Annotated in this window: 51 protein-coding genes (1 of these 51 running past the window's edge); 15 read left to right on the top strand and 36 right to left on the bottom strand. The window is 72.6% G+C overall.

Annotation, left to right across the window (positions count from 1 at the left end):
* The 10 genes from F8279_RS08270 to F8279_RS08225 form a co-directional block, all read right to left on the bottom strand.
* Positions 1-1,099: the beginning of a M12 family metallo-peptidase gene (locus F8279_RS08270; protein ID WP_225853190.1), read on the bottom strand. 2,606 nt of this gene lie to the left of the window's left edge; the window shows 1,099 of its 3,705 coding nt (coding positions 1-1,099); it begins with the start codon at positions 1,097-1,099; the stop codon falls past the left edge of the window.
* A 353-nt stretch (positions 1,100-1,452) separates the two neighbouring features.
* A complete protein-coding gene (locus F8279_RS08265) occupies positions 1,453-2,079 on the bottom strand; it encodes a LysE family transporter (RefSeq protein ID WP_151499568.1) in 627 nt (208 codons plus the stop codon).
* Positions 2,080-2,525: 446 nt separating this feature from the next.
* Complete coding sequence (locus F8279_RS08260) at positions 2,526-2,960, bottom strand: metal-sulfur cluster assembly factor (RefSeq protein WP_192580653.1); 435 nt, start codon at positions 2,958-2,960, stop codon at positions 2,526-2,528.
* On the bottom strand, positions 2,957-3,430 hold the full coding sequence (gene sufU, locus F8279_RS08255) for a Fe-S cluster assembly sulfur transfer protein SufU (RefSeq protein WP_091420393.1): 474 nt from the start codon (positions 3,428-3,430) through the stop codon (positions 2,957-2,959). The genes F8279_RS08260 and sufU overlap by 4 nt, the downstream gene beginning before the upstream one ends.
* A 42-nt stretch (positions 3,431-3,472) precedes the next feature.
* Positions 3,473-4,777 (bottom strand): cysteine desulfurase, encoded by a 1,305-nt coding sequence (locus tag F8279_RS08250; RefSeq protein WP_151499567.1) that lies wholly within the window; start codon positions 4,775-4,777, stop codon positions 3,473-3,475.
* A gap of 8 nt (positions 4,778-4,785) precedes the next feature.
* A complete protein-coding gene (sufC, locus tag F8279_RS08245; protein WP_073831401.1) occupies positions 4,786-5,559 on the bottom strand; it encodes a Fe-S cluster assembly ATPase SufC in 774 nt (257 codons plus the stop codon).
* On the bottom strand, positions 5,559-5,903 hold the full coding sequence (locus F8279_RS08240) for a non-heme iron oxygenase ferredoxin subunit (protein ID WP_151499566.1): 345 nt from the start codon (positions 5,901-5,903) through the stop codon (positions 5,559-5,561). Before F8279_RS08240 ends, sufC begins: the two co-directional genes overlap by 1 nt.
* A complete protein-coding gene (sufD, locus tag F8279_RS08235) occupies positions 5,903-7,045 on the bottom strand; it encodes a Fe-S cluster assembly protein SufD (protein ID WP_151499565.1) in 1,143 nt (380 codons plus the stop codon). Before sufD ends, F8279_RS08240 begins: the two co-directional genes overlap by 1 nt.
* Positions 7,046-7,101: 56 nt before the next feature.
* Positions 7,102-8,532, bottom strand: coding sequence for a Fe-S cluster assembly protein SufB (gene sufB / locus F8279_RS08230; RefSeq protein WP_151499564.1), 1,431 nt, complete (start codon positions 8,530-8,532; stop codon positions 7,102-7,104).
* Positions 8,529-9,305 (bottom strand): metalloregulator ArsR/SmtB family transcription factor, encoded by a 777-nt coding sequence (locus F8279_RS08225; protein WP_151499563.1) that lies wholly within the window; start codon positions 9,303-9,305, stop codon positions 8,529-8,531. Before F8279_RS08225 ends, sufB begins: the two co-directional genes overlap by 4 nt.
* Before the next feature lie 98 nt (positions 9,306-9,403).
* On the opposite strand from F8279_RS08225, the gene F8279_RS08220 reads away from it, so the two are divergent.
* Positions 9,404-10,366, top strand: a complete 963-nt coding sequence (locus F8279_RS08220; protein ID WP_192580652.1) for a heme A synthase — start codon at positions 9,404-9,406, stop codon at positions 10,364-10,366.
* Between the two features lie 73 nt (positions 10,367-10,439).
* A complete protein-coding gene (locus F8279_RS08215; RefSeq protein WP_151499561.1) occupies positions 10,440-12,107 on the top strand; it encodes a right-handed parallel beta-helix repeat-containing protein in 1,668 nt (555 codons plus the stop codon).
* A 13-nt stretch (positions 12,108-12,120) separates the two neighbouring features.
* Here the strand turns inward: F8279_RS08215 and F8279_RS08210 are convergent, their stop codons facing one another.
* Positions 12,121-12,837: a CPBP family intramembrane glutamic endopeptidase gene (locus tag F8279_RS08210; RefSeq protein ID WP_151499560.1), complete on the bottom strand. Its 717-nt coding sequence runs from the start codon at positions 12,835-12,837 to the stop codon at positions 12,121-12,123.
* 62 nt (positions 12,838-12,899) lie between these two features.
* Here F8279_RS08210 and F8279_RS08205 point away from each other — a divergent pair, with 62 nt between their 5' ends.
* Complete coding sequence (locus tag F8279_RS08205) at positions 12,900-13,493, top strand: TetR/AcrR family transcriptional regulator (RefSeq protein WP_151499559.1); 594 nt, start codon at positions 12,900-12,902, stop codon at positions 13,491-13,493.
* A 33-nt stretch (positions 13,494-13,526) separates the two neighbouring features.
* Here the strand turns inward: F8279_RS08205 and F8279_RS08200 are convergent, their stop codons facing one another.
* The 3 genes from F8279_RS08200 to F8279_RS08190 form a co-directional block, all read right to left on the bottom strand.
* Positions 13,527-14,444: a RimK family alpha-L-glutamate ligase gene (locus F8279_RS08200; protein WP_151499558.1), complete on the bottom strand. Its 918-nt coding sequence runs from the start codon at positions 14,442-14,444 to the stop codon at positions 13,527-13,529.
* A 10-nt stretch (positions 14,445-14,454) separates the two neighbouring features.
* Positions 14,455-14,787, bottom strand: coding sequence for a hypothetical protein (locus tag F8279_RS08195; RefSeq protein ID WP_013287454.1), 333 nt, complete (start codon positions 14,785-14,787; stop codon positions 14,455-14,457).
* Positions 14,788-15,006: 219 nt separating this feature from the next.
* Positions 15,007-15,966 (bottom strand): heme o synthase, encoded by a 960-nt coding sequence (locus tag F8279_RS08190; protein WP_151499557.1) that lies wholly within the window; start codon positions 15,964-15,966, stop codon positions 15,007-15,009.
* A 263-nt stretch (positions 15,967-16,229) separates the two neighbouring features.
* Here F8279_RS08190 and tkt point away from each other — a divergent pair, with 263 nt between their 5' ends.
* From tkt to pgl, 6 genes are all read left to right on the top strand, one after another.
* Positions 16,230-18,368, top strand: coding sequence for a transketolase (gene tkt, locus F8279_RS08185; RefSeq protein WP_151499556.1), 2,139 nt, complete (start codon positions 16,230-16,232; stop codon positions 18,366-18,368).
* Between the two features lie 16 nt (positions 18,369-18,384).
* A complete protein-coding gene (tal, locus tag F8279_RS08180; protein ID WP_151499555.1) occupies positions 18,385-19,563 on the top strand; it encodes a transaldolase in 1,179 nt (392 codons plus the stop codon).
* 101 nt (positions 19,564-19,664) lie between these two features.
* Entirely contained in the window at positions 19,665-21,236 is a 1,572-nt protein-coding gene (locus tag F8279_RS08175; protein ID WP_151499554.1) for a glucose-6-phosphate isomerase, read from the top strand.
* Between the two features lie 50 nt (positions 21,237-21,286).
* Positions 21,287-22,801, top strand: a complete 1,515-nt coding sequence (gene zwf, locus F8279_RS08170; protein WP_120568922.1) for a glucose-6-phosphate dehydrogenase — start codon at positions 21,287-21,289, stop codon at positions 22,799-22,801.
* On the top strand, positions 22,798-23,814 hold the full coding sequence (locus F8279_RS08165) for a glucose-6-phosphate dehydrogenase assembly protein OpcA (RefSeq protein WP_151499553.1): 1,017 nt from the start codon (positions 22,798-22,800) through the stop codon (positions 23,812-23,814). The genes zwf and F8279_RS08165 overlap by 4 nt, the downstream gene beginning before the upstream one ends.
* 69 nt (positions 23,815-23,883) lie before the next feature.
* Positions 23,884-24,654 (top strand): 6-phosphogluconolactonase, encoded by a 771-nt coding sequence (gene pgl, locus F8279_RS08160; RefSeq protein WP_151499552.1) that lies wholly within the window; start codon positions 23,884-23,886, stop codon positions 24,652-24,654.
* Between the two features lie 39 nt (positions 24,655-24,693).
* Here pgl and F8279_RS08155 read toward each other — a convergent pair whose 3' ends face one another.
* The 8 genes from F8279_RS08155 to rapZ form a co-directional block, all read right to left on the bottom strand.
* The gene (locus F8279_RS08155; protein ID WP_151499551.1) at positions 24,694-25,038 is read right to left on the bottom strand and encodes an RNA polymerase-binding protein RbpA; all 345 of its coding nucleotides are present in this window, start codon (positions 25,036-25,038) and stop codon (positions 24,694-24,696) included.
* Between the two features lie 129 nt (positions 25,039-25,167).
* A complete protein-coding gene (gene secG, locus F8279_RS08150) occupies positions 25,168-25,428 on the bottom strand; it encodes a preprotein translocase subunit SecG (protein WP_091420428.1) in 261 nt (86 codons plus the stop codon).
* Positions 25,429-25,523: 95 nt separating this feature from the next.
* Positions 25,524-26,315 carry a triose-phosphate isomerase gene (tpiA, locus tag F8279_RS08145; protein WP_151499550.1) on the bottom strand — a complete coding sequence of 264 codons (792 nt, stop codon included), beginning with the start codon at positions 26,313-26,315 and terminating at the stop codon, positions 25,524-25,526.
* A complete protein-coding gene (pgk, locus tag F8279_RS08140) occupies positions 26,316-27,515 on the bottom strand; it encodes a phosphoglycerate kinase (RefSeq protein WP_151499549.1) in 1,200 nt (399 codons plus the stop codon).
* A gap of 52 nt (positions 27,516-27,567) precedes the next feature.
* On the bottom strand, positions 27,568-28,572 hold the full coding sequence (gene gap / locus F8279_RS08135) for a type I glyceraldehyde-3-phosphate dehydrogenase (protein WP_091420436.1): 1,005 nt from the start codon (positions 28,570-28,572) through the stop codon (positions 27,568-27,570).
* 265 nt (positions 28,573-28,837) lie between these two features.
* A complete protein-coding gene (whiA, locus tag F8279_RS08130) occupies positions 28,838-29,818 on the bottom strand; it encodes a DNA-binding protein WhiA (RefSeq protein ID WP_018788213.1) in 981 nt (326 codons plus the stop codon).
* 54 nt (positions 29,819-29,872) lie between these two features.
* Positions 29,873-30,877, bottom strand: coding sequence for a uridine diphosphate-N-acetylglucosamine-binding protein YvcK (yvcK, locus tag F8279_RS08125; RefSeq protein WP_151499548.1), 1,005 nt, complete (start codon positions 30,875-30,877; stop codon positions 29,873-29,875).
* Positions 30,874-31,770 (bottom strand): RNase adapter RapZ, encoded by an 897-nt coding sequence (gene rapZ, locus F8279_RS08120; RefSeq protein ID WP_091421928.1) that lies wholly within the window; start codon positions 31,768-31,770, stop codon positions 30,874-30,876. Before rapZ ends, yvcK begins: the two co-directional genes overlap by 4 nt.
* Positions 31,771-31,969: 199 nt before the next feature.
* Here rapZ and recQ point away from each other — a divergent pair, with 199 nt between their 5' ends.
* Entirely contained in the window at positions 31,970-33,823 is a 1,854-nt protein-coding gene (recQ, locus tag F8279_RS08115; RefSeq protein ID WP_151499547.1) for a DNA helicase RecQ, read from the top strand.
* A 95-nt stretch (positions 33,824-33,918) separates the two neighbouring features.
* Here recQ and F8279_RS08110 read toward each other — a convergent pair whose 3' ends face one another.
* The 5 genes from F8279_RS08110 to rsgA all read right to left on the bottom strand — a co-directional run bounded on the left by F8279_RS08110 (position 33,919) and on the right by rsgA (position 42,247).
* A complete protein-coding gene (locus F8279_RS08110; protein WP_151499546.1) occupies positions 33,919-34,575 on the bottom strand; it encodes a C39 family peptidase in 657 nt (218 codons plus the stop codon).
* Positions 34,576-35,383: 808 nt separating this feature from the next.
* Positions 35,384-37,327, bottom strand: coding sequence for an excinuclease ABC subunit UvrC (uvrC, locus tag F8279_RS08105; protein ID WP_151499545.1), 1,944 nt, complete (start codon positions 37,325-37,327; stop codon positions 35,384-35,386).
* A gap of 82 nt (positions 37,328-37,409) precedes the next feature.
* Positions 37,410-37,898 (bottom strand): Rieske (2Fe-2S) protein, encoded by a 489-nt coding sequence (locus F8279_RS08100; RefSeq protein ID WP_151499544.1) that lies wholly within the window; start codon positions 37,896-37,898, stop codon positions 37,410-37,412.
* Positions 37,899-38,016: 118 nt separating this feature from the next.
* Positions 38,017-40,959, bottom strand: a complete 2,943-nt coding sequence (gene uvrA, locus F8279_RS08095; protein ID WP_151499543.1) for an excinuclease ABC subunit UvrA — start codon at positions 40,957-40,959, stop codon at positions 38,017-38,019.
* A gap of 208 nt (positions 40,960-41,167) precedes the next feature.
* Positions 41,168-42,247 carry a ribosome small subunit-dependent GTPase A gene (rsgA, locus tag F8279_RS08090; protein ID WP_151499542.1) on the bottom strand — a complete coding sequence of 360 codons (1,080 nt, stop codon included), beginning with the start codon at positions 42,245-42,247 and terminating at the stop codon, positions 41,168-41,170.
* A gap of 239 nt (positions 42,248-42,486) precedes the next feature.
* Here rsgA and F8279_RS08085 point away from each other — a divergent pair, with 239 nt between their 5' ends.
* Positions 42,487-43,203 carry a maleylpyruvate isomerase family mycothiol-dependent enzyme gene (locus F8279_RS08085; protein WP_151499541.1) on the top strand — a complete coding sequence of 239 codons (717 nt, stop codon included), beginning with the start codon at positions 42,487-42,489 and terminating at the stop codon, positions 43,201-43,203.
* Between the two features lie 8 nt (positions 43,204-43,211).
* Entirely contained in the window at positions 43,212-43,865 is a 654-nt protein-coding gene (locus tag F8279_RS08080; protein WP_151499540.1) for an MBL fold metallo-hydrolase, read from the top strand.
* A 45-nt stretch (positions 43,866-43,910) separates the two neighbouring features.
* Here F8279_RS08080 and F8279_RS08075 read toward each other — a convergent pair whose 3' ends face one another.
* The gene (locus F8279_RS08075) at positions 43,911-44,519 is read right to left on the bottom strand and encodes a DedA family protein (protein WP_151499539.1); all 609 of its coding nucleotides are present in this window, start codon (positions 44,517-44,519) and stop codon (positions 43,911-43,913) included.
* 98 nt (positions 44,520-44,617) lie between these two features.
* Positions 44,618-45,292, bottom strand: a complete 675-nt coding sequence (locus F8279_RS08070) for a methyltransferase (protein WP_151499538.1) — start codon at positions 45,290-45,292, stop codon at positions 44,618-44,620.
* Positions 45,293-45,474: 182 nt separating this feature from the next.
* On the opposite strand from F8279_RS08070, the gene F8279_RS08065 reads away from it, so the two are divergent.
* A complete protein-coding gene (locus tag F8279_RS08065) occupies positions 45,475-45,678 on the top strand; it encodes a cold-shock protein (RefSeq protein WP_091059998.1) in 204 nt (67 codons plus the stop codon).
* Positions 45,679-45,727: 49 nt separating this feature from the next.
* On the opposite strand, the gene F8279_RS08060 is transcribed toward F8279_RS08065, so the two are convergent.
* From F8279_RS08060 to F8279_RS08040, 5 genes are all read right to left on the bottom strand, one after another.
* Positions 45,728-47,002: an MFS transporter gene (locus F8279_RS08060; protein ID WP_151499537.1), complete on the bottom strand. Its 1,275-nt coding sequence runs from the start codon at positions 47,000-47,002 to the stop codon at positions 45,728-45,730.
* Positions 47,003-47,054: 52 nt separating this feature from the next.
* Positions 47,055-47,630, bottom strand: coding sequence for a helix-turn-helix transcriptional regulator (locus F8279_RS08055; RefSeq protein ID WP_151499536.1), 576 nt, complete (start codon positions 47,628-47,630; stop codon positions 47,055-47,057).
* Between the two features lie 96 nt (positions 47,631-47,726).
* A complete protein-coding gene (locus tag F8279_RS08050; RefSeq protein ID WP_151499535.1) occupies positions 47,727-48,635 on the bottom strand; it encodes a hypothetical protein in 909 nt (302 codons plus the stop codon).
* Between the two features lie 170 nt (positions 48,636-48,805).
* On the bottom strand, positions 48,806-50,461 hold the full coding sequence (locus tag F8279_RS08045; protein WP_192580654.1) for a CocE/NonD family hydrolase: 1,656 nt from the start codon (positions 50,459-50,461) through the stop codon (positions 48,806-48,808).
* A complete protein-coding gene (locus F8279_RS08040) occupies positions 50,458-50,976 on the bottom strand; it encodes a MarR family winged helix-turn-helix transcriptional regulator (RefSeq protein WP_091420471.1) in 519 nt (172 codons plus the stop codon). The genes F8279_RS08045 and F8279_RS08040 overlap by 4 nt, the downstream gene beginning before the upstream one ends.
* Before the next feature lie 137 nt (positions 50,977-51,113).
* On the opposite strand from F8279_RS08040, the gene F8279_RS08035 reads away from it, so the two are divergent.
* Positions 51,114-53,240 carry an MMPL family transporter gene (locus F8279_RS08035; RefSeq protein WP_151499533.1) on the top strand — a complete coding sequence of 709 codons (2,127 nt, stop codon included), beginning with the start codon at positions 51,114-51,116 and terminating at the stop codon, positions 53,238-53,240.
* A gap of 54 nt (positions 53,241-53,294) precedes the next feature.
* On the opposite strand, the gene F8279_RS08030 is transcribed toward F8279_RS08035, so the two are convergent.
* Both F8279_RS08030 and F8279_RS08025 read right to left on the bottom strand, forming a co-directional pair.
* Complete coding sequence (locus F8279_RS08030; protein WP_151499532.1) at positions 53,295-54,164, bottom strand: lytic transglycosylase domain-containing protein; 870 nt, start codon at positions 54,162-54,164, stop codon at positions 53,295-53,297.
* Between the two features lie 32 nt (positions 54,165-54,196).
* Positions 54,197-55,669 (bottom strand): DedA family protein, encoded by a 1,473-nt coding sequence (locus F8279_RS08025; protein ID WP_151499531.1) that lies wholly within the window; start codon positions 55,667-55,669, stop codon positions 54,197-54,199.
* 131 nt (positions 55,670-55,800) lie between these two features.
* Between F8279_RS08025 and typA the strand changes: the two genes are divergently transcribed.
* Positions 55,801-57,669, top strand: coding sequence for a translational GTPase TypA (typA, locus tag F8279_RS08020; RefSeq protein ID WP_151499530.1), 1,869 nt, complete (start codon positions 55,801-55,803; stop codon positions 57,667-57,669).
* The last annotated feature ends 2 nt before the right edge of the window (positions 57,670-57,671 follow it).

The following is a 57,671-nucleotide window of genomic DNA, read 5'->3' as shown; positions in this document are numbered from 1 at the left end:
CCTGCGCCTTGCCGTTGCCGCCGATCACGCCGAGGCTCGCCACGCCGCCGCCGTTGACGCCCAGGCCGACGTGGCCCACGTCGTAGTTGCTCGCGCCGACCAGCTGGCCGAGCACGATCCGGTTACGGCTGAGCGTGCCGCTGCCGCAGGAGGTGAGCTGCGCCGGCGTGAAGCACGCCGCCGCGCCGCACGGGCCGTTCGGCTCGGTGGCCAGGGCCGGCGTGTTCAGGTTGGTCTTGTCGGTGTCGTTGATCAGCACGAGCCGGATCGCGGTCTCGTCCTCGTAGATCTGGGTGACCCGGTTCATCAGCGTCACCTTGGCGGCGGTGACGTTCTCCGCGCCGAAGTAGGTGGCGTACGACGGGTCGGTCACCAGCGCCACCCGGTAGGTGCGCAGCTTCACCAGCGGCCCGGCCGGGACCTCCGCCTCGGCGATCTCCTCGGCCAGGGCGTGCGCCTCCTGCGTGACGTCCTCACGCTCGACGAACTCACCCTCGGGGTGCTCCAGGTCACGGGCGAAGTAGCTCGCGTAGAGGCTCTGGTCGCGCTGGTAGTACGGGTCGATGTACCAGTTGCCCTCGGCCGAACGGACCGAGGCGTGGAACCCGAGCGGGGTGAGGTCCGCGCGGATGGTCGCGGTCGGGTCGTCCAGGCCCTTGCCGGCGTACGTGGTGATCTCCGGATGCCTGGCGGCCAGGCCGGCCTCCATGACCGGCGAGTCGACCAGCTCGAAGCGCTGGAACGTGCCGTCCGGAGCGGGCAGCGACACCACCTGCTTCGGTACGCGGGCCACCGCCACGCGCTTCTCGGCCGGCGCGTTGTCCAACAGGCCCTTCATGGTGCCGCGGTCCAGCTTGTACGCGGCCAGCCGCTTGGCCTTGACGGCGGCCTTGCGGCCCGCCTTGGTGGTCGCCGGCTTGCCGTCCACCTTCTGCCACGGTCCGTGGACAGCGGGTGCGGCGGAGACGGGCGCGGGCGCCGCGAGAACGGGAAGCGTCGCCGCGGCCAGCGCGGCGACGAGGAGGGCAGCGGTCCGTCCGCGCCGCGGCAGGCCGGCGGGTTGCCGGTCGCGCGGCGGACGCCCCAGGGTGATCCTCAAGTCTTCTCCCTGTGCGGTCGGGTGTGGACCGACGCACGACCGGCGGAGATGACCGGACGTACGTGAACGGTCCACGGATTGTTCCGTGACCCTAGGACCACTCGCGACTCCGGACATCAACCGGAAAGGTGATGCGGTTCTACCTGGACGGTGATCTACTCCGTCCCGGCCTGCGGGATCCGCGCTTCGCAAGGGCGCGCCGACCGGCCTGACGGCCGAGGGCACCTGTGGTCGCACGCGGGACCGGAATGGATCTTTCCGCCGACCGGAGCTGCCGTTTCGGCCGATCCCCCGGTAACGGATCATGAACGGCCCGGCAATCGGGCTGACACAAACGTGGCCACCCTCTTCGGTCAGACACCGAGCACTGTGGCGACCGCGAGGGCCGCGATGATGACGCTGGACAGCAGCGCGGTGACCCGCCGCCCACGGGGACCGGTGAGGGCCCGGCCGATCAGCGTGCCACCCCCCGCGATCAGCAACTGCCAGCTGGCCGAGGCGACGAACACCCCGACGGTGAAGGCGGCAGCGCCCGACGGGCCGGAGCCGAGCACGTCACCCCGGCCGAGGACGAGCGCCACGAAGTAGACCACAGTGGCCGGGTTGAGCAGGGTCAGGGCGAGAACCGCGGCGAACGCCCGCACCGGCGTGTCCAGGCCGCCCCGCGCGCTCGGCTGTTGCGTCGTGGGTGGTGGGCGCAGCGCGCGCCAGGCGGTGAGGCCGGCGAGGGCCAGCAGCACCCCCGCGGCGAGCAGCCGCAGCGGACCCGCGAACGGCGCGAGCCCGCTCGCCACCGCGGCGCCACCGAGCGCCGCCACTGCCGCGTAGAGACCGTCGGCGGTGGCTACGCCGAGCGCCGCCGCCGACCCGACCCGGAACGAGGTACGCGCGCTGAGCCCGAGGATGAGGATCGCGATCGCGCCGACCGGGATGGCGACGCCGTAGCCGGCGACCAGGCCGGCGAGGAACGCCCCGGTCACGACGACGGGTGGTGGGGCGAGGCGGCCGGCGGCAGGGTGCGCTGTCGGCGTGCGGCCATGGCCGCACGGACAGAAACCTGCTTCGGGTACGCCTCGATCACGCCCTCATCCTGCACTTGCGGCCCTGGAGACAGTCGGAATGTCCGGTCCGCCCGGGCAGGATGTGCAAGATCGCGGGGAGGGGTGTGCGGGTGGTCAGAACGGTGCAGCCCTGTCAGGTCCGGCTCCGGTCGGGGTGGAGATCTTGGCGAGTGGGCGCGGGCTCTCGGCAACTGGGACGCGGTCCTGAAGGTGGGACGGCGGGCCTGGCGAGACGGCGGAACGAAGTAGTGCCGAGGGATTCAGAAACGGAGACGGGCCGGGAGGCGAGGGCGGGAGCGGGAAAGCAGTGCGGGCGCGGCACCCCTTGGTAGGGGTGCCGCGCCCGCAGCGTGACCGGCGAACGGTCAGACGTTGAAGCCGAGCGAGCGGAGCTGATCGCGCCCCTCGTCGGTGATCTTGTCGGGGCCCCACGGCGGCAGCCACACCCAGTTGATCCGGATGTCGTTGACGAGGCCACCGCCGGGACCGGTGGTCAGCGCCTGCCGGGCCTGGTCCTCGATCACGTCGGTCAGCGGGCAGGCCGCCGAGGTCAGCGTCATGTCCAGGGTGGCGACGTTCTCGTCGTCGACGTGGACGCCGTACACCAGGCCCAGGTCGACCACGTTGATGCCCAGCTCCGGGTCGACGACGTCCTTCATCGCCTCCTCGATGTCACCGATCGCGGCCTTGCCGCCGGCCGGCGCCGCACCCGCGGCCGCACCGTCAGCAACAGCCCCGTTGACGGCCGTGCCGTCCGTTGCCACCGCGCCGGCCTCGGGGGTCATGTTCTCGTCGCTCATGCCTTCACCTCCGGGCTCACGCCCACCCCGGCGCGTGCCGCGGCGTCCTTGAACGCCATCCACGACAACAGCGCGCACTTGACCCGGGCCGGAAAGCGCGCGACACCCGCGAACGCCACCCCGTCTCCGAGCACGTCTTCGTCCGGCGTGACCTGGCCCCGTCCGGACATCAACTCCACGAACGCCTCGTGCACCACAGCGGCGTCGCTCGCGGCCCTGCCGCGCAGCAGCTCGTGCAGGATGCTCGCCGACGCCTGGCTGATCGAGCAGCCCATCCCGTCGTACGAGATGTCGGTGAACACGCTGCCGTCGGTCGCCACCCGTACGGTGATCTCGTCGCCGCAGGTCGGGTTGACGTGGTGCGCCTCGCCGACCCGGGCGGCCGGGTCCGCCGCGTCCCGCAGGCCGCGGCCGTGCGGGTGCTTGTAGTGGTCCAGGATGATCTCCTGATAAAGAGAATCAAGTTGCATCAGGCTGAGCTCCTGTCGACTCGCGGACTCCTGCGTCGCCGCTCACTCGAACACCTTCCGCACCTGCTCCAGACCCGCCACCAGGGCGTCGATCTCCGCGGTGGTGTTGTACAGGTAGAACGACGCCCGCGTCGTGGCCGGCACCCCGAACCGGGTGCACACCGGCCGGGCGCAGTGGTGGCCCACCCGCACCTGCACGCCGAGCGAGTCCAGCACCTGCCCGACGTCGTGCGGGTGCACGTCACCGAGCGCGAAGGAAATCGTCCCGCCCCGGCCGACCGGCACCGTCGGACCGAAGATCCGCAGGCCGGGCACTGTGGCGAGGGCATCCAGCGCGTACGCCGTCAGCTCCTTCTCGTGCCACTGGATGGCCGGCATGCCGATCGCGGTGAGGTAGTCCACCGCCGCGCCGAGCGCCACCGCCTCGGCGATCGGCGGGGTGCCCGCCTCGAACCGGGCCGGCGGCGCGGCGAACGTCGAGCCCGCCATCGTGACCGTCTCGATCATCGAGCCGCCACCCATCACCGGGGGCATCGCGGCGAGCAGCTCGCCCCGGCCCCAGAGCACACCGATGCCGGTCGGCCCGCACATCTTGTGCCCGGTGAAGACGATGAAGTCGGCGTCGTAGTCGACCACGTCCATGGGCAGGTGCGGCACCGACTGCGAGCAGTCGAGCAGCAGCAGCGCGCCGACCTCGCGCACCCGCGCGGTGATCCGCGAGGTGGCGTTGACGGTGCCGAGGATGTTCGACATGTGCACCAGCGAGACGATCTTCGTCCGCTCGGTGACCAGGTCGTCCAGGCCGGACTCGTCGAGCCGGCCCTGGTCGGTGACCGGGAACCAGCGCAGGGTCGCGCCGGTACGCTCCGCCAGCAGCTGCCACGGGACGATGTTCGAGTGGTGCTCCATCTCGGAGATCACGATCTCGTCACCGGGGCCCAGCCGGAACCGCGGGTCGCCGTCCGGGCGCAGCGAGGCGTTGGAGAACGCGTACGCCACGAGGTTGATCGCCTCGGTGGAGTTCTTGGTGAACACCACCTCGTCCACGCTCGGCGCGTTGATGAACGCGGCGATCTTCGCCCGCGCGCCCTCGTACGCCTCGGTCGCCTCGGTGCCCAGCGTGTGCACCGAGCGCGACACGTTGGCGTTGTGCATCGCGTAGTGCTCGGTGAGCACGTCGAGCACCTGCCGCGGCTTGTGCGAGGTGTTGGCGCTGTCCAGGTAGACCAGCGGGTGGCCGTTGACCTCCCGGTCGAGGATCGGGAAGTCGGCCCGCACCTTCGCCACGTCGAACCGGGGCACGTCGTCGTACTGCGGCATGCCCGCCGGGATGGCCATCGAGGTCATGTCGAGTCTCAGGCCCGCGCCGCGCCGGCTCCGGCGACGTACCGCTCGTAGCCCTCTTCCTCGAGCTTGTCGGCCAGTTCGCGGCCGCCCTGCTCGACGATCCGGCCGGCCACGAAGACGTGCACGAAGTCGGGCTTGATGTAGCGCAGGATGCGGGTGTAGTGGGTGATCAGCAGCAGACCGGTGTCACCGGTGTCGCGCACCCGGTTCACGCCCTCGCTGACCACGCGCAGCGCGTCCACGTCCAGGCCGGAGTCGGTCTCGTCGAGGATCGCGATCTTCGGCTTGATCAGCTCCAGCTGCACGATCTCGTGCCGCTTCTTCTCGCCGCCGGAGAAGCCCTCGTTGACGTTGCGCTGGGCGAACGCCGGGTCCATCTGGAGCTTCTCCATGGCGCCGCGCAGCTCGCCGGCCCAGGTGCGCAGCTTCGGCGCCTCGCCGTCGATGGCGGTCTTGGCGGTACGCAGGAAGTTGGCCACCGACACGCCGGGGACCTCGACCGGGTACTGCATGGCCAGGAAGAGGCCGGCGCGGGCGCGCTCGTCGACGGACATGGACAGCACGTCCTCGCCGTCGAGGGTCACCTCGCCGCCGGTGATCTCGTACTTCGGGTGACCGGCGATCGAGTAGGCCAGCGTGGACTTGCCGGAGCCGTTCGGGCCCATGATGGCGTGCGTCTCGCCGGAGCGCACGGTCAGGTCGACCCCGTGCAGGATCGGCTTGAGCTCACCCTCGGGCAGCTTGACCGACACCTTCAGGTCGCGGATCTCCAGGGTGCTCATCAGCGGGTCACTCCATTGCTCGGCAGCGGACGGCCGTCGCCGTCCACGGAAAGGTAGATGTCGCCGTCACGGACTTCGACGGAATAGACGGGTACGGGTTCGGTGGCGGGCAGCCCGGTGGGCGCACCGGTACGCAGGTCGAAACGGGATCCGTGCAGCCAGCATTCCAGCGTGCAGCCCTCGACCTCGCCCTCGGACAGCGCCACGGCCGCGTGCGAGCACTCGTCGTGCACCGCGTAGAACACGTCGTCCTCGCCGTGCACGATCGCGACCTGCACGCCGTCCACGTCGGCGCTGATCGCGGTGCCCTTCGGCACGTCCTCGGTGGAGCAGATCTTGAGCATCAGGCGCCTGCCTTCGCCAGCCGGGCCTCGATGGCGTCGCCCAGGCGTTCGCGCAGGTCCTCGACCGGGATCTTGTTGATCAGCTCGGCGAAGAAGCCGCGCACCACCAGGCGCCGCGCCTCGGCCTCCGGGATGCCCCGGGCCATCAGGTAGAACAGCTGCTCGTCGTCGAACCGGCCGGTCGCGCTGGCGTGCCCGGCGCCGGCGATCTCGCCGGTCTCGATCTCCAGGTTGGGCACGGAGTCGGCCCGGGCGCCGTCGGTGAGCAGCAGGTTCCGGTTGATCTCGTACGTGTCGGTGCCCGTCGCCTCGGCGCGGATCAGCACGTCGCCGACCCAGACCGTGTGCGCGTCGTCGCCCTGCAGCGCGCCCCGGTAGCCGACGTTGCTGCGGCAGTCCGGCACGGTGTGGTCGACCAGCTGCCGGTGCTCCAGGTGCTGGCCGGAGTCGGCGAAGTAGACGCCGTACAGCTCGGCCTCGCCGCCGCGCTGGGTGTACTCCACCGACGTGTACTGCCGGACCAGGTCGCCGCCGAGGCTGACCTGCACGTGCACGATCCGGGCGTCGCGCCCCAGCCGCACCTTGAGGTGCTGCGCCTGCACCGCGTCGTCGGCCCAGTCGGCGACCGTGACCAGCGTCAGCTTCGCGCCGTCGCCCACCGACACCTCGACGTTGTCGGCCAGCGTGGCCGAGCCGACGTGCTCGATCACCACGGTCGCCTCGGCGAACCGCTCCACGTCGACGAACGTGTGGCCGAACGCGAGCGTGTCGGCGTTCTCGCCGACCACACGCAGGCGCACCGGCCGGTCCACCACCGCGTCGCGGGCGACCCGCACCAGCAGCGCGCCGTCGGCCCCGCCGTACGCGAGCGCGCTGACCCGGTCGAACGGGGTGAGCACACTGCCCACCCGGGGGTCGTCCCGGCCGATCCGGTCGACGGTGACGCCCTCGGGCAGGTCACCGTACTCGTGCCGGACGGCGCCGGTCGCGCCCTGCGCCGACGAGGCCAGGCCGCGCAGGCGCTTGAGCGGGGTGAAGCGCCACTCCTCCTCCAGGCCGGTCAGGGCCGGGAAGTCGGCGACGTCGTACGAGCGGAGCGCCTGCGACTTGGTCGTGGGCGGTGCGGAAGCCTGGGTAGTCATCTCTTCCTTGGTCTGTTCTACGACGAGGTGTCAGGTGAGGCGGAGGGCGGGCGGCGTCAGCCGACCGCGCCCTCCATCTGGAGCTCGATCAGGCGGTTGAGCTCCAGCGCGTACTCCATCGGGAGCTCCTTGGCGATCGGCTCGATGAAGCCGCGCACGATCATCGCCATCGCCTCGTCCTCGCTCAGGCCCCGGCTCATCAGGTAGAAGAGCTGGTCGTCGCTGACCTTGGAGACGGTCGCCTCGTGCCCCATCGACACGTCGTCCTCGCGGATGTCGACGTACGGGTAGGTGTCGGAGCGGGAGATCGTGTCGACCAGGAGCGCGTCGCACTTGACGGTGCTCTTGCTGCTGGTCGAGCCCTCCAGCACCTGCACCAGACCGCGGTACGAGGTGCGGCCGCCGCCCCGGGCGATCGACTTCGACACGATGGTCGAGGAGGTGTGCGGCGCGGCGTGCACCATCTTGGCGCCGGCGTCCTGGTGCTGGCCCTCGCCGGCCATGGCCACCGAGAGCACCTCGCCCTTGGCGTGCTCGCCGGTCATGTAGACCGCCGGGTACTTCATGGTGACCTTGGAGCCGATGTTGCCGTCGACCCACTCCATGGTCGCGCCCTCGTGGCACACGGCGCGCTTGGTGACCAGGTTGTAGACGTTGTTCGACCAGTTCTGGATGGTCGTGTACCGGCACCGGGCGTTCTTCTTGACGATGATCTCCACGACGGCGCTGTGCAGCGAGTCGGACGAGTAGATCGGCGCGGTGCAGCCCTCGACGTAGTGCACGTACGCGCCCTCGTCGACGATGATCAGCGTCCGCTCGAACTGGCCCATGTTCTCCGTGTTGATCCGGAAGTAGGCCTGCAGCGGGATGTCCACGTGCACGCCCTTCGGCACGTAGATGAACGAGCCGCCGGACCAGACGGAGGTGTTCAGCGCGGCGAACTTGTTGTCGCCGACCGGGATGACGGTGCCGAAGTACTCCTTGAACAGGTCCTCGTGCTCCTTGAGCGCGGTGTCGGTGTCCAGGAAGAGGACGCCCTGCTCCTCCAGGTCCTCACGGATCTGGTGGTAGACCACCTCGGACTCGTACTGCGCCGCGACACCGGCGACCAGGCGCTGCTTCTCCGCCTCCGGGATGCCGAGCTTGTCGTAGGTGTTCTTGATGTCCTCGGGCAGCTCCTCCCAGGAGGTGGCCTGCTTCTCCGTGGACCGGACGAAGTACTTGATGTTGTCGAAGTCGATCCCGGTGAGGTCGGCGCCCCAGTTCGGCATCGGCTTACGGCCGAACAGCCGCAGGCCCTTGAGCCGCAGGTCGAGCATCCAGGCCGGCTCGTTCTTCTTCGCCGAGATGTCCCGTACCACCGCCTCGCTGAGGCCGCGCTGGGCGGAGGCCCCGGCGACGTCGGGGTCGGCCCAGCCGTACTCGTAACGACCGAGGGCGGCGAGCTGCTCCTCCTGGGTCAGGGGCTGAACGATCTGCTCGGTCATCTATCTGTCCTCACAGTGGTGACGGTGGAACCGGACTGGGCGGGAATGTGCGTGGTGCACACGCCGTCGCCGTGCGCGATGGTGGCCAGGCGCTGTACGTGAGTGCCGACCAGACGGGAGATCACTTCGGTCTCGGCCTCGCACAGCTGAGGGAACTCGGCGGCCACGTGCGCCACCGGGCAGTGGTGCTGGCAGAGCTGGCCGCCGGAGGCGATCGTGGACGCGTTGGCAGCGTAACCCTCGGCGGTCAGCGCGCCGGCGAGTGCCTCCGCCCGCGCGAGCGGGGCGTCGCCGGCGTCTTCCATGGCCGCCCGGCAGCGGGTCTCCAGCGCGGAGACCTGCTCGGCCGCGAACGCCGCGACCGCCTCGGTGCCGCCGGTGCGGGCGATCCACCGCAGCGCGGCGGTGGCCATGTTGTCGTAGTGGTGGGTGCCGCAGCGGCCCCGGCCCGCCTCGGTGAGCGCGAAGACCTTCGCCGGCCGGCCGCGCCCGCGGCTGCCACGGACGGTCTGCTCACGGGCGACCACGTCACCGTCGGCGAGCATCGCGTCGAGGTGCCGGCGGATCGCGGCCGGGCTCAGGCCGAGCGCCGTGCCGAGCTGCGCGGCGGTGGTGGGACCACGCTCCAGCAGCAGCTGGGTGACCCGGTCGCGGGTCGAGAGGTCGGCCGGAGCGGTCTCCCGCTCGCCGGGCCGTACGCCGCGACGTGCGCGCGAACCACCGGCGACCGGACCGGTCACCGGCGTTCGGGAGAGCGCCGCCGCGTTTTTCACAACGGCAACGTTACGTAATTCGCCGAGGGCCCGCAAACCCGGGGTCCGGTGATTCCGACCACCGGGGTGCCGGAGTCACCCGATCGGGATCAACTACGGTGCGTAGGATTCGCTCCGTGAAGCGATCCGTCCGGTTTCCGGTCTCCGCCACGCTGCTGCGCCGCCTCGCGCTCGCCTCGATCATCGCGAACGTCGCGATCGTGGTCACCGGCGGGGCCGTCCGGCTCACCGCCTCGGGCCTCGGCTGCCCCACCTGGCCCCGGTGCACCGAGGACTCCTACACCACCACACCCGAGATGGGCGTGTACGGGGTGATCGAGTTCGGCAACCGGCTGCTCACCTTCGCGGTCGGGATCATCGCGCTCGCCGTGGTGCTGGCCGTGCTGGCGCACCGTCCGCGCCGCCGCGGGACGCTGCCGCTGGCCGTGGGCGTGCTGTTCGGCATCCCGGCCCAGGCGGTCATCGGCGGCATCACCGTGCTCACCAACCTCAACCCATGGGTGGTCGGGCTGCACTTCCTCGCCTCGATGGCGGTGATCGCGGTCGCGTACGCGCTCTGGCGGCGCGTCAAGGAGCCGGACGGGCCGGTGTCCCCGACCGTGCCGGCACCGCTGCGTACGCTCGCCTGGATCACCACCGCGGTGAGCGCGTCGGTGCTGGTGGTCGGCACGTGGGTGACCGGCAGCGGACCGCACGCCGGCGACCACGGCGCGGCCCGCAACGGCCTGGATCCGGCGGCGATCTCGCAGGTGCACGCCGACGGCGTCTTCCTGCTGATCGGCCTGTCGGTGGCGCTGTACTTCGCGTTCCGGGCGGTCGGCGCGGCACGGGCGGCGCGGGCCGCGGCGGTGCTGATCGCGGTCGAGCTGGGCCAGGGCGTGATCGGCTTCGTCCAGTACTTCACCCACCTGCCCGCCGTGCTGGTCGGCGCGCACATGCTCGGCTCCTGCCTGGTGCTGCTGGCCACGCTGGGCGTGCTCTGGGCGACCCGGGAGCGACTGCCGGCCACCCCGGCGGCGCCGGCCGCGCCCGCCAGCGAACGGGTGGGCGCCGCCGCCTGAGCGGGGCGTTACCCCGCGGCGGGAGCGGGAAAGCGGCACGGGCCACCGACCGTCCGCCCGAGGGGAGCTCCCCGTGTCGCGCAAGAGCCTCTCCACCACCACCCCGCAACGGCTGACCCCGGTCGCCGGCGCGCCGCTGTGGTGCGATGCCCGCGAGTACGGCCTCACCGGCGACGGGGTCACCAACGACCAGCCCGCCCTGGCGGCGCTGGTGGACCGCCTCGGCGCCGGGTACGACGCCGACGGCCGGGCCCGGGTGATCTACTGCCCGCCCGGCCTCTACTCGATCCGCGACGCCGGGACCGTCTGGCGCAGCGGCGTCTCGCTGCTCGGCGCCGGGCCGGCCGCGACCCGCTTCCTGCTCAGCAACGAGGGCAACCGCAGCGCACCGGTCCCGCTCGCCTACTGGACCACCGTGCAGCACGGCGCGGACCGGGACCGGCACATCGCCGACTGCTCGTTCGCCGACTTCGAGATCGACGGCTCCGGCGTGGCCCAGACCGCCTACGACTACCTGGCCAAAGGGCTGGGCCTGCAGTACGTGGTACGCGGAGTCTTCCGCAACCTCTACATCCACCACACCGGCGCGACCGGCCTGGGCTGCGACTTCCTCCAGGACAGCCTGATCGACGGGGTGGTCACGGTCGGGTGCGGCCGGCTGGACAACGGCGACCAGATGGGCGGCGCGGGGATCGGCGTCGGCATCGGCGGCTGGGGCGACGTAGAGCGCCTCACCATCGCCAACTGCACCACCATCGGCAACGGCACCAACGGCATCTTCCTGGAGCTGCAGAAGGACTACTGGACCCCGCCCCGCGGCATCCGGATCATCGGCTGCCACAGCCAGGCCAACCGGTTCGGCATCTCCGACTGGGGCGCGGACGGGCTGATCGTCTCCGGCTGCACCATGACCAACAACCTGGAGGCCGGGTTCGACGTGTCGGGCAACGGCACCGCCGGCGTGGCCGGGCGCGGCGGCCTGGTCACCGGCTGCGTGATCGACTACAACGTCGGCGACGGCATCAGCATGGGCAACACCCCCGGCCCGTACGCGGTCCAGGCCAACCGGATCAGCCGCAACGGCGGTTTCGGCTACCACGAGCACGACCTGGGCCACGGCTACCAGGGCGCAGCGGCCGACGTGGTGATCCAGGACAACGACATCCGGGAGAACGCGCTGGACGGCATCCGGATCGATCGGCCGATGCTCGACACGTCGATCGTCGGGAACCGGATCCGGGACAACGGCCGCCGCTCCGCCCCGGCCGAATCCGGCTCCGGCGAGGCGGTGCGGTACGGCCCGCGCGAGGTCACCGACGGCAACGCCGACTGGCCGGCCGGCGGGCACCGGGGCAAGGTGGTGCGGGTCGGCTCCCGCGACGCCGTGGTGTCCGACAACAGCGCCGACCGGCTCTCCCTGGCCGAGGTGCGCCCGGACGGCTCCACCGGGTGGAGCGCGGCCACGCCGGGGCCCGGCACGGCGTACGAGCTGCCGGACGCACCGCCGGCGTGCGGCGGCATCACGATCGCCGCGCCGTTCGACTCGGCCACCGTGCGCGGCAACCGGATCTGGCACCGGGACGCCGACACCCAGGCGTACGGCATCTGGGTCACCGAGGCGGGCAGTTGCGTCTCCTGCGCGTTCGAGGACAACGACCTGGCCGGCACCGAGGCCGCGCTGCGGCTGGACACGCCGCCGATCGGTGGCCGCTGGGCGCGCAACCACAGCGACCGCGACTGAGTACGCCGCCGCGTCAGGCGGCCGCCTCGGCGGCGAACGCCAGGACGACGAGCGTTCCGTTGCTGACGGCGTGGGCGAGGATCGGCACCCAGAGGTTGCGGTGGCGGTGCAGGAGCCAGGCGAACAGCAGCCCGGCGAAGAGCGCGCTGACGGTGTTGAAGACGCGGGGCAGGTGCACGACGGCGAAGAAGGCCGCCGACAGCACGACCGCGGCCACCGCCGGCAGCCGCGCGGCGAGCCCTTGGTAGAAGACGCCCCGGTAGAGGATCTCCTCGTAGAGCGGGGAGACGACGGCGCCGAAGGCGAACGCGAAGGCGAACTGCGCGAGCAGGCTTCCGTCGGGGTAGCCGCCCTCACCGCCGCCACCGGCGACGAGCGCGGCGGGCAGGGCCACCACCAGGACGAGGGTGAGCGCGGCCTTGGCCAGCCCCCATCCCACAGCGGCGCCCATCTGCCGGCGTGCGGGACGGACGAGCCGCAGCGGCCCGGCGATCGCGCCGAAGCGGTGCCGCACCACCGCGAGCCCCACGGCGAGCTGGGTGCAGTTGATCAGAGCCCACGCGACGGTGGACGCCGTCATCTCCGACATGCCCAGCCGCGCCGGTCCCCGGGCCAGGAAGTCCGCCACCGCCGAGTTGGCCAGCCCGACGCCGACGGCGAGCACGAGCGCCATGTCGAGGTAGCTGAACCGGCGGGTGTCGCGCGCGGGGTCAGTACGGAGTGCGGTCATGCCCGGCAACGTTAGGCGGCCGACCTATATCGGTCAAATGACCGACCATCTATGATCACCTCGTGCCCAAGGTTGTGGACCACGAGGAACGGCGGCGTCATCTCGGCGAGGCGGCCTGCGTCGTACTGGCGCGCGCCGGTTCGGCCGGGATGACGGTGCGGGCCGTCGCCGCCGAGGCGGGCATGCCGCTGGCGACCGCGCAGCACTACCTGCCGACCCGGGAACTGATGGTCCGGGCAGCAATGGACCACCTGGCCGGACGCGTGGTGGCACGGGCACGGACGATCCCCGCCGACCCGGTCACGCCCGAGGTGATCCGGCAGGCGGTGCGGCAACTCGTCCCGCTGGACGCCGAGCGCGCCTTCGAGGCGCGGGTCTGGCTGGTCCTCACCGCCGAGGCGCTGGTGGACGAGCAGGTGGCGGCGATCCTGGCCGAGAACGAGGCGCAGATGCGGGCCAACGTCGAGCGCCTGCTCACGCTCGGCCGGGCCGGTGGCGGCATCGCCCCCGACCTGGACGCGCGGGCCGAGGCCGCCGCACTGACGACACTGCTGGACGGCATCACGGTACGGGTCCTGACCACCGGCCTGAGCCCGGCCGACGCGCGCGCGGAGATCGACGCGCACCTGGCCCGCCTGGCGCCGGCACACACCTGACCCGGTCCGGTCCACGACGGCCGGCGGCCCGGCTCAGCGGCGGCGGGCCAGGTGGGCGAGCACCGCGTCGGCGAGGCGATCCGGCGCGCCGTCGGCGTGCCCCACGAACAGGCTCGGCTCGGTCAGCTCCAGCTCGACCAGCACGGGCTCGCCGTCCGGGCCGGGGATCAGGTCGACGCGGGCGTAGAGCAGGCGGTCCGGGCCGCCGGGCACCACCGCGAGCACCTTCTCGGCCATGGCCCGCTGCTCCGCCGTGGCGGCGCGGGCGTCGATCCGCTCCTCCTTGTAGAGGGCGGCCTCGCCCAGGTCCGGCCCGGTCAGCATCGGGCCCTTGCGGATGGCGTGGCTGAACGTCAGGCCGCCGGGGCCGGCCAGGAACAGCAGCGCGGTCTCCCCGGCGGTGTCCACCGCGCCGAGGTACGGCTGGACCATGGTGACCCGCCCGGCGCCGGAGAGCCGCCGTACGTGGGCCACCGCCAGCTCGCGGTGCTCCGGGTCGGTCAGGTCGTAGCGGCCGGTGTCCTGGCTACCAGCGCTGACCGCCGGCTTGATCACGTACTCGCCGCCGGCCGGTGGGGTCCACGCCTGCCCCGGCTCGACCCACTCCGTCGGGACGGTGGGCACTCCGGCGGCGGCCAGCTCGGACAGGTAGCGCTTGTCGGTGTTCCAGGCGACCACGTCGGCCGGGTTGACCAGGGCCGGCACGGTACGCGCCCAGGCCACGAACTCGTCCCGCCGCAGCGCGTAGTCCCACGGGGAGCGGAGCACGACCAGGTCGTACCCGGGCCAGTCCACCGAGGGGTCGTCCCAGACCGCGATCTCGGCGGTGACGTCGCGGTCGGCGAGCGGGCCGAGTGCGAGCCGGTCGTCCGGGTCGAGGTCGGGCAGCTCGGCGCAGGTGACGAAAGCGACCCGGGGTCTCCCCCGGGTCGACTGGTGGTGGTTGGTCATTCGGTATATGTCAACGGGCCATCGTGCGCCGGGCCATCGACCGCCACAGGTCGTTGCTCGGACGCATCTGGTCCATCAGTTCACGCTCCCAGGCGTTCTCGACGTCGACCCCGGCCTTCGCGCAGGCCTGCCGCGCGACGTCCGTGCCGTCGGCGAACTGGTCTGCCCATACCCCGTCGGAACCCACGAGGACGATCCGTGCGCCGCGCTTGCCGACGTACTCGATGACCGCCTTCGCGCCGCCGTGTCCGGCGGCGAACGACTTGATGCCCGCGACCAGGCCGTTGGGGGCCTGCTCGGCGGTCTTGTCAGCCGTCAGCGTCGTATCGGAACCATCTGCCATGACGCGAAGCCTAAGCAGAGTTCCACCCGGATGTGCGAGAACCATGAACTGAATGTGATGCCAATTACCCATCGGTTTAAGACGAACCACAGGTAATTTGCCCGTACATGTCGCTTAAATCTGGGCGAAGCGGACGGGCAGGATCGTCACAATCTGTCCGGGTTGAACCCGTCCGGGGAAGCCCGAAAAAAATTTCTGATGAACCGCCGGACGGGCGGGTCAGAGCAGCGCGTCGAGCGCGACGGCCGCGAAGAGGATCGTGAGGTACGTGGTGGACCAGTGGAACAGCCGCATCGGCTTGACCGCCTCGCCACGCGTCGCGCGCCGGCACAGCTTGTGCGCCTCGACGAGGAAGATCCCGCCCACCACGAGCGCCGTCACCCCGTAGATCGGGCTCATCCCGAGCGGCCAGACCGCCAGCGAGGAGAGCACCGTCAGCCAGGAGAAGCCGATGATCTCGGCGTTGACCCGCCGGACCGAGGCCACCACCGGCAGCATCGGCACACCGGCGCGGGCGTAGTCGGCCTTGTACTTGATGGCCAGCGCGTAGAAGTGCGGCATCTGCCAGAAGAAGACCACAGCGAACAGACCCCACGCGGCCGGCGCCAGCGAGCCGGTGACAGCGGCCCAGCCGATCAGCACCGGCGCGGCGCCGCAGATGCCGCCCCAGAACGTGTTGGCGGCCGTGGTCCGCTTCAGCCACAGCGTGTAGACCAGGTCGTAGTAGGCGATCGCGGCGACCGTCAGCACCGTCGCCAGCCAGTTCGTCGTCGCCGCCATCAGCGCCACCGAGACGGCCGCCAGCACCAGGCCGAAGACCAGGGCGCTGCGCGGCGACACGGTGTGCGCGGGCAGCGGGCGGCGCTTGGTGCGCCGCATGAGCTGGTCGATGTCGCGGTCGATGTAGCAGTTGAGGACGCTTGCCGCGCCGGCCGCGAGCGAGCCGCCGACCAGCACGACGGCGACCAGCCACAGCGACGGCATCCCGCCGTGGGCGAGCATCATCGCCGGGACGGTGGTCACCAGCAGCAGCTCGACGATCCGCGGCTTGGTCAGCGTCACGTACGCCGCCACCACGGCGCGTACGTCCCGCCGACCGCTCGCCGGCGCCTCCGCCACCGTGCCCACCGGCGACTGCCCGGCGGGGTTGCTGACGGGGCGCTCGGTGATCATGCTCACGGATTGCCACCTTCCGGCATTCGGCGGGGGAGGTCGTTCGGCCCGGACCCCTGGGGTCCACACACCGCCCCACACACTACGCGGCGTCGTTTTCGCTGCCCCGCGGACCCGGCAACGGTGCGGGCCGTCACACCTGGGGTTGAACGACCGAACGTCCGCGATCCGTACAGAACAGCATGCTGAGATCCCCGGGCGGACGTTTAGCACCGCTCGATAGGGTCATCAGTGAGGGTTCCGCCCATCTGCCGAGGAGCACAACCATCGTGGCTGCCAACCGACCCGAGCTTCCCGCTCTCAACTGGTCCGACCTCGACCGCAGGGCCGTCGACACGGTCCGCGTGCTGGCCATGGACGCCGTGGAGAAATCCGGCAACGGCCACCCGGGGACGGCGATGAGCCTCGCCCCGGTGGCGTACCTGCTCTTCAACCGGGTCATGCGGCACAACCCCGCCGACCCGAACTGGGCCGGGCGCGACCGGTTCGTGCTCTCCGCCGGGCACTCCAGCCTGACGCTCTACATCCAGCTCTTCCTCTCCGGCTACCCGCTGGCGCTGGACGACCTCAAGGCGCTGCGCCAGTGGGGCTCGCTCACCCCGGGCCACCCGGAGCACGGCCACACCCCGGGCGTGGAGACCACCACCGGCCCGCTCGGCCAGGGTCTCGGCAACGCGGTCGGCATGGCCATGGCGGCCCGCCGTGAGCGCGGCCTGTTCGACCCGGAGCCGGACCGCGCCGACTCGCCGTTCCGGCACGACATCTGGTGCATCGCCTCCGACGGTGACATCGAGGAGGGCATCACCCACGAGGCCAGCGCACTCGCCGGTCACCAGCAGCTCGGCAACCTCTGCGTGATCTACGACGACAACGAGATCTCGATCGAGGACGACACCCGTATCGCCAAGAGCGAGGACGTGGCGGCCCGCTACGAGGCGTACGGCTGGCACGTGCAGACCGTCGACTGGCGCCGGGGCGACGCCGACCAGGGCGACTACCACGAGGACGTCGAGGCGCTGTACCAGGCGCTGCTGGCCGCCAAGGCGGAGACCGGCCGGCCGTCGTTCATCGCGCTGCGCACGATCATCGGCTGGCCCGCGCCGAACAAGAAGAACACCGGCAAGATCCACGGTTCGGCGCTCGGCGCGGACGAGGTCAAGGCCACCAAGGAGATCCTCGGCTTCGACCCGCAGCGCACCTTCGAGGTCGACGAGGAGGTGCTCGGGCACGCTCGCCAGGTGCTGGAGCGCGGCGCGCAGGAGCAGGCCGAGTGGACCACCGGATTCGACGCGTGGGCGCAGGCCAACCCGGAGCGCAAGGCGCTGTGGGACCGGATGGCCACCCGTACGCTGCCGACCGGCTGGACCGACGCGCTGCCGACCTTCGACGCGGACGCCAAGGGCGTCGCCACCCGCGCCGCCTCCGGCAAGATCCTGGAGGCCCTGGCGCCGGTGCTGCCCGAGCTGTGGGGCGGCTCGGCCGACCTGGCCGAGAGCAACAACACCACCATGAAGGGCGAGCCGTCGTTCGTCCCGGCCGCGCACGCCACCAAGGACTTCCCTGGCGACGAGTACGGCCGCACGCTCCACTTCGGCATCCGCGAGCACGCCATGGGCTCGATCCTCAACGGCATCGCCCTGCACGGCGGCACCCGCCCGTACGGCGGCACGTTCCTGGTGTTCAGCGACTACATGCGCCCGGCGGTGCGGCTGGCCGCGCTGATGAAGCTGCCGGTGACGTACGTCTGGACGCACGACTCGATCGGCCTCGGCGAGGACGGCCCGACGCACCAGCCGATCGAGCACCTGACCGCGCTGCGGGCCATCCCCGGCCTGGACGTGGTCCGCCCGGCCGACGCCAACGAGACGGTCTGGGCGTGGCGGCAGGCGCTGGAGCACACCGACCGGCCCACCGCGCTGGCGCTCAGCCGCCAGGCGCTGCCGACGTTCGACCGCACCGACCTGGGCGCCGCCGAGGGCGTCGCCAAGGGCGGATACGTGCTGGCCGAGGCGTCGAACGGCAAGCCGCAGGTGATCCTGGTCGGCACCGGCTCCGAGGTGCAGCTCTGCCTCACCGCGCGGGAGCGGCTGGAGGCCGACGGCACCCCCACCCGGGTCGTCTCCATGCCCTGCCAGGAGTGGTTCTTCGCCCAGGACGAGGCGTACCGGGAGTCGGTGCTGCCTCGCGGGGTAAAGGCACGGGTGAGCGTGGAGGCGGGCATCGCGATGTCCTGGCGGGCGATCGTCGGCGACAGCGGCGAGTGCGTGAGCATCGAGCACTACGGCGCCAGCGCACCGCACACCGTGCTCTTCGAGCAGTTCGGGTTCACCCCCGACCGGATCGTGGCCGCCGCGCACGCGGCGCTGACCCGGGTGGGCGACATCACCGGTTTCACGACCGGCAACTGAGGGGAGCGTGGACGGCATGACGGACAGGCTGAAGGAGCTCCAGGGCGCCGGTGTGGCGATCTGGCTCGACGATCTTTCCCGGGTGCGGCTGAGCTCCGGCGGGCTGGACAAGCTGCGCCGGGAGAGCCACGTCGCCGGGGTGACCACCAACCCGACGATCTTCGCGAAGGCGCTGAGCGACGCGGGCGAGTACGACTGGCAGCTTCGTGACCTCGCCGCTCGCGGCGTGGACGTCGAGGAGGCGGTCCGCATGCTCACCACGTACGACGTGCGGTGGGCCTGCGACGTGATGCGCCCGTCGTACGACGCCAGCGGCGGCGTGGACGGCCGGGTGTCGATCGAGGTGGACCCCCGCTCGGCGCACGACGCGTCGAAGACCGTCGCCGAGGCCAAGGCGCTGTGGTGGCTGGTCGACCGGCCGAACCTGTTCATCAAGATCCCGGCCACCGAGGAGGGCCTGCCCGCGATCACCGCCACGCTCGCCGAGGGGATCAGCGTCAACGTCACGCTGATCTTCGGCCTGGACCGGTACTCGCAGGTGATGGACGCCTTCCTGGCCGGCCTGGAGCAGGCGCAGGCGAACGGGCACGACCTGTCGAAGATCGGCTCGGTCGCCTCGTTCTTCGTCTCCCGGGTCGACAGCGAGGTGGACAAGCGGCTGGAGAAGATCGGCTCGGACCAGGCCAAGGCGCTGCGCGGCAAGGCCGCCGTCGCCAACGCCCGGCTGGCGTACGAGCGCTACGGCGAGGTCTTCTCCTCGGCACGCTGGCAGAAGCTGGCCGACGCGGGCGCCCACCCGCAGCGCCCGCTCTGGGCCTCCACGTCGACGAAGAACCCGGACTACCGGGACGTCATCTACGTCGAGGAGCTGATCGCGCCCGGCACCGTCAACACCATGCCGGAACCGGTCATCCACGCCTACGCCGAGCACGGCGAGACGAAGCCGGACACCGTCACCGTCGCGTACGACGACGCCCGCCAGGTCTTCGCCGACCTCCAGTCGGTGGGCGTGGACCTGTCCGACGTGATCGCCACGCTGGAGCGCGAGGGCGTGGAGAAGTTCGAGACCAGCTGGGTGGAGCTGCTGGAGGGGGTCAAGAAGTCCCTCGCCGAGGCGGCCAAGGGCTCGGGCAGCCCGCACCGGGCCGCCGAGGGCAACGCTCAGGCGGCCCAGCAGGCCGGCGGCAACGCGTGACCGACGGCGTCCGACGCGTCCCGGGGCCCGGCCCCGGGACGCGTCGCGCCGTACCGTGGAACGGGTGAGGTGGTCTGCCTTGAACGAGCCGAGGTGGCGCGGTGAGTGACCTGCTGGCCGGGCGGGCGGACATGGCCGCCGGTCTGGCCGTGCGCGGGGCCGACGCCCTCGGTGCGGCCACCCGCGCCACGCTCGTCTCCCACGACGTCCCGGCCCGGCTCGCCGCCGCGGACCCGGCCCTCTGGGGGCCCGCCGCCGAGCCGGCGGCCCTCGCCCGGCTGGGCTGGCTGCACGCCCACCGGCACAGCCGGGACCTGCTCCCCCAGCTCGCCGAACTGGCCGCCGAGCTGGACGACCTGGACCACGTGGTGCTGGCCGGCGCCGGCGGCGACACGCTCGCCGCCGAGGTGCTGGCCGAGTGTCTGGGCCGGCCGCTCACAGTGCTCGACACCGCTGATCCGGGGCCGGTGCGGGCCGCGCTCGCCGACCGCCCGGCACGTACCCTCCTGGTGCTCGCCGCCCGGCACGGCCTCGACCGGACCACCGACGCCCACCTGCGGGCCTACCGGCAGGCGTGGGCGGACGAGGGCCCGGACGCCGCCCGGCACGTCGTGGTGGTCACCGAGCCCGGCTCGGAACTCGCGGCACGCGCCGACGAGCTGGGCGCGGTGGTGATCCCGGCGGAGCCCGGCGTGGCCGGGCCGTGGGCCGCGCTCACCGCGTTCGGCCTGGTCCCGGCCGCGCTGGCCGGCGCGCCGGTGGCCGAGGTGCTGGACGAGGCCGAGGCGCTCACCGGCGCGCTCGACCGGGACCGGGACAACCCGGCCCTGGCGCTCGGCGCGGCCCTGGGCGCGGCGCCCGGAGCCGGCCGGGACACGGTCGCGCTGGTCCCCGACGGCACCGGCCTCGACGGCCTGGGCCGCTGGGCCGGCGCGCTGCTCGCCGACGCGACGGGCGGACGGGTGCTGCCGGTGGTCGTGGAGTCCCCGGACTCCCCCGGCGCCACCGCTCCGGGCGTGCTCACAGTCGGTCTCGGCGGCGCCCTCGGCGCCGGTGTCGGACCGGGCGTGGCCGCCGACGTCGCGGTCAACGGTCCGCTCGGCGCGCACCTGCTCACCTGGGCCTATGCCGCCGCGGCCGCCGCGGTGACGCTGCGGACCGACCCGTTCGCCGCGCCGCCGGACCCCATTGACGACGACGCGGCGCCGCAGAGCGGGCCGCCGTCGTCGGTCGAGGGCGCGATCGAGGTGTACGCCCCGAGCGGCGCCCCGGCCGACCTGACCGGCGCGCTGCGCTGGCTGCTCGACGGGCTGGGCGAACGGGAACACCTCGTGGTGACCGCGTACCTCGACCGGCACGCCGACGCGGCGGTCACCGGGCTGCGCCCGCTGCTGGCGCGGGCCGCCGGACGCCCGGTCACCTTCGGCTGGGGGCCGCGCCGGCCGCAACACACCGACCCGCACGGCCGCCACCTCCAGATCACCGGTGCGGTCACCGATGATCTGGAGGTGCCCGGCCGTCCGTACACCTTCGCGCAGCTCCAGGCGGCCCAGGCCGCCGGCGACCGGCGGGCCCTGGCCGGCCGGGAGCGACCGGTGCTGCGACTGCACCTGACCGAGCGGGCGGCGGGTGTCGCCCAGCTCCTCGAAACGGCCGGACGGACACGCACGTGACGATCAATGACCTGGAATCAGCGGACCGAGACGCAGGAGGAGGTGGCCCGGTGAACCCGCTGCGCGATCCGCAGGACCGGCGGCTGCCCCGGATCCCCGAGCCGTGTGCCCTGGTGATCTTCGGGGTGACGGGCGACCTGGCCCGCAAGAAGCTGCTGCCGGCGGTCTACGACCTGGCCAACCGAGGGCTCCTGCCGCCCGGCTTCGTGGTCCTGGGCTTCGCCCGCCGGGACTGGGGCGACGGCGACTTCGAGTCGGTGGCGCACGACGCGGCCAAGAAGCACGCCCGTACCCCGTGGCGGGAGGAGGTGTGGGCCCGGCTCGCCGGCAACATCAAGTTCGTCGGCGGCTCGTTCGACGACGACGCCGCGTTCGACCAGCTCGCCGCCACGCTCGACGAGCTGCGCGACTCGCACGGCATCCCCGGCAACGCGGCCTTCTACTTCTCCATCCCCCCGGCGGCCTTCCCGGTGGTGCTCAAGCAGCTCGCCCGCACCGGCATGGCGGACAACGCCAAGTCCGGCGGCTGGCGGCGGGTCGTGGTGGAGAAGCCGTTCGGCAACGACCTGCCCTCGGCCAAGGCGCTCAACGACCTGGTCGACGACGTCTTCACCCGCCAGGACGTGTTCCGGATCGACCACTACCTGGGCAAGGAGACGGTCCAGAACATCCTGGCGCTGCGGTTCGCGAACAACCTGTTCGAGCCGCTGTGGAACTCCAAGTACGTCGACTCGGTGCAGATCACCATGGCCGAGGACGTCGGTATCGGTACCCGGGCGGCCTTCTACGACTCCGTCGGCACGGCCCGCGACGTGCTCCAGAACCACCTGCTCCAGCTGCTCGCCCTGGTCGCGATGGAGGAGCCCACGAGCTTCGACGCCGACGAGATCCGGGCCGAGAAGCTCAAGGTGCTCAAGGCGATCACCGTGCCGCACGACGTCTCCGAGGACACCGTGCGCGGCCAGTACCTGCCCGGCTGGGTGGGCGGCGAGCGCGCCAAGGGCTACCTGGAGGAGGAGGGCGTCCCGGAGGGCTCCACCACCGAGACGTACGTGGCGGTGAAGCTGGGCATCCAGAACCGCCGCTGGGCCGGCGTGCCGTTCTACATCCGGGCCGGCAAGCGGCTGCCCCGGCGGGTCACCGAGGTGGCCATCATGTTCAAGAAGGCCCCGCACCTGCCGTTCAACGCCGCCGACATGGAGTCCCTCGGCCCCAACCAGCTCGTCATCCGGGTACAGCCGGACGAGGGCGTGGTGCTGAAGTTCGGCTCCAAGGTGCCGGGCACGACGATGGAGGTCCGCGACATCGCGATGGACTTCCAGTACGGCGAGGCGTTCACCGAGTCCAGCCCCGAGGCGTACGAGCGGCTGGTGCTGGACGTGCTGATCGGCGACCGGACGCTGTTCCCGGACGCCGCCGAGGTGGAGCAGAGCTGGCAGGTCGTCGACCCGCTGGAGCACGCCTGGGAGGGCACGACCCCGGAGCCGTACCGGGCCGGTGAGTGGGGGCCCCGGGCCGCCGACGAGATGCTGGCCCGCGAGGGCCGGGCTTGGAGAAGAGCATGATCGGGCTGTGGGACACCACCGGCAACGAGGTGGTCAAGGCGCTGGCCGCGGAGCGGCGCAGCGCGGGCGGGGTGGCCAGTGGCATGGCGCTCACGCTGATCGTGGTGGTGGACGAGAAGCGGGTACGCGAGGCGGAGGCGGCGGCCACCATCGCCGCGGCGGCGCATCCGTGCCGGCTGCTCGTGGTGGTCCGCTCCGACGTGGAGCGCGACCGCAACCGACTGGACGCGGAGATCGTCGTGGGTGGCCGGCTCGGGCCGTGCGAGGCGGTGGTGACCCGGATGTACGGGCGGCTCGCGCTGCACGCCGAGTCGGTGGTGATGCCGCTGCTGGTGCCGGACGTGCCGGTGGTGACGTGGTGGCACGGCGAGCCGCCGGCGGAGATCTCCACCGACTTCCTCGGCGTGGTCGCGGACCGGCGGATCACCGACTCGGCGCAGGCCGCCGACCCGATCGCCGCGCTGGGGCAGCGGGCCCACGACTACGCCCCGGGCGACACCGACCTGGCGTGGACCCGGATCACCCCGTGGCGCACGCTGGTGGCGGGCGCGTTCGACACCACTCAGGCCCGGGTCACCGAGGCCAGCGTGGTGGCTCCCCCGTCGGACCCGACGGCGGCGCTGATGCGCGGCTGGCTGAAGGCCCGGCTCGGCATCGACCCGGTCCTGACCGCCACCGACGAGTTCCCCCGGATGCGCCAGGTGCAGTTGCGCTGCGCCAACGGCGACGAGCTGACGCTCACGCGGGACGACAGCATCGCGGTGTTCCGGCGTACCGGGCAGGAGGACCGCACACTGCCGCTGGTGCGCCGGCCGCTCGGTGACGAGCTGGCCGAGGAGCTGCGCCGCCTCGACGCCGACCAGGTGTACGCGGAGGCGCTCGGCGCTGCGGCCGGGATCACCGGGCTCGACGAGCGCCCGGTCCAGCGGGTGCACGTGTGGAAGGATCCGGCGACCGCCCAGCGGGCCGAGGCCGGCGTGACCGCGCACGCGGGCGCGACCGCGAACGAGTGACCGCCCGGACCGGGCGGTCGGAGGCACAGGTGACCGCCGGTGGGCGGTCGGAACACGAGGGCACGACGGATGACTGAGGCGAGTGTCGCCGTACACGCCGACCCCGACCTGCTGGCGCAGGCGGTGGCGGCCCGGCTGGTGGTGAAGCTGCTCGACGCGCAGGCCGAACGCGGTCAGGCGTCTGTGGTCCTGACCGGCGGGCGGATCGCCGCGGCGGTGTACCGGGCGGTCGGGCAGCTGCCCGCCCGGGACGCGGTCGACTGGTCCCGGGTCGACGTGTGGTGGGGCGACGAGCGGTTCCTGCCCGCCGGCGACCCGGAACGCAACGAGACGCAGGCGCGGGCGGCGCTGCTGGACACGGTGCCGCTCGACCCGGCCCGGGTGCATCCGATGCCGGCGTCGGACGGCGCTGCGGGTGACGACCCGGAGGCGGCCGCCGCCGGGTACGCGCGGGAGCTGGCCGCCGCCGCCCGGCCCGGGAACGCGATCGTGCCGCACTTCGACGTGCTGATGCTCGGCGTCGGAGAGGACGGGCACGTGGCGTCGGTGTTCCCGGAGCACCCGGTGCACCACGACAACCGGCCGGTCAGCGCGGTGCGGGGCAGCCCGAAGCCGCCGCCGGTGCGGACCACGCTGACCCTGCCGACGATCAACACGGCCGAGGAGGTCTGGCTGATCGCCGCCGGTGCGGACAAGGCCCGGGCGGTGGGCATGGCGCTGGCCGGGGCCGGGCCGGTGCAGCTGCCGGCCGCCGGTGTGCGGGGGGTCTCCCGTACCCTCTGGCTCCTCGACCGGGCCGCGGCGGCGAACGTGCCGCCACGCCTGCGCAGCCTCCGCTGAACCGCCGTGGAGGGCCCGGACGGGCCCTTCACGACCGGCTCAGGCGCGGCCGCGGCGTCGGCGCAGCGCGTCGAGGGCCTCGGCGAGCAGCGCCTCACCCTCCTCCGGCGTACGCCGCTCCTGCACGTACGCCAGGTGGGACTTGTACGGCTCGGCGCGCTGGCGGCCCGGCGGGTCGCCCGGGTCGGGGCCGGCCGGCTCGCCGCAGCGGGGGCACTCCCAGGAGGCGGGCGTCTCCGCCTCGGCGGCGATCAGGAACTCGACCCGGTGCCCGTGGCGGCACCAGTAGACGACCGGTCGGCGCGGCGCGGGCTCGACCCGCTGGTCGAACCGCTCGGGGGCGGACCCGACCCGGGTGCCGCGGATGACGTTGTTGCTGGGCACGGTTGCTCGCTCCCTGTCGTCGGAGGGGACCGCCGCCGGAGGGGTGGGCGACGGGCGACGCGCGGAGAAACAAAACTGCGCGCGGTCCGTGACGGACCGCGCGCAGATTGTACGCTTCTCAGCGCCGGCTCAGGTGCCGCTGGCCATCTGCAACCGCAGCCAGAGCCCGAGCCCGACGATGCACGCGAACCAGACGATTCCCACCAGAACGGTGTAGCGGTCGAGGTTCTTCTCGGCCACCGAGGAACCGGCCAGGCTGGAGCTGACGCCACCGCCGAACATGCTCGACAACCCGCCACCCTTACCGCGGTGCAGGAGGATCAGCAGAGTGAGCAGGACGCTCGTGATGACCAGCAACGTGATCATCGTGTAGGCGAACCAGATCGGCATGGCGGGGGTCAGTCCTCTCGTTGCGATCACTGCCCGGACCTGTCGGGCACTGCGGCACCGACCGGTGGACGGGCAGCGTCAAGGATAGCGAGCGATCAGCGGGCGGTGTGCTCCGGGAACCGGCAGATCTGCGCGAACTCCTCCGCGTCCAGGCTGGCGCCCCCGACCAGGGCCCCGTCCACGTCCGGCTGCGCCATGATCGCGGCGACGTTCGACGCCTTGACCGACCCGCCGTACAGGATCCTGACCTGCTCGGCCGTGCCCTCGTCGTAGGTCTCGGCGATGCGCTTGCGCACCGCGCCGCAGACCTCCTGGGCGTCGTCCGGAGTCGCCGTCTTGCCGGTGCCGATCGCCCAGACCGGCTCGTACGCCACGACGACCTTGGCGACCTGCTCGGCGGTGAGCCCCTTCAGCGCGCCGTCGAGCTGGTCGCAGCAGTGCCGGACCTGACCCGACTGCTCCCGGACCTCCAGGCCCTCGCCGATGCAGAGGATCGGGGTGAGCCCGTTCGCCAGCGCCGCCGACACCTTCGCGTTGACCAGCGCGTCGTCCTCGTGGTGGTACTGCCGCCGCTCGGAGTGGCCGACCGCCACGTAACCGCAGCCCAGCTTGGCCAGCATCGGACCGGCGATGTCACCGGTGTACGCGCCGGACGGGTGCGGCGACAGATCCTGCGCGCCGTAGCCGATCAGCAGCTTGTCACCGTCCACGGCCGTCTGCACGGTACGCAGATCGGTGAAGGGCGGCAGCACCACGCACTCGACGTCGGTGAGCTGCTTCTCGTTCAGGCTCGCGGCCAGCTTCTGCACCAGCAGGTTGGCCTCGAGGTGGTTCAGGTTCATCTTCCAGTTGCCGGCCATCAGCGGCCGGCGGGTCGTGCTCGCCATTCAGTTCTCCAGGGCCGCGATGCCGGGGAGGGTCTTGCCCTCCAGGTATTCCAGGGAGGCGCCACCGCCGGTGGAAATGTGCCCGAACGAGGACTCGTCCAGGCCCAGCGCACGCACCGCCGCGGCCGAGTCGCCGCCGCCGACCACGCTGAACGCGTCGGCCTTGGTGATCGCCTCGGCCACGCCCCGGGTGCCGTTCGCGAACGCCGCCATCTCGAACACGCCCATCGGGCCGTTCCAGAAGACGGTCTTCGCCTGCGACAGCGCGGCGGCGAAACCGGCCACCGTCTCCGGGCCGATGTCCAGGCCCAGCCGGTGGCTCGGAATGCCGTCGGCCGGCACGGTGTCGTGCGCGGCGTCCGGCGCGAACGCGTCGGCGGCCACCACGTCGACCGGGAGCATGATCTTGCCCGGCGCGCGCTCCATCAGGTTGCGGCAGGTCTCGACCATGTCCTTCTCCAGCAGCGAGGTGCCCACCTCGTGGCCCTGGGCCTTGAGGAAGGTGAAGCACATCCCGCCGCCGATGAGCAGCCGGTCGACGGTCGGCAGCAGCGCCTCGATCACGGCCAGCTTGTCGGAGACCTTCGAGCCGCCCAGCACCACCACGTACGGCCGCTCCGGCTCACCGGTGAGGCGGCTGAGCACCTCGACCTCGCGCAGCACCAGGCGGCCCGCGAAGTGCGGCAGCCGGGCCGACACGTCGTGCACGCTGGCGTGCTTGCGGTGCACCGCGCCGAACGCGTCGTCGACGTAGGAGTCGCCGAGCGCGGCGAGCTGGTCGGCGAACGCGCCCCGCTCCGCGTCGTCCTTGCTGGTCTCGCCCTTGTTGAAGCGCAGGTTCTCCAGCAGCGCGACCTGGCCGTCGGCCAGAGCGGCCACCGTGGACCGCGCCGAGTCGCCGACGGTGTCCTCGGCGAAGTGCACCGGGGCGCCGAGCAGCTCACCGAGCCGCCCGGCGACCGGGCGGAGGCTGAACTGCGGGTCCGGCGCGCCCTTCGGGCGGCCCAGGTGCGAGCAGACGACCACCTTCGCGCCCGCCTGCACCAGCGCGCTCAGCGTCGGCAGGACGGCCCGGATCCGGCCGTCGTCGGTGATCTCCCCGGTCTGCTTGTCGAGCGGGACGTTCAGGTCGGCGCGTACCAGCACGCGCCGACCCGACACCCCCTCGGCGAGCAGGTCGTCGAGGTTACGGATCGTCACAGAGCTAGCCCTCCGTTCGTGACTGCGGGGCTCGCGAGCTCGCTCCTCGCACTCACAGGGACTGACCCACCAGCTTGACCAGGTCCACCAGACGGTTCGAGTAGCCCCACTCGTTGTCGTACCAGCCGACGACCTTGACCTGGTTGCCGATCACCTTGGTCAGCGGCGCGTCGAAGATGCACGACGCCGGGTCGGTCACGATGTCGGCGGAGACGATCGGGTCCTCGTTGTAGGTCAGGATGCCCCGCAGCGGGCCCTCGGCGGCGGCCTTGAGCGCGGCGTTGACCTCGTCCACGGTGGTCTCCCGGCCGACCTCCACGGTCAGGTCGGTGGCCGAGCCGGTCGGGATCGGCACGCGCAGCGCGTAGCCGTCCAGCTTGCCCTTGAGCTCCGGCAGGACCAGGCCGATGGCCTTCGCGGCGCCGGTCGAGGTCGGCACGATGTTCAGCGCGGCGGCCCGGGCCCGGCGCAGGTCCTTGTGCGGCGCGTCCTGCAGGTTCTGGTCCTGCGTGTACGCGTGGATGGTGGTCATCAGACCCTGCTTGATGCCGAACGTGTCGTGCAGGACCTTCGCCATCGGCGCGAGGCAGTTGGTCGTGCAGGAGGCATTCGAGATGATGTTGTGCTTGGCCGGGTCGTACTGGTCCTGGTTGACGCCCATGACCACGGTGACGTCCTCGTTCTTCGCCGGAGCGGAGATGATGACCTTCTTGGCCCCGCCGTCGAGGTGCGCCTTCGCCTTGGTGCCGTCGGTGAAGAAGCCGGTGGACTCGATGACCACGTCGGCGCCGACCTCGCCCCACGGCAGCGCGGCCGGGTCCTTCTCGGCGTACGCCTTGATGGTCTTGCCGCCCACGGTGATCTCGTCGGCGGTGGCCTTCACCTCGTGCGGGAGGCGGCCCAGGATGCTGTCGTACTTGACAAGGTGGGCGAGCGTCGCGTTGTCGGTCAGGTCGTTGACCGCCACGACCTCGATGTCAGCGCCGGACGCCAGCACTGCCCGGAAGAAGTTGCGGCCGATCCGGCCGAAGCCGTTGATGCCAACCCGGATGGTCACAGGTCCCATCTCCTCGCGTTCTGGTCCGCCGGCGTCAGAACGCGGCCGGCGGAGGTGTGTGCGCCGACCGTTGGAGCCGGCCGTCGACATGTCATCTCGGCCACCCCGCCGCGGTCACGGAGACCTGACCGCCCGAGGCGGTGAGCACGGCGAGGGATGCCTGTGCGCGGCCCCCTTGCCGTACGCAGCGACCATATCCGAGCGCACGGCGTCGCGCTGCGGCGGGTGGTGATCCCGCTCGCGGTGCGCCGCCGCCTGAGTCCTATCAGACCACGAGCATGTCCGGCGTGACTGCCGCTTCCGTATCCGGGATGCCCAGGTCGCGGGCGCGCTTGTCGGCCAGTGCGAGCAGCCGGCGGATCCGGCCGGCGATGGCGTCCTTGGTCAGCGGCGGCTCCGCGAGCGCACCCAGCTCCTCCAGCGAGGCCTGACGGTGCTCCAGACGCAGCCGCCCGGCCGAGGTCAGGTGGTTCGGCGCGTCGTCGGCGAGGATCTCCAGCGCGCGGGTCACCCGGGCGGCGGCGGCGACCGCGGCGCGGGCGGAGCGGCGCAGGTTGGCGTCATCGAAGTTCGCCAGCCGGTTCGCGGTCGCGCGCACCTCCCGGCGTACCCGTCGCTCCTCCCAGGCCAGCACGCTGGAGTGCGCGCCGATGCGGGTGAGCAGCGCGGCGATCGCGTCACCGTCCTTGACGACCACCCGATCCACGCCACGCACCTCGCGGTTCTTGGCGGTGATGCCGATGCGTCGGGCGGCGCCGACGAGCGCCAGCGCCGACTCCGGGCCCGGGCAGGTGATCTCCAGCGCGCTGGAGCGGCCCGGCTCGGTGAGCGAGCCGTGCGCCATGAACGCGCCCCGCCAGGCCGACACGGCACAGCAGACGTTCGCGGCCACCACGTGCGGCGGCAGGCCGCGCACCGGGCGGCCCCGCACGTCGAGCAGGCCGGTCTGCCGGGCGAGCGCCTCGCCGTCCTTGACCACCCGCACGATGAAGTGGCTGCCCTTGCGCAGCCCGCCGGAGGCGAGCACGTGGATCTCGCTCGGGTAGCCGTACACCTCGGCGATCTCCCGCCGCAGCCGGCGCGCCACCGCGCCGGTGTCCAGCTCCGCCTCGACCACGACGCGGCCCGACACGATGTGCAGGCCGCCGGCGAAACGCAGCAGGGCGGCCATCTCCGCCCGGCGACAGCAGGGCTTGGGCACGTCGACCCGACTCAGCTCGTCCTTGACCGCAGCCGTCATCGCCATAGTGCGCCCCCTCACGGACCGGTTCCGGCGTGTCGCCGGTGATTACGTACGTGTCTAACGATCGGCGCGCAGGACAGGCACCAGCGCGGCGCCCAGGGCGGCTGGATCATGACGGGGCGTGCCGTCGAGGACGGCGACGGGAGCGAGGACCAGCCGGGCACCCAGCGATTCTGCCGCACGTTCGACCGCCACGGGATCAGCCACCGCCGTGGAGTCGGCGAGCACCCGGTCCACCTTCAGCTCGGGCAGATAGCGCCGCAGTGTGTCCAGATGGTCGGGCAGGGAGAGCCCCGAGGTCTCCTTCTCGGCCACCAGGTTGAGCGTCACCAGCCGCCGCGCCGGGCTGGACACGATCGCGTCGGCCAGGCCCGGCACCAGCAGGTGCGGCAGCACGCTCGTGTACCAGCTGCCCGGCCCGAAGATCAGCCAGTCCGCGGCGCGTACCGCAGTCACCGCCTCGGCGCACGCGGCCGGCGCGGACGGGTTGAGCCGCAGCGACTCGACGGTGCCCGGGGTGACCGCGACCTGGTGCTGGCCACGCACCGTGGACACCTCGTCCGGATGCTCCGGGTCGGCGCCGCGGACCCGGGCCTCGATGCCCACCGGCTGGCGGGACATCGGCAGCACCCGCCCCACCGCGCCGAGCATCGCCCCGGCGTGGTCGAGCGCGGCCACCGGGTCGCCGAGCAGCTCGGTGAGCCCGTGCAGCAGCAGGTTGCCGACCGCGTGGCCGGCGAGCGAGTCGCCGACCGCGACCGGGACCGGCGTGGCGATCGTCGGCGCCGGCGGCACGGCGGCGGCGAAGCGGTGCTGGAACAACGCCGCGCTGCGCCGGGTGGCCGGATGGTCGCCGGCCAGCGCGACGAGCGCCTGACGCAGGTCGCCGGGCGGCAGGCCGCCGCGCTCGGCGCGCAACCGGCCACTGGAGCCACCGTCGTCACCGACGGTGACCACCGCGGTGATGTCCAGGTCCAGTTCGGGTACGCAGTGACGCAGCGCCCGCAGCGATGCCGAGAGCCCGTGCCCGCCGCCGAAGGCGACCACCCTGGTCGGGGTCACTCCCGCCCCAGGTCCCGGTGCTGGGCGTTGGCGGCGATGCCGGAGTGGCGCAGCCGGGAGGCCAGCTCCTCGGCGATGGCCACGCTCCGGTGCTTGCCGCCGGTGCAGCCGACCGCCACGGTCAGGTAGCGCTTGCCCTCCCGCTCGAACCCGGCGGTGGTGGCGTTGACCAGGTCGGCGTAGCCGGCCACGAACGCGTCGGCGCCCTCCTGGCCCAGCACGTACGCGCTCACCGCCTCCTCCCGGCCGGTGTGCTCGCGCAGCTCCGGCACCCAGTACGGGTTCGGCAGGAAGCGCGCGTCCATCACGAAGTCGGCATCCGGCGGCAGGCCGTACTTGAAGCCGAACGAGATCACGGTGATCCGCAGCCGGCGGGCGTCCTCGCCGCCGAACAGCTCCTCGACCCGGCGGCGCAGCTGGTTCACGTTCAGGTGGCTGGTGTCGATGATCACGTCGGCCTGCTCGCGGGCCTCCTCCAGCAGCGTCCGCTCGACCGCGATGCCGTCGGCCAGCCGTCCGTCGCCCTGCAACGGGTGCGAGCGGCGCACGCTCTCGAACCGGCGGATCAGCACCTCGTCGTCGGCGTCGACGAAGACCACCCGGGGCTGGAAACCGCGCTCACGCAGCTCCCGGATCGCCCCGGCCAGGTCGGTGGAGAACGCGCGCGAGCGCACGTCCAGCACCATCGCCGTACGCCGGGCCGCGCCGCCGGCCTTGAACGCCAGCTCGGCCATGTCCAGCAGCAGCGCCTGGGGCAGGTTGTCGACCACGTAGTAGCCGACGTTCTCCAGCGCCCGGGCCACGGTGCTGCGCCCCCCGCCGGACAGGCCGGTCACCACCACCAGGGAGGTGTCCGACTCGGCCGACGCCGTCTCCCCCTCGGTCGGCCCCAGGTCACCCGCTGTACGCGCCTCGCTCACCCGCTACCCCCAGCCGTGGCGCCGCGGCCGGTCGGCCGCGCATGGTCAATCAGCGACTCTAACGGCTGCGACCCGGTCCGGGATTCCACGGGGTGACGACCGGAACATGTCGCCGCGTTCGTGACGGCTCGCCGCGACGGGCGGTGTCGGGGGACGCTCGTAGACTGCGCGGATGGTCTCCCCCACCGACGAGCGGACCAACGCCCCGCAGACCGACGACGCGCTTCAGGTGCTGCGCCGGGTCTTCGGGTACGACGCCTTCCGCGGCTTCCAGCAGGAAATCGTCGAGCACGTGGTGGCCGGCGGCGACGCGCTGGTGCTCATGCCCACCGGCGGCGGCAAGTCGCTGTGCTACCAGATCCCCGCGCTGGTCCGCGACGGCGTGGCGGTGGTGGTCTCCCCGCTGATCGCGCTCATGCAGGACCAGGTCGACGCGCTCACCGCGGTCGGCGTCCGGGCCGGGTTCCTCAACTCGACCCAGGATCCCGCGCAGCGGCGCCGGGTCGAGGCGGCCTACCTCGCCGGTGAGCTGGACCTGCTCTACCTCGCCCCGGAAGGGCTCGCCGTGCGCTCCACGATCGGCCTGCTGGAACGCGGCCGGATCGCGCTGTTCGCGATCGACGAGGCGCACTGCGTCTCGCAGTGGGGGCACGACTTCCGTCCCGACTATCTCAACCTGTCGATGCTGCACGAGCGCTGGCCGGACGTACCGCGGATCGCGCTGACCGCCACCGCGACCCGTGCGACGCGCACCGAGATCGCCACCCGGCTGCGGCTCACCGAGGCCCGGCACTTCGTGGCCAGCTTCGACCGGCCCAACATCCAGTACCGCATCGTCCCCAAGCGGGAGCCCCGCCGTCAGCTGCTGGGCCTGCTGCGCGACGAGCACCCGGGCGACGCCGGCATCGTCTACTGCCTGTCCCGGGCCTCGGTGGAGAAGACCGCCGAGTTCCTGGTCGCCAACGGCATCCCCGCGCTGCCGTACCACGCCGGGCTGGACGCCTCGACCCGCGCCGCCAACCAGCAGCGCTTCCTGCGCGAGGACGGCCTGGTCATGGTCGCCACCATCGCGTTCGGCATGGGCATCGACAAGCCCGACGTGCGCTTCGTCGCCCACCTGGACCTGCCGAAGTCGGTCGAGGGCTACTACCAGGAGACCGGCCGCGCCGGGCGCGACGGGCTGCCGTCCACCGCCTGGCTGGCGTACGGGCTCCAGGACGTGGTGCAGCAACGCAAGATGATCGAGACGTCGGAGGGCGACCTGGCGCACCGGCGCAACCTCGCCGCCCACCTGGACGCGATGCTGGCGCTCTGCGAGACGGTCCGCTGCCGCCGCGCCCAGCTGCTCGAATACTTCGGCGAGACCGAGGTGGCCGACTGCGGCAACTGCGACACCTGCCTCGAACCGCCGGAGTCCTGGGACGGCACCGTCGCCGCGCAGAAGCTGCTGTCCACCGTCTACCGGCTCGACCGCGAGCGCAACCAGCGGTTCGGCGCCGGGCACAGCATCGACATCCTGCTCGGCAAGCACACCGACAAGATCGATCAGCACGGCCACGACGCGCTGAGCACCTTCGGCATCGGCACCGAGTTGCGCGAGGCCGAGTGGCGTGGCGTGGTGCGGCAACTGCTCGCCGAGGGTCTGCTCGCCGTCGAGGGCGACTACGGCACGCTGGCGCTGACCGAGGCCAGCGCGGACGTGCTCGGCCGCCGCCGTACGGTCACCCTGCGCAAGGAGCCGGAGCGCCCGGCCGGCCGGTCCGCCAAGCCGCGGGGCGCGGCCACCGTCGTCGCCGACCTCTCCCCCGCCGCCGCGCCCGTCTTCGAGCGGCTCCGCGCGTGGCGCGCGGCCACCGCCAAGGAACAGGGCGTCCCGGCGTACGTCATCTTCCACGACGCGACACTGCGGCAGATCGCCGCCGAGCCGCCCACCTCGCTGGCTGAGCTGTCCCGGGTCAACGGGGTCGGCGAGAACAAGCTCGCCAAGTACGGCGAGGCGATCCTGGCCGTCCTCGCCGAGTCCTGACACACGCACGACAGGGCCCGACCCCTGTGGTGGGGTCGGGCCCTGTCGCGTGCTCTTGCTCTTGCTGTGCAGTCGTGTGTGCGGCGGGGTGGTGGTCAGCTGGTGCTGTAGCCGCGGGTGGCGATCCAGTCGGCGAGGTTGTCGATGTTCATGCGGTAGGTGGCGGTGTTGGGGTTGGCGCTGTCGGCGATGGTGACGGTGTGGCCGTCGTCGCGGTAGCCGATGACGCTGATGTAGTGGCCGCCTTCGAAGGAGTGGGTGGTGCCGTCGGTGTCGGTGGCGGTGCCGGCGATGTTGGCGACCACGGCCCGGCCGGCGTCGACGGTCTTGACGACGTCGGCGCGTAGGGCGTCGGTCTGCTTGTCGTCGGCCTTGGGGGTGCTGATCTCGACGGACTTGTAGGCGTTGCTGGCGCCGGTTTCCTTGTTCAGTACGGGGGTGATGTCGTTGATGCTGTTGGTGCCGGCTTCGGTGGTGCCCATCTCGCGGGCCATGGCGTGGACGTCGATGTTCTTGCCCTGTACGGACAGGGCGTTGCGGGCGGCGGCGGGGCCGCAGAAGTAGAAGTTGGGCTGGGCCTCGTAGCGCACGTCGAGTTCCCGCTCGCCGTGGCCCTTGCGGTCGGCGACAGCGGCGGTGGTGTTGCCGGTGGGGGTGGCGTGGGCGGCGATCGCGGGGCCGGCGATGCCTCCGGTGGTGGCGGCGATACCGGCAGCGGTCAGAACGGTCTTACGCAGCAGAGTGGTAGCCATGATGGTTGCCTCCCTGTTGGGGGATGACCGCGGCGGGGGCGCCGCGGAAGGGGGGAAGTCTTCGGGGGTGCCCGTCAGAGAGCGGGCTGTGGTGGCGCGGGTGGCCCGAGGGGGCCTGCTCCGCGGCTCGGGGGTGTAACGACGTGCGGGCCGGGGCCATTCCCGGCGACGGCGGGGTGCCCGTCGCTCGGGGATGTAACGACGACCGGGCCGGGCCGATTCCCCGACCTGCCGCGGCTGCGGCTGCCGGGGCGGGCCGGGTGTTCGGCGCTCGGCCCTGGTGCCGGGGCGGTCAGCCATGTACAACGCCCCGCGCCCGCCGCCGATTCCACCCGCACGATGGCACCGACCACACCCACGCCCCGCAACCGAACCGGACACAGCTCACCAAACCCGTCACGCCATCGCCCGGGCCGGGCTGCACCACCACGCGATCTTGCACTTTGCTCCCCGGCGAGCTCCCGCAAAACGGACATCTCGCGGGCATCAAGTGCAAGATCGCGCGAGAATCGGATGCCTGCTGCGGGGCTAGCGGGCGCCCCTTCCGCGACATGAGATTGGCAGGCCACGTGATGGGAGCCAGCGAGATCTTGGTAGGAAACGGCCCTCATAGGGGCCGTTTCCTACCAAGATCTGTCAGGGCTTTCAGAATGTGGGACAGAGTCGCACCAAATGGGAAGCTCACCGTCAGTGGAACCTGATGGGTGTCAAACGGGGGCGGAGACACCCATGAGGTTCCACCTCGGGCGTGACAGTGACGTGCCGGCAAGCCGGACAGCGAGCAAAGCCGGACGGCGAGCAGCGAAAGTCAGGAACGGGGGGCGGCGTCGGCTGGGGAGCCGTCCAGCGCGGCCAGGATCGCCTCGGCCGTACGCCTGCCCACCCCGGGCACCTCGGTGATCTCCTCCACCGTGGCGGCGGACAGCCGCTTCAGCGAGCCGAAGTGCCGCAGCAGCGCCTTGCGGCGCACCTCGCCGAGACCGGGGACGTTGTCCAGCGCCGATTCGGTCATCCGCTTCGAGCGCCGCTGGCGGTGGAACGTGATGGCGAAGCGGTGGGCCTCGTCGCGTACGCGTTGCAGCAGGTAGAGCGCCTCGGAGGTGCGCGGCAGGATCACCGGGAACTCGTCGTCGGGCAGCCAGACCTCCTCCAGCCGCTTGGCCAGCCCGCACAGCGCCACGTCGTCGATGCCCACCTCGGCGAGCGCCTTCGCGGCGGCGGCGACCTGGGGCGGGCCGCCGTCGACCACGACGAGCTGCGGCGGGTACGCGAACTTGCGCGGCCGCCCTGTGGTCGGGTCGATGCCGGGCCGGTCGGGGTCGGAGGCGGTCTCCTCACCCAGCTCACCGGTCTCGGCACGGGCGTCGAGGTAGCGGGCGAAGCGCCGCCGCAGCACCTCGGACATGGCCGACAGGTCGTCGGTGGCGCCGCGCACGATGAACCGGCGGTATTCGTTCTTGCGGGGCAGCCCGTCCTCGAACACGACCATGCTGGCGACCACGTCGGTGCCCTGGATCTGCGACACGTCGAAGCACTCGATGCGCAGCGGCGACGTGTTCATGGCCAGGGCGTCGGCGATCTCGTCGAGCGCCTGGCTGCGGGTGGTCAGGTCACCGGCCCGCTTGAGCTTGTGCCGGGCCAGCGCGTCCTTGGCGTTGCGTTCGACGGTCTCCAGCAGCGACCGTTTGTCGCCGCGCTGCGGCACCCGCAGCGACACCCGGCTGCCCCGGCGGGCGGTGAGCCAGTCGGCGAGCGCGTCGGCGTCGCCGGGCAGCTCGGGGACGAGCAGCTCGCGGGGCACGTCGGCCTCGCCCTGCTCGCCGCCGTACACCTGGGTGCAGAAGTGGTGCACGAGGTCGCCGGTGGTCAGATCCTCGGTCTTCTCCACCACCCAGCCACGCTGGCCGCGCACCCGGCCGCCGCGGACGTGGAACACCTGCACGGCGGCTTCGAGCGGGTCGTCGGCGAAGGCGACCACGTCGGCGTCGGTGCCGTCGCCGAGCACCACCGTCTGCTTCTCCATCGCCCGGCGCAGCGCCGCGACGTCGTCGCGCAGCCGGGCGGCCCGCTCGAACTCCAGCTGCTCGCTGGCGTCGAGCATCTCCTTCTCCAGCCGCCGGACCATGGTGTCGGTGCGGCCGGCCATGAAGTCGCAGAAGCCGTCGATGATCTCCCGGTGCCGTTCGGCGGTGACGCTGCCGACGCACGGCGCGGAGCACTTGCCGATGTAACCGAGCAGGCAGGGCCGGCCGACCTGCCCGGCCCGCTTGAACACCCCGGAGGAGCAGGTCCGCGCCGGGAAGACCCGCAGCAGCAGGTCGAGCGTCTCGCGGATCGCCCAGGCGTGCGAGTACGGCCCGAAGTAGCGCACGCCCTTGCGCTTCACGCCGCGCATGACCTGCAACCGGGGGTATTCCTCGTCGAGCGTGACCGCGAGATAGGGGTACGACTTGTCGTCGCGGTAGCGGACGTTGAACCGGGGGTCGTACTGCTTGATCCAGGTGTATTCCTGCTGGAGCGCCTCGACCTCGGTGGCGACGGTGATCCAGTCGACCGACTCGGCGGTGAACACCATCTGCCGGGTGCGCTGGTGCAGGCCGACCGGGTCGGCGAAGTAGGAGTTGAGCCGGCTGCGCAGGTTGCGCGCCTTGCCGACGTAGATCACCCGGCCGGTGCCGTCGCGGAAGCGGTAGACCCCTGGCGACTCCGGGATGGTGCCGGGCGCGGGACGGTAGGTCGAGGGGTCAGCCACGGCGTCAAGCCTAGTCCGCACCCCTGACACCCGACCGTAGCCGCGCCCCCGCCGGCCACCGGCCGACGGGGGCGCGGACGGGTCAGGCCAGCTTGATCTGGTCGCCGTCGACCTTGATCTCCTTCGCCGCGAGCGGCTTGGTGGCCGGGCCGCCCTTCACCGAGCCGTCGACGATCGAGAACCGGCTGTTGTGGCAGGTGCAGTTGATCGTGCCGCCGTCGACGTTCGACACCGGGCAGCGCTGGTGGGTGCAGATCGGGTCGAACGCCTTGAACTGGCCGGCCTCCGGCTGGGTGATCACCACGCCCTGGCTGGCGAAGACGGCGCCGCCGCCGACCGGGATGTCCGAGGTGCGCGCCAGCGCGCTGCCGCCGTCCCGGTCGCCGCCGCCGGCGTCGCCGGTCGCGGTGGCGCCGGGCGGGCCGCCGCTGGTCGGGGCGAGCCCGGGGGACGCGTCGTCGTCGCTGCCGCAGCCCGCGAGCACCACGGCCGCGCCGACCGCTCCGGCTCCGGCGAGCAGGGTACGGCGGCTCTGGGTGACCGGTCGGGTCAGCGCCTGATCATCACTCATGTCCGGCCTTTCTCTCGGCTTACTGCGGAAACACGCACCAGCGTGGGGCACGGTTCATACTGGCGCGTCACAGGCCGGGCATTCGCTGCCCGGCCTGCGAAAACGCGTACCGGACGGGTCAGCGCGCCCCGGCGGGGACCTTGCGGGCCCGCGACTTGGCGCTGCCGTTGGCCTTGGCCGCCCGGGTGGTGGCCGCCTTGGCGCCCTTGGCCTCGCCGTCGAGCTTGAGGATCGGCCGCAGGAACTCCCCGGTGTGGCTGTCCGGCACCTCGGCGACCTCCTCCGGCGTGCCGGTGGCGATGACGGTGCCGCCCCGGTGACCGCCCTCGGGGCCCATGTCGATCAGCCAGTCGGCCGTCTTGATCACGTCGAGGTTGTGCTCGATGGTGATGACCGTGTTGCCCTTGTCGACCAGGCCCTCCAGCACCATCAGCAGCTTGCGGATGTCCTCGAAGTGCAGGCCGGTGGTGGGCTCGTCGAGCACGTAGACGGTGCGGCCGGTGGAGCGCTTCTGGAGTTCGGAGGCGAGCTTGACGCGCTGCGCCTCGCCGCCGGACAGCGTCGGCGCGGGCTGGCCGAGACGGACGTAGCCGAGGCCGACGTCGACGAGCGTCTTGAGGTGCCGGTGGATGGCCGGGATGGCGGAGAAGAAGTCGGCCGCCTCCTCGATCGGCATGTCCAGCACCTCGGCGACCGTCTTGCCCTTGTAGTGCACCTCGAGCGTCTCGCGGTTGTAGCGCGCGCCCTTGCACACCTCGCAGGGGACGTAGACGTCCGGCAGGAAGTTCATCTCGATCTTGATGGTGCCGTCGCCGGAGCACGCCTCGCAGCGCCCGCCCTTGACGTTGAACGAGAACCGGCCCGGGCCGTACCCCCGGACCTTGGCCTCGGTGGTCTCCGCGAAGAGCTTGCGGACGTGGTCCCAGACGCCGGTGTAGGTGGCCGGGTTGGAGCGCGGCGTCCGCCCGATCGGCGACTGGTCCACGCCGACGACCTTGTCCACGTGCTCCAGACCGGTGACCCGGGTGTGCCGACCGGGCACCAGCCGGGCGCCGTTGATCTGGTTCGCCAGCACGGCGTAGAGGATGTCGTTGACGAGCGTCGACTTGCCCGAGCCGCTGACGCCGGTGACCGCGATGAGCTGGCCCAGCGGGAAGCCCACGGTGAGGTTGCGCAGGTTGTGCTCGCGGGCGCCGTGCACCACCAGCTCGCGGCCCGGGGTCTGCGGCCGGCGGGCGGCCGGCGTCGGGATCGACTTTCGCCCGGCCAGGTACGCCCCGGTGACCGACTCGGCGTTGTCCAGCAGCGCCGGCACCGACCCGCTGTGCACGATCTCGCCGCCGTGCTCGCCCGCGCCCGGGCCGATGTCGACGATCCAGTCCGCCACCCGGATGGTGTCCTCGTCGTGCTCGACCACGATCAGCGTGTTGCCCAGGCCGCGCAGCCGCAGCAGCGTCTCGATGAGCCGGTGGTTGTCGCGCTGGTGCAGGCCGATCGAGGGCTCGTCGAGCACGTAGAGCACGCCGACCAGGCCGGAGCCGATCTGGGTGGCCAGCCGGATGCGCTGGGCCTCACCGCCGGAGAGCGTGCCGGCCGGGCGGTCCAGCGAGAGGTAGTCCAGGCCGACGTCGAGCAGGAACTTCAGCCGGGCGTTGATCTCCTTGAGCACCCGCTCCGCGATCATCTTCTGCCGGTCGGTCAGCTCGATGCCGGCGAGCAGGTCGGCCGCCTCGCCGACGGAGAGGTTGCAGACCTCGGCGATGCTCTTGCCGGCCAGGGTGACCGCGAGCACCTCCGGCTTGAGCCGGGTGCCGCCGCAGGCCGCGCAGGGCACGTCCCGCATGTAGCCCTCGTACTTGTCCCGGGACCACTCCGACTCGGTGTCGGTGTGCCGGCGCTCGATCCACTGCACCACGCCCTCGAACCCGGTGTAGTAGGAGCGCTCACGGCCGTACTTGTTGCGGTAACGCACGTGCACCTGGTCGTCGGAGCCGTGCAGGATCGTCTTCTGCGCCCGCGACGGCAGCGCCCGCCACGGCGTGTCGATGTCGAAGTGCTCGGCCTCGCCGAGCGCCTCCAGCAGCCGCAGGAAGTATTCGAGGTTGTGCCCGGTGGCCCAGGGCTGGATCGCGCCGTCGCGCAGCGTGCGTTCCGGGTCGGGGATGACCAGCTCGGGGTCCACCTCCTTCTTGGTGCCGAGGCCGGTGCACTCCGGGCAGGCGCCGTAGGGGGCGTTGAAGGAGAAGACCCGGGGTTCCAGGTCCTCGATGGCGAGCGGGTGGTCGTTCGGGCAGGCCAGGTGCTCGGAGTAGCGGCGCTCCCGGGCCGGGTCGTCCTCCGGCAGGTCGACGAAGTCGAGCAGCACCAGGCCGCCGGAGAGGCCGAGCGCGGCCTCGACCGAGTCGGTCAGCCGCTGCTTGGCGCTCGGCTTGACGCTGAGCCGGTCGATCACCACCTCGATGGTGTGCTTCTCCTGCTTCTTGAGCTTCGGCGGCTCGGTGAGCGGGTGCACCACGCCGTCGACCCGGGCACGGGCGTAGCCCTTGGCCTGGAGTTCGGCGAACAGGTCGACGTACTCGCCCTTGCGGCCGCGCACCACCGGCGCGAGCACCATGAACCGGGTGCCCTCGGCCATCGCCAGGACCCGGTCGACGATCTGCTGCGGGCTCTGCTTGGAGATCCGCTCGCCGCAGATCGGGCAGTGCGGCTCGCCGATGCGGGCGAACAGCAGGCGGAGGTAGTCGTAGACCTCGGTGATCGTGCCGACGGTGGAGCGCGGGTTGCGCGAGGTGGACTTCTGGTCGATGGAGACGGCGGGACTGAGGCCCTCGATGAAGTCGACGTCGGGCTTGTCCATCTGGCCGAGGAACTGCCGGGCGTACGACGACAGCGACTCGACGTAGCGGCGCTGCCCCTCGGCGAAGATGGTGTCGAACGCCAGGCTCGACTTGCCCGAACCGGAGAGCCCGGTGAAGACGATCAGGGCGTCCCGGGGCAGGTCGAGACTGACGTCACGCAGGTTGTGCTCGCGCGCGCCACGGATGATCAGTCGGTCGGCCACGGTGCGTGTGCTCCCGGAAGAAGAATATGAGGCGGATCTGTGCACCAGACGCCGGGTCTGGGTGGTTTTCACAGGTTGTCGGGGCGCAGAAAAGACGCCTCGGCAACTCTAGCCCCGACGTATGACAACTTCCGTCGCGCGAACATTCCCCCAGCTCAGGCCGGTCGGGCGGGAACCACGCAGGTCCACCCGACCGGCCCGTGCGGGCTCAGAATGCCCCGGGAGCGGGCGGGGTCGCCGGACGTCCGGTGCGTCGCCGCCCGCCCCGCCGGCCGCCCCGCCGTTCGGCCGCCAGCCGGGCCGCGCGGCGACCGCCCTCGTACTCGATCTCCCGCTGCAGCCGGCGCCAGCTCTCCCAGCGGCGCACCGGCAGCGCGCCGTCGTCAAGCGCGGCCCGCACCGCGCAGCCCGGCTCGGCGTCGTGGGCGCAGTCGGCGTACCGGCAGCCGGCGGCCAGCTCGGTGATGTCGGCGAACGCCCGGTCCAGGCCGGACGCGCCGTCGAGCAGGCCGACCGCCCGTACGCCGGGGGTGTCCAGCACCGCTCCCCCACCCGGCAGCGGCACCAGCGACCGCCAGGTGGTGGTGTGCCGGCCCTTGCCGTCGACGCGGCGGATCGCCTGGGTGCGCATCACGTCCGCCCCGGCCAGCGCGTTGACCAGGCTCGACTTGCCGGCGCCGGAGGGGCCGAGCAGGCCGAGCGTGCGTCCCGGGGCGACCTGCCTGCGCAGCGGCGCCAGGCCGGTGCCCCGCTCGGCGCTGACCGCGAGCACCGGCACACCGGGCGCGAGGTCGGCCAGCTGCCGGGCCACCGCCGCCGGGTCGGCGGCCAGGTCGGCCTTGGTGAGCACGACGAGCGGCTCCGCCCCTGATTCGTGGACCAGGGAGAGCAGCCGTTCGATCCGCGCGGCGTCCGGTTCCGGGTGCACCGGCTCGACCACCGCGGCGGCGTCGAGGTTGGCGGCCAGCACCTGGCCGCTGGCGTCCTTGCCCGCGGTACGCCGCACCAGGGCGGTACGCCGCGGCAGCACCGCCTCCACCGTGACCGGGCCGTCCGGCCAGGTGGACAGCAGTACCCAGTCGCCCGCGCAGGGCAGCGCGGTCAGGTCGCGGGCGGCGGCGGACAGCACGCCGCCGCCGAGGCTGGCCCGCACCGGCCCCTGCGGGCACAGCACGGTGCAGACGCCCCGGTCCACCCGGGCGACCCGCCCGTGACGGTGGCCGGCGCGCCGGTCGAGATGGGCCGCCCAGCCGGCGTCCCAGCCGAGGGCGGTCAGATCGAGAGTCATGGTGTCCTCATCGGTGTCGAGGGGGAGGTACGGCGGAACACACGGGCTGCGACCGGCATGCGCACCACCTCCCCTCCGACTCCCGGTGCCGCGTTCGCGACGACGTGGACCCCGGCGCGTCCGGCGCCGGCGGCGATGTCGTCGGCCCCGACGGTAGGTGGCACGCCGACGCGCCGAAAGCGATTTCCCCCCGGGCACGGCCCGGTCCGGCCAGCTAGGGTCGGACGCGTGAGAACGAGATGACGAGCGACCCCCTGCTGCTGACCGGCGCGCTGACCGAGGCGAACGACCGGCTGCTGCGTACCGTGTCCGGCCTGACCGCCGCGGACGTCGCGGCGCCCTCGCTGCTGCCGGGCTGGACCCGCGCGCACGTGCTCACCCACCTGGCCCGCAACGCCGACGGGTTCGTCAACCTGCTCACCTCGGCGCGCACCGGCGAGGAGATCCCGATGTACGCCTCGGCGCAGGCCCGCGCCGACGACATCGACGCCGGCGCCGGGCGCGGCCCGGCCGACCTGCTGGACGACGTACGCCGCAGCGGCCAGCGCTTCGACGCGGCGGTCGCGGCGATGCCCGTGGAGGCCTGGGGCGCCACCGTGCAGACCCGGCGCGGCCCGTGGCCGGCCGCGATGCTGGTCTGGGGCCGGCTGCGCGAGGTCGAGGTGCACCACGTCGACCTGGCGGCCGGGTACCGGCCGGCGGACTGGCCGGAGGCGTTCGCCCAGCGGCTGCTGCACGAGGTGGTGACCGGGCTGGCCGGCAACCCGGCCGCGCCCGCCATGGTGCTGCGTTTCGACGGCGCGGCGTCCGAACTCGTCGTGGGTGACCCCGAGGGGGCGCCCACGGTCACCGGCCCCGCGCCGGAACTCGCCGCCTGGCTGACCGGCCGGGGCGCGGGCGAGCTGCTCACCGTCGAACCCGACGGCCCTCTGCCGAACCCACCGGAATGGATCTGAACATCGTCATGACCTACACCGGAGACGTCACGCCCGGCGGTCCGCCGGCCGTGCGCGAGCTCGACCGGCTCACCGTCACCAAGTTGTCGGTGGGCCCGATGGACAACAACGCCTATCTGCTGCGCTGCCACGCCACCGGCGAGCAGGTGCTGATCGACGCCGCGAACGAGGCGCCGCGCCTGCTGGAGCTGGTCGGCGACGGCGGGCTGGCGGCTGTGGTGACCACCCACCAGCACATGGACCACTGGGTCGCGCTGGAGGAGGTGGTGGCCAAGACCGGGGCGCGCGCGCTGGTGCACACCGACGACGCCGAGGGCCTGCCGATCGAGGCCGAGCGGCTCGGCGACGGCGACACGGTGCCGGTCGGTGACTGCGCGCTGGAGGTCATCCACCTGCGCGGGCACACGCCGGGTTCGATCGCGCTGCTCTACCGCGACCCGGCCGGCGCCCCGCACCTGTTCACCGGCGACTCGCTCTTCCCCGGTGGCGTGGGGAACACGGACCAGGACCCGGAGCGTTTCGGCCGGCTCATCGACGACGTCGAGGCCAAGCTCTTCGACCGGCTGCCGGACGACACCTGGTTCTACCCGGGCCACGGCAAGGACAGCACCATCGGCGCCGAGCGGCCCGCGCTGCCGCAGTGGCGCGCCCGCGGCTGGTGAGCACGCCCGGCCCGGCCTCCCCCGTGACGGCCGGGCCGGGCGCGGTCAGCCGGTGACCGCCCGCAGCCGGCGCCGGGTGGCGAGCAGCACCGGGCCGGCCAGCAGCAGCCCGACCGCCATGGTCAGCACCGTGGGGTTGAACGCGCCGGGCAGCAGGCCGGTCAGCGTCCGCGCGGCGAGCCCCAGCGCCACGTAGAGCCCGGCCCACGCGGTGGCCCCCAACGCCGCGCAGGCCAGGAACCGCCGGTACGACATCCGCAGCCCGCCGGCGGCCAGCGGCAGCAACGCGTTGAACACCGGCAGGAACGGCGCCACCAGCACGATCCGTCCGCCGCCGCGGTGCAGCAGCGTCTCGGCGGCGGCCCAGCGGGACTCGCCGATCCAGCCGCCCACCCGGCTGTCCCGCAGCCGCCCGCCCCAGCGCCGGCCCGCGAAGAAGCTCAGCGACCAGCCGGCCAGGCATCCGGCGACCACAGTCGCGACGGCCAGCGCCCCACCGGCCGGACGATCCGCGCCGACCGCCGCGAGGACCGCGGCGTCGCCGGGCACCAGCACCCCGATCAGGGGTACGGCGTCGGCGAGCATGACCACGCCGAGCAGCCCCATCAGCAGGGTGGTGGGCAGCTCACCGGCGGCGGCCACGAATTCGTTCATGAGCTGCACGCTATGCGGCGGCTGCCCGCCGGCACATCGGGCATGATCCCCCAGTGGTCCCCGACACCCGGCCGGGCAGACCCCTAGGGTCGGCCGGGTCACCGGGGCCGGAGCACCTGCACCCGGCGTACCGGGGTGTCGACCGAGGGTTCGGTGGTCGGCACCGGATAGCTCGCCACCAGTTCCAGCCCGTCCGGTGGCAGGTGGCCCCGGTCCGGGTCGCCGACCAGCACCTGCACACCGTGTGCGGCGCAGCGCCGCAGGTAGGGCAGGACCCGGGCGGCCAGGCCGGCGTCGTAGAGCGCGTCCCCGGCCACCAGCAGGTCGGCGCCCGCCACCCCGTCGAGCAGGTCGGCGCCGTCGGCGGTCACCCGGACCCGGTTGGCCCGGGCGTTGACGGTGACCGCCGCCACCGCGTACGGGTCGATGTCGTTGGCGACCACCTGGTCGGCCCCGGCGAGCGCGGCGGCGATGGCGACCAGCCCCGATCCGGCGCCCAGGTCGAGCACCCGCCGCCCGGCGGCCAGCTCGGGGTGGTCCAGCAGGTGCCGGGCGAGCGCCTGACCACCGGCCCAGACCGACGCCCAGTACGGCGGCGGCAACGACCGCCCGGCTGCGGCCTCCATCCGGGCCCACCACAGGATGGCGTCCTCGGCCAGGTGCAGGCGTACCTCCGGCACGAACGGCGTACCGACCAGGCGCAGGCGGTCCGGGCCCGCGCCGGGCGCCGCGATCTCCTGCTCCAGGTCGGCCAGAGCCGTCTGCCTGCTCATCGGGGCAAGCATGCCGCGCCGCGCCGGACGCCGGGGTCATTTTGCCCGGCGCGGCACGTATTCACGGGCGCGCCGCGCGCTTCCGGCAGCGAATTCCGGTCCGGACGGTTACTGTCGGGGTGGTACAGGGCGATCACCGGCCGCGGAGCCGGTGCTCGCTCGCATTGAACAGGGAGAGACGCATGGCAACCGGCACGGTCAAGTGGTTCAACTCGGAAAAGGGCTTCGGGTTCATCGAGCAGGACGGCGGAGGCCCGGACGTGTTCGTCCACTACTCGGCCATCCAGAGCGGTGGCTACCGCGAGCTGAACGAGGGTCAGAAGGTCGAGTTCGAGGTGACCCAGGGGCAGAAGGGCCCGCAGGCGGACAACGTTCGTCCGATGTAGCGCGTGCCGGTGGCGGCGGTCGGGCTCCGACCGCCGCCGCAGTACATCATCAGGACGGCGCGGTCGGCAGGTCGCGTCGTCTCCGTAGTGGCCCGGCGAGCAGGATCAGCGGGGTCAGCGCCAGCCAGGCGGTCATCGCCCGGATCGCGCCGTGCGGCCCCCAGGCCGCGCCCAGCGCCCCGGCGAGCAGGGCGGCCAGCGGAATCGTCCCGTAGTTGAGCAGGTGCATGCTCACCGTGACGCGGCCGAGCAGCCGGTGCGGCGTGTACGTCTGCCGGAAGCTGCCCTTTACGACGTTGCCGATCGCGACGCCCAGGCTCACCAGCATGCCGCCGAGCACCAGCCAGGCTGTGCGCGCGCCGGCACCGGCGAGTGGGATCAGCAGCGCGGGCGGCCCGGTCAGGGCGCCGGCCAACAGCAGCGTGCGGGCGGTTCCGAGCCGGCGGGCCAGGCGCGCGGCCAGCGCGGCCCCGACCACTCCGCCGAGGCTGGCCAGTCCGATCAGGAGGCCGACCAGCCCGGCGGGCAGCTCGGCCGAGCGGACCAGGAACACCACGAGCACGGCCTGGTAGCCGGTAAGCCCGATGTTGCTCGCCGCCCCGAAGACCGTCAGCACCCGCAGGTACGGGTCGTGGACGACGAACCGCAGCCCGGCGGCGACCTCCCGGCGCAGTGACGTCGTCCCGGTGCCCCGGTGCGGCCGCGCCTCGACCGCGCTGATGCGGCGCAGGCAGAGCGCGGAGAGCAGGAAGGTCAGCGCGTCCAGCGCCACCGCTGTCACCGCGCCGACGAGCTGGGCGATCAGACCCGCCAGTCCCGGGCCGACGAGGTAGCTCGCGGTCTGGGTGGCGTGCAGCCGGGCGTTTGCCTCGGGCACCTGCTCGGGACGCAGCAGCGTGGGCAGGTAGACCTGGTCGGCGGTCTCGAAGAAGACCCGGGCCAGCCCGGCGCCGAGCGCCACGGCCAGCAGGTGCCCGACGGTGAGCAGCCCGAGCAGGGCGGCCGCCGGGACGCTCGCGAACAGCGCGGCGGCGACCAGGTCGGCGGCGATCATCACGGGACGGCGTCGGACCCGGTCGACCCACGCCCCGACCGGAAGGCCGGCGAACAGCCAGGGCAGCCACGCCGCGGCGGTGAGCACCGCCACCTGGAAGGTCGTCGCGTCGAGCACCGCGACCGCGACCAGCGGCAGCGCCACGGCGGTCATGTTGCTGCCCACGGCACTGACCGTGTGACCGGTCCACAGCAGCCGGAAGTCGCGGTGCCGGAACAGCCGGCCGGGCGGCGCTTCGACCGGCCCGGAGGTGCGCGCGGGGGCGGTCACAACGGGCGCCCCGGTAAGGTGTTCGCGGCCGGCGCCGGAACGCCGTGGGCGGTCACGGCCGGCCCGGGACGCCGTGGGCGAATACGAAGACCGGCTCGCGCCGCTGCCCGTCGTCGGGGACGGGCCGGTCCGACCAGCGGGTGAGCAGGGCGATCACCTCACGGCCGAGCACGTCCAGCTCGTCCGGGGTCAGGTGCAGCCAGTGGTCGGTGCTGAACGGGGCGTCGTTCCAGGCGGCGCGCGTCTCGTCCGACGCGGTGTGCCAGGCCCGCACCAGCTCGGTGTGCCGCTCCAGGTTGAGCGACCCGGCGGCCTCGACGACCACTCGGGTGGACGGGTCGTCGCCGAAGTCGGACTCGGACCAGCGCACGCCCCGGTTGCGGGGCTTCCACCAGCGTTCCCGGCGGTCGCGGGCCAGCTCGGGCGCCTCGACCAGCAGGTCGGCGGCCGCGAGCACCTTGAGGTGGTGACTCACGTTCGCCGGGGCCTGGCCGGTGTGCTCGGCGAGCATGCCGACGGTGCACGGGCCGTACACCTTGAGCGCGTCCATGAGCCGGCGGCGCAGTGGGTGGGCGAGCGCGGCGAGCACCCGCGAGTCGGTGACCTGCCGGACGGTGGGCTGTTCCATGCGGGGAGTCTGGCATTCGCAAGAGCTGTTGCGCAACAGCTCTTGCGAAATGGGCCGGACTGCGGCGCCGCGACGCGAGGCCGCGGCGCCGGACGGTCAGGCGGTCAGCCGGCGGGACAGTTCGTCGGCCACGTCGCGGGCGATCTGCGGCGGGATGGCCTCGGCGATCTTCTCCGGCGGCAGCCCGGCCAGCACCCCGGAGACGATCTGTTCCTCGTCGGTGAAGTCCTTGCCGGACAGTTCGTTCACCTGCGCCACCAGCGCCGGCCAGGCGCGCAGCATCGCCAGCATCTGCTGCAACGGCGAGTTCGCCATGGGCGGGTTGACCAGGCCGGTGGTGTTCGCCGGCGAGATGAGCCAGTTGCGCAGGTTCTGCAGGTCGGCCAGGACGTCGCCGACCGTACGGCCCTTCGAGCCGGTGTTCCCGATGAGTTTGTCGGTCTGTTCCATGTCGTCCTCCGGTTTCACGACGGCGATCATCCCGATCGCGGTGAGGTAGCGGCGGAACAGCGGGGTCTGGTCCCGTCCCGCCTTTGTGGAGTCGCGGAAGAAGCTGAAATGGGTGTGGAACAGGTGGCTGCTGTCACCGCTGGTCCGCCGCCCCAGCCGGTCCCAGCGGCGCACCGTCCGCCCGTCCGGGGAGTAGATGATCTCCCGGATGTCCCGGGTGTCGGCCGCGTTCGCCGCGCACTGCGCCACCATCCAGGCGGAGAAGGTCCGCAGGTTGTGCGTACCGCCGCCGGAGCGGACGGAGAAGGTGCCGACGTCCAGCGCGGACGCGTGCAGCGTGAGCCCGGACCGGTCCCGGCTGGACTCCACCACCGAGTAGTCGTTCTTGACGACCCGGTCGGAGCCGCAGTGGTAGCCGCCGCGATGGTTGACGTCGCCGACGATGCCGACCTCCGCCGGCTCCAGGTCGTCGGCGCGTACGGCCTTCTTGTCGACGTTGAGGTAGGTGAGTAACAGGTTCCGGACGGCCAGCAGGTTCGCCGGGGCCGACGTCATGGCAGCTCCCCTTCCGATCGATGACCGGCGAGGGCACGAAAATCACACCGCGTGATGACGTGCGATCCGCGGACGCGCCCCGCCGGATAACTGCACGGCACCGGGCACTTGCTCCGAGCTTAACCACGGTTAGGCGAAAGCGCCCAGCTCAGAGGGGGTTTTTTGAACTATCAGCCCGCTGTGGACGGTGCCGGCACGAGCGGCAGCACCAACGCCGAGGGATGCTCACAATCGTGGAGGATCTCCCGCCAGCCAGCACGGAGGGTCACAGCGGTGCCGAGTGGCTCGCCGGTGCCGGGGTTGCGCGCGTAGCGGGGATGGGCACCGCCGGAGACCTGCACCCGCAACCGGTGCCCGGGCGCGAAGCGGTACGCCGTCGGCCAGAGCGTCACCGGCACGGTGACCACTCCGGACGGATCGCGCGGGAACCGCCCGGGCTCGACGCGGACCAGGCCGTCGCAGACGTTCCAGGAGCGTCCGCGCCGGTCCACGTCGCACAGACGCACGAACACGTCCAGGTACGACAGTTCACTGCGCAGGTGGATCTCGGCGCGTACCGGCCCGGCCACCTCGACCGGGTCACGCAACGGCTCGCTGGTGTAGGTGAGCACGTCGGGGCGGGCCTCGACCGGCCGGTTGTCCACCGCGCCGGCCCGCTGGGCGACCAGCAGCGGGCCACCGAGCGACGGGGTGGGGTCGGCCGGGTCGTACCAGATCCGGTCCGGCGCGCTGCGCTCCTGCGGCTCCGGGGCCAGCCCGCCGGCGGAGCGCAGGTGCCACCGGGCGGGCGTGGCCGGTGGCGGCCAGTCCGGCAGGTCACGCCAGCCGCCGCCTTCGCCGCCGACGTGCACCCGCACCGGCGCGCGTTCCGGCCCGGGCCGCCCGGCCAGGTGGGCGTCGAGCCAGTCCAGGCCCTCCCGCAGCGAGGCCAGGAGCAGTCCCGGGCTGCCGTGCGTCCACGGCCCGACGACCAGGCGGGTTCGTGCCCCGGAGGCCCGCAGGCGGGCGTAGTCGTCGAGCTGGGCCGGCAGGAAGATGTCCTGCCAGCCGCCGACCATGGCGACCGGCGCGCGGACCTCGGTGATCCGGTCGCCGAAGACCCGGGTACGCCAGTAGCCGGCGTCGGGGGTGTGGTGGCGCAGCCACTCCTGGAAGAACGGCACCGTCACGCCGGTGGCGACCCGGTCGGCCTCGGCCAGCGGAAGGTGTGCCAGGGCGCGGGCGAGCCGGGGCTGGCCGCGCTTGAGTTCCCACTGCCGGGCCAGCCAGGGCACTGTCTGCGCCTGCAGCAGCTCGGCCCAGGTGAGCACCGTGTCCAGTGCGAACGACTCCCCCGCGTACGTGGAGTCGCGGGTGGCCGACGCGGTCACCACCGCGACCATCGCGCGCAGCTCGTCGCCCGCCTCGGCGGCGAGCGCCCACTGCACGAAGCCCTGGTAGCTGGCGCCGAACATGCCGAACGCGCCGGTCCACCAGGGCTGGCGGCGCAGCCAGTCCAGCGTGTCCAGGCCGTCGTCGCGCTCGTGCACGAGCGGGGCGAACTCGCCGTCGGAGCCGAACGTGCCGCGGCACGACTGGATCACCACGTGGAAGCCCCGCTCGGCGATCAGGCGGCCCAGCAGGCGGATCGGCCCACCCCGCCCGTACGGGGTGCGGATCAGCACACACGGCGCGGCGGGCAGGCCGGGCGCGTAGTGGTCGGTGCGCAGCGTCACGCCGTCGCGTACCCGGACCGGGACGTCCCGGGTGACGGCGACCCGCCCGGTGCGGGCGGCGGGCAGTCGCAGCGCCGCGGTGGCGGCCCGGGTGACCAGCCGCATGATCAGTCGGCCGGGCCGGACGCGGCGCCGCGACGGGGGGCCGCGCGGATCTCGTCCCGGTGGGTCCGCATGGAGTGCACCATCTCGGCCATGAACCGGTGCACCACCGCCAGCTCGTCGTCGCTGAAGCGCTCCATCACCTCGTCGGTACGGCGGCCCAGCGGCCCGAAGAAGCTCTGCGCGAGCGTGGCGCCGCGGTCGGCGTAGTGCAGGAGGATCTTGCGGCGGTCGGCGGTGTCCCGGTCGCGCCGGATGTGGCCGCCGCGTTCCAGCCGGTCGACGAGCGCGGTCACCGAGCCGGAGGAGAGGTTGAGCGCCTCGCCGAGCCGGCCGGGGGTGATCGGGTCGCCCACCAGCTCGGCCTCCATGACCGCGATCAGGGCGTACAGGTCGGTGGCGTTGAGCCCGTGCAGCCCGGCGAACGCGTGCCCGATGTGCTGCGCGTCGACCGAGTAACGACGCAGGTCGTTGGTGATGTCGGCCACCATGCGACCGCGCGGGTCGTCGCGTCGCCGGTACATCCTGTGCGCCGCCACCGCTTGCCGCCACCCCCCTGTCGAACAGTTCCGGTTGCAGCATAGAACCACCCCGGATAATCTCGCTCATCAAGATACTCGTTAAGAGAGAATCCCCCGCGACCAATATGTGAGGGCATCAGATGTCTCTGTTCACCCGCGTCGTCCGGGGCCGGCTGGCCGCCTGGCTCACGCTGGCCGCCGCGCTCGTCGTCGGCGTGGTCGCCTTCGGGCTACCGAAGCCGGACAATCCGGCGCCCGTCTCCGACACCGGCCTGTCCGTGGAGTGGCAGTCGACACAGGTCGAGCGGCTCCAGGAGCAGTTGCCCTCCAAGGATGCCCAGACCGCCCTGGTCGTGGTCAGCCGCGCCGACGGGGGCCCACTCAGCGGCGCGGACCGCAGCACGCTCGACGGCATCTCCGGCGACCTCGGCTCGCTCGCCGCCGGTGGGCGGGTCTCCCCCGCCCAGGTCTCCCCGGACGGCACTGTGGCGCTGGTCGCGGTGCCGCTGTCCACCGAGGGCGGGCCGTCGGCGGTGGTCGACGAGGTGGAGAAGCTCCGCGAGGCCGTCGGTGACCTGCCCGGCGAGCTGACCGTCGAGGTCACCGGCGGGCCCGCGTTCACCGCCGACCTGGGCAAGGTGTTCCAGGGCGCCGACACCACGCTGCTGCTGGTCACCGCCGCCGTGGTGGCGGTGCTGCTGCTCGTCACCTACCGCAGCCCGTTCCTGTGGCTGGTGCCGCTGCTGGTGGTGGGCGCGACCGAGCAGATCACGCTGCGCGTGGTGGAGTCCCTCGTGCCGGCCTTCGGCATCTACCTGCCCAGCGGGCAGGTGACGGGCATCGCCAGCGTGCTGGTGTTCGGCGCCGCCACCAACTACGCGCTGCTGCTCATCGCCCGCTACCGGGAGGAGCTGCGCCGCGAGGAGGACCGGTTCGCCGCCATGCGGTCCGCGCTGCGCCGCACCGCCGAGCCGATCCTGGCAAGCGGCAGCACGGTCGTCCTCGGCGTGCTCACGCTGCTGCTGTCCGAGCAGGAGACCAACCGGGCGCTCGCCCTGGCCTGCGCCACCGGTGTGATCCTCGCCATGCTCTCCGCCCTGTTCGTGCTCCCCGCCGCCCTGCTGCTGTTCGGCCGCGGCCTGTTCTGGCCGTTCGTCCCCCGCGTCGGCAGCGCCGCGCGCGAGGGCCGGATCTGGGGCCGCCTCGGCGAGCTGGTCGTCCGCCGGCCGCTGCCGGTCGCCGCGCTCGCCGTCCTGCTGCTCGCCGGCCTCGCCCTCGGCGGCCTGGGCATCCGCACCGGGCTGTCCGAGACCGAGCAGTTCAGCGAGAAGCCGGAGGCGGTCGCCGGAGCGGAGACGCTCGCCCGGGCGTTCCCGGCCGGCAGCACCCAGCCGGTGGCGGTGCTCACCACCCCGCAGGCCGCCCAGGCCGTCCTCGCCGCGGCCGGCGGCGTCGACGGGGTCGCCTCGGCCCGGCCCGGCGCCGCCGGGGACCGGGTCGCCCAGATCGACGTGGTGCTCACCGCCGAGCCGGGCAGCGCCGCCTCCGACCGGGCCGTGGTGGCGCTGCGCGACGCAGTGTCCGCCGTACCGGACTCGGCACCGCCCGCCGTGGAGGGCGCAGACGCCCCCGACGGCGCCCTGGTCGGCGGTTCGGTCGCCGCCACGTACGACTCGAACGAGGCCAACACCAAGGACCTGCAGCTGATCCTGCCGCTCATCCTGCTGCTGGTCGGCGCGGTGCTGGTGCTGCTGCTGCGCGGGCTCCTGGCGCCACTGCTGCTGGTGCTCACGGTCATCGGCTCGTTCTTCGCCAGCCTCGGCGCGGCCTGGCTGCTCTTCGACCACGTGCTGGACTTCCCGGCGCTGGACAGCGGGGTGCTGCTGCTCGCGTTCGTGTTCCTGGTGGCACTCGGCGTCGACTACAACATCTTCCTGGTCACCCGGGCCCGGGAGGACGCCCGGCGCACCGGCACCCGCGAGGGCATGCTGTCGGCGCTGCGGGTCACCGGCGGCGTCATCACCAGCGCCGGCATCCTGCTGGCGGCGGTGTTCGCGGTGCTCGGTGTGCTGCCGCTGATCACGCTCACCCAGATCGGCATCATCGTCTGCATCGGCGTGCTGCTGGACACGCTGCTGGTCCGTACCGTCCTGGTGCCGGCGCTGGCGTTCCTGCTCGGCGACCGGTTCTGGTGGCCCGGCCGGATCACCCGGGACGCCGACGCGTCCACCGGGGCGCCGGCCGACCCGGTTCCCGCACGGGACTGAACCGGCGGGCGGGGGCCGGCGTACGCGCCGGCCCCCGCCCGATCGTCCGGTCGCTCAGAAGCTCAGGCACTCGCACTCGGTCATCAGCGCCCGCACGTTGCGCACGTACTGCGGGTTGGGGACGGCCAGCGGCTGGTCCTCCCGCGCCACCGCCCCGTGCCCGTAGTTGTAGGCGGCGATCACGGCGTTGAGCAGGCAGGAGTTCAGCTCGGCGGTGCACAGTGAGGCATCGAGCCGGTAGTCGGACTCGAAGTACATGTCGCCGATGTACTTGGTCAGCCAGGCCAGGTAGGTGCCGCCCAGGTAGGCGTTGTCGCGGTAGGCGTCGATGTCGTACGACTGGCCGAACCGCTGGTTCATCCACTCCGCAGTGGCCGGCATGACCTGCATCAGGCCGACCCCGCCGTCACAGGCGACGATGTTGGACTGCCACCCGCTCTCCTGCCAGGCGGTGGCCTTCAGCAGCGCCGACGGGATGCGGATGTCCGGCGCAGAGGTCGGCCAGTAGGTGCGCGCCGCGGCGTCGGAGAGCGCCGCCTTGACCTGGCTCTGGGTGGCCTTGGTGCCCCGGTAGCTCGGCTTGCAGCCGTCGTCCACCGGCTTCGGCGGCGCCGGTGGCACCTGGGTCTCGGTCGGCGGCTTCGGCCGGGCCAGCGGCGCCGTGGTCTTGCGGGTCGGCTTCGCCCCTGGCTTCGGTTTCGCCGACGCGCTCGGACTGGGCCGCCCGCCCATCGCCGCGACCGCCGGTGGCTCCTCGCTCGGCGCGTCGGCCGGCGCCTCCTGCGGTTGCTCCGCCGGCGCCGCCGTGGGCAGTTCCACGGCGACCTCCCGGACCGGCCGTTCCTCCTCGCCGCACGCCGTCAGCGTGCCCGCCGCAAGCAGCGCCACCACTGCCACGGCCCACCGGCCGAGTCCTCGCCGCATCGGACCTCCCCGTAGTCCCCCGTCGGCGCACCCTAGCAAGGATCGACGGGTCCGGGGGGTACCCGAGACGCCGGCCGGCGGCGCCGGGGCCGGGGCGGCGACTCCGCCGGGACCGCGTCGGCCGGCCGATCGGCGCGTTCCGCGTCGGCCGGTCGCTCGTCCGGGTCCGCCAGCCGGTCCCGGGTCGCCCACGCCACCACGAACACGGTCGTCCACGCGAGGCCGAGCAGGACCGCCGTGACGGTGCCGCTCGCCGTGCTGAAGCCCAGGTAGAGCCGCGCGCCGGTGACAGTGACCACCCCCGCCGACGCGGCCGTCCACACCGCCGCGCCCACCGGCCAGCGGGCACCCCGCGACAGCAGCCAGGCGAGCGTGCCGAAGCTCGCGGTCACCACCGCGTTCTGGGTCGGGAACAGGTCGCCGGGGCGGTCCGGGCCGCCCGGACCGGTCAGGTCCGCGACGACGACGAGCAACACCAGCGGTACGGCGGCCCCGACAGTGCCCGGCACCCCGAGCGGGTCGGCCCGCCACGCCCGGCCCCGCCGCGCCACCACCGCGGCCACCACCGCCACCGCGGCGATCAGCACCCAGCCGCGCAGCACCGACACCACGAGCAGCGCCGTGTCGACCACCCCTGGGGTACGCCGGGCGGCGAACCAGTCGGCGGCCAGCCCGTCGAGGACACCCAGCCCGCTGTGCGCGACGACCGCCTCCAGCAGCACCGCCACGGCCAGCCCGCCCGCGAACAGCAGCGCCAGCCCCAGCGCCAGGTTGATCAGCAGGCTCCAGGCCGGGCCCACCCGCATGGCGACCAGGAAGAACAGCACCCCGTACCGGGCCCGCAGCCAGCGCAGCGGCGGCAACGCGACGGCCCGCGCCGCCAGCGCGCGCACCGGGTCCGGGTTGCGCCCCAGCCAGCGGCCGGCGAGCACCACGGCGAGCAGGCACAGCAGCAGAGCCAGTACCGCGCCGGTGGCCTGACCGAGCAGCTTCGACACCCGCTCGTACGACTCACCGGCCAGGTAGCCGGCCAGCACCGAGGCGCCGACCCAGCTCGCCACCCCGGCCAGGTTCCACGGCGCGAAACGCCGGTACGGCATCCCCGCCGACCCGGCCAGCCGGGGGGCCAGCGTGCGGGCGAACGCGATCCAGCGGGCGGCGAGCACGCCCCGGCCACCGAGGCGCTCCAGCAGCGAGTCGGCCCGCCGCCACCGGTGTGCGCCGATCCGGGCGCCCACGCCCGAGGCGCGCAGCCGGGGGCCGTACCGGCGGCCCGCCCGCCACGCGAGTGTGTCTCCGATCACGGCGGCGGCGGTCATGGCCACCAGCACGGGCGCGAGGCGCAGCGTGCCCGCGTACGCTAGGAAGCCGACCAGAAGCAGGGTCGCCTCGCCGGGCATCAGCAGCCCGACGATCACCGCGGTCTCCGCCGCGACGATCGCCGCGGCGGCCACGTAGATCAGCAGGGGCGGCAGCTCCTGCAGCCAGCTCAGCAGGTCAGGCATCGGACACCCCGCACGGGTGTCAGCATGCCAGTCGCTGGAACGGTCGGCACAGCACTTTCGACGCAGATCCGGGCGATCTCGGGGTGACCCCGAGGCGTGCCCGGGCAACCGCAGACAGGAGTATGGAGGGTATGCAGCTACGCACCGACCTCCGCAACGTCGCCATCATCGCCCACGTCGACCACGGCAAGACGACCCTGGTCGACGCCATGTTGCGGCAGGCCGGCGCCTACGGCGCCCGCGGTGAGAACACCGAGCGGGTCATGGACTCGATGGACCTCGAGCGCGAGAAGGGCATCACCATCCTCGCCAAGAACACCGGCGTGCGGTACATGCCGGCGGACGGCTCGGAACCGGTCACCATCAACATCATCGACACCCCCGGTCACGCCGACTTCGGCGGCGAGGTCGAGCGCGGCCTGACCATGGTCGACGGTGTGGTGCTGCTGGTCGACGCCAGCGAGGGCCCCCTGCCGCAGACCCGGTTCGTGCTCCGTAAGGCGCTGCGCGCGCGGCTGCCGATCATCCTGGTGATCAACAAGGTGGACCGTCCGGACGCCCGGATCAAGGAGGTCGTGGACGACACGTACGAGCTGTTCCTCGACCTGGACGCCGACGAGGAGCAGATCGACTTCCCGATCGTCTACGCCTGCGCCCGCGACGGCATCGCCTCGCTGACCCAGCCCGCCGACGGCGCGGTCCCGGACGACAGCAGCAGCCTGGAGCCGCTGTTCCGCACCCTGCTGGACACCATCCCCGCGCCCGCGTACGACGAGGGCGCGCCGCTCCAGGCGCACGTCACCAACCTCGACGCCTCGCCGTTCCTGGGCCGGCTCGCGCTGTGCCGGGTCCGCCAGGGCACCATCAGCAAGGGCCAGAGCGTGGCCTGGTGCCGCACCGACGGCAGCACCCAGCGGGTACGCATCTCCGAGCTGCTGATGACCGAGGGCCTGGAGCGCAAGCCGGCCGAGTCCGCCGGGCCGGGCGACATCATCGCCGTCGCCGGCATCCCGGAGATCATGATCGGTGAGACGCTCGCCGACGCCGAGAACCCGGTGCCGCTGCCGCTGATCACCGTGGACGAGCCGGCCATCTCGATGACCATCGGCACCAACACCTCGCCGCTGGTCGGCCGGGTCAAGGGCGCCAAGGTCACCGCCCGGATGGTCAAGGACCGGCTCGACAAGGAGCTGGTCGGCAACGTGTCGCTGCGGGTGCTGCCCACCGAACGGCCGGACGCCTGGGAGGTGCAGGGCCGTGGCGAGCTGGCCCTGGCGATCCTGGTCGAGCAGATGCGCCGCGAGTCGTTCGAGCTGACCGTCGGCAAGCCGCAGGTGGTCACCAAGGAGATCGACGGGAAGACCTGCGAGCCGGTCGAGCGGCTGACCATCGACGCCCCGGAGGAGTACCTGGGCGCCATCACGCAGCTCCTGGCCACCCGCAAGGGCCGGATGGAGCAGCTGGTCAACCACGGCACCGGCTGGATCCGGATGGAGTGGCTGGTCCCGGCGCGCGGCCTGATCGGCTTCCGCACCGAGTTCCTCACCGAGACCCGCGGCACCGGCATCCTGCACCACGTCTTCGAGTCGTACGAGCCGTGGTTCGGTGAGCTGCGCACCCGCAACAACGGGTCGCTGGTCGCCGACCGCGCCGGCTCGGTCACGGCCTTCGCCATGACCAACCTCCAGGAGCGCGGCCAGCTGTTCGTCGATCCGGGCACCGAGGTGTACGAGGGCATGATCGTCGGCGAGAACTCCCGCTCCGACGACATGGACGTCAACATCACCAAGGAGAAGAAGCTCACGAACATGCGCTCGTCGACCGCCGACGAGACGGAGAAGCTGATCCCGCCGCGCAAGCTGTCGCTGGAGCAGGCGCTCGAGTTCTGCCGCGAGGACGAGTGCGTCGAGGTCACCCCGGCCGCGGTGCGCATCCGCAAGGTGGTGCTGGACCAGACCCAGCGCGGCCGGATGGCCGCCCGCCGCAAGCACGCCGGCTGACC

The sequence above is a fragment of the Micromonospora sp. AMSO1212t genome (assembly GCF_008868145.1).
In the GTDB taxonomy this organism is placed as follows: Bacteria; Actinomycetota; Actinomycetes; order Mycobacteriales; family Micromonosporaceae; genus Micromonospora; species Micromonospora tulbaghiae.
This window is presented reverse-complemented; position numbering and strand designations above follow the sequence as displayed.

What these genes read in the sequence shown, in the direction of transcription:
- F8279_RS08075 (WP_151499539.1), bottom strand. Translation starts at nt 44,519, where the DNA reads ATGAACGAATTCGTGGCCGCCGCCGGTGAGCTGCCCACCACCCTGCTG.
- F8279_RS08165 (WP_151499553.1), top strand. Translation starts at nt 22,798, where the DNA reads ATGATCGGGCTGTGGGACACCACCGGCAACGAGGTGGTCAAGGCGCTG.
- F8279_RS08050 (WP_151499535.1), bottom strand. Translation starts at nt 48,635, where the DNA reads ATGACGTCGGCCCCGGCGAACCTGCTGGCCGTCCGGAACCTGTTACTC.
- recQ (WP_151499547.1), top strand. Translation starts at nt 31,970, where the DNA reads ATGGTCTCCCCCACCGACGAGCGGACCAACGCCCCGCAGACCGACGAC.
- F8279_RS08085 (WP_151499541.1), top strand. Translation starts at nt 42,487, where the DNA reads ATGACGAGCGACCCCCTGCTGCTGACCGGCGCGCTGACCGAGGCGAAC.
- F8279_RS08200 (WP_151499558.1), bottom strand. Translation starts at nt 14,444, where the DNA reads ATGACCAACCACCACCAGTCGACCCGGGGGAGACCCCGGGTCGCTTTC.
- sufC (WP_073831401.1), bottom strand. Translation starts at nt 5,559, where the DNA reads ATGAGCACCCTGGAGATCCGCGACCTGAAGGTGTCGGTCAAGCTGCCC.
- sufU (WP_091420393.1), bottom strand. Translation starts at nt 3,430, where the DNA reads ATGCAACTTGATTCTCTTTATCAGGAGATCATCCTGGACCACTACAAG.
- F8279_RS08035 (WP_151499533.1), top strand. Translation starts at nt 51,114, where the DNA reads ATGTCTCTGTTCACCCGCGTCGTCCGGGGCCGGCTGGCCGCCTGGCTC.
- F8279_RS08250 (WP_151499567.1), bottom strand. Translation starts at nt 4,777, where the DNA reads ATGACCTCGATGGCCATCCCGGCGGGCATGCCGCAGTACGACGACGTG.
- F8279_RS08110 (WP_151499546.1), bottom strand. Translation starts at nt 34,575, where the DNA reads ATGGCTACCACTCTGCTGCGTAAGACCGTTCTGACCGCTGCCGGTATC.
- rsgA (WP_151499542.1), bottom strand. Translation starts at nt 42,247, where the DNA reads ATGACTCTCGATCTGACCGCCCTCGGCTGGGACGCCGGCTGGGCGGCC.
- F8279_RS08030 (WP_151499532.1), bottom strand. Translation starts at nt 54,164, where the DNA reads ATGCGGCGAGGACTCGGCCGGTGGGCCGTGGCAGTGGTGGCGCTGCTT.
- typA (WP_151499530.1), top strand. Translation starts at nt 55,801, where the DNA reads ATGCAGCTACGCACCGACCTCCGCAACGTCGCCATCATCGCCCACGTC.
- F8279_RS08025 (WP_151499531.1), bottom strand. Translation starts at nt 55,669, where the DNA reads ATGCCTGACCTGCTGAGCTGGCTGCAGGAGCTGCCGCCCCTGCTGATC.
- whiA (WP_018788213.1), bottom strand. Translation starts at nt 29,818, where the DNA reads ATGGCGATGACGGCTGCGGTCAAGGACGAGCTGAGTCGGGTCGACGTG.
- F8279_RS08070 (WP_151499538.1), bottom strand. Translation starts at nt 45,292, where the DNA reads ATGAGCAGGCAGACGGCTCTGGCCGACCTGGAGCAGGAGATCGCGGCG.
- F8279_RS08210 (WP_151499560.1), bottom strand. Translation starts at nt 12,837, where the DNA reads ATGACCGCACTCCGTACTGACCCCGCGCGCGACACCCGCCGGTTCAGC.
- F8279_RS08080 (WP_151499540.1), top strand. Translation starts at nt 43,212, where the DNA reads ATGACCTACACCGGAGACGTCACGCCCGGCGGTCCGCCGGCCGTGCGC.
- secG (WP_091420428.1), bottom strand. Translation starts at nt 25,428, where the DNA reads ATGCCGATCTGGTTCGCCTACACGATGATCACGTTGCTGGTCATCACG.
- pgl (WP_151499552.1), top strand. Translation starts at nt 23,884, where the DNA reads ATGACTGAGGCGAGTGTCGCCGTACACGCCGACCCCGACCTGCTGGCG.
- tpiA (WP_151499550.1), bottom strand. Translation starts at nt 26,315, where the DNA reads ATGGCGAGCACGACCCGCCGGCCGCTGATGGCCGGCAACTGGAAGATG.
- F8279_RS08040 (WP_091420471.1), bottom strand. Translation starts at nt 50,976, where the DNA reads ATGTACCGGCGACGCGACGACCCGCGCGGTCGCATGGTGGCCGACATC.
- F8279_RS08100 (WP_151499544.1), bottom strand. Translation starts at nt 37,898, where the DNA reads ATGAGTGATGATCAGGCGCTGACCCGACCGGTCACCCAGAGCCGCCGT.
- F8279_RS08240 (WP_151499566.1), bottom strand. Translation starts at nt 5,903, where the DNA reads ATGCTCAAGATCTGCTCCACCGAGGACGTGCCGAAGGGCACCGCGATC.
- F8279_RS08260 (WP_192580653.1), bottom strand. Translation starts at nt 2,960, where the DNA reads ATGAGCGACGAGAACATGACCCCCGAGGCCGGCGCGGTGGCAACGGAC.
- F8279_RS08055 (WP_151499536.1), bottom strand. Translation starts at nt 47,630, where the DNA reads ATGGAACAGCCCACCGTCCGGCAGGTCACCGACTCGCGGGTGCTCGCC.
- sufB (WP_151499564.1), bottom strand. Translation starts at nt 8,532, where the DNA reads ATGACCGAGCAGATCGTTCAGCCCCTGACCCAGGAGGAGCAGCTCGCC.
- F8279_RS08065 (WP_091059998.1), top strand. Translation starts at nt 45,475, where the DNA reads ATGGCAACCGGCACGGTCAAGTGGTTCAACTCGGAAAAGGGCTTCGGG.
- tal (WP_151499555.1), top strand. Translation starts at nt 18,385, where the DNA reads ATGACGGACAGGCTGAAGGAGCTCCAGGGCGCCGGTGTGGCGATCTGG.
- sufD (WP_151499565.1), bottom strand. Translation starts at nt 7,045, where the DNA reads ATGACTACCCAGGCTTCCGCACCGCCCACGACCAAGTCGCAGGCGCTC.
- F8279_RS08195 (WP_013287454.1), bottom strand. Translation starts at nt 14,787, where the DNA reads ATGGCAGATGGTTCCGATACGACGCTGACGGCTGACAAGACCGCCGAG.